Raw genomic sequence first — 56828 nt, 5'->3', positions numbered from 1 at the left:
CGCTCGACGTGAACCGCGTCGTCACCGAGCGCGCCGACGCCGTCGGCTTCGCCCACGAGGACGGGAAGATCGAGTGCCTCTACGCCGACGGCGAGCTCCGCGTCGCCGACGTGGTCGGCACGTTCGACGAGAACCGCTTCTCGTACGGGGGCCGCGGGGTCTCGAAGGAGGTCGTCCGGCAGTGGTACCGGGCGAACGACCCGGAGTGGGTCGAGGCCGTGAAGGAGGCGAAGGCGGCGGTCGCGGGCCGCGAGATCGACGACTGGCGCGAGCTCTGCGAGCGCGACCCCGAACCCCTCCCCTCGGCCGTCGTCGACGCGGTCTCCGAGCTGTACGCGGCCGGGACGAACGCCTACACCGACCGGGAGTGGTTCGACGTCCCGGACATCGAGGCCGCGCTCGACGCGGTCGATGGGCTGTAGGGAGAACTGGACGGTCGACTCCCGGGAACCGCCGACGAAATCCTCACGATCGACGAAACGCGAGGGAACCTCTTTACTCCCGACGCGCGTGGGTCGAGGCATGCCCACCGACGCCGACTTCGGGGAACGGTTGGAGTCACGCACCGGGACGTATCTCGACCGGATCGACGACTGCGTCGCGCTCCTCCCGCGCGCCCTCGACGAGTACGCGAACGACGGTCCGTACCGCGCGACGGTCGGCGAGATCGCCGCCATCGAGAGCGAGTGCGACGAGCTGGTCCGCGAGATCACCGGGATCATCACGAACGCCGGCCCGGACGACGTCGGACTGCTCAACACGCGGATCAACTTCAACGAGTCGGCGCTGCTCGACTTCTACAACGAGCTCGACGTCGTCGCGAACCACACCGAGCGGATCGTCCAGGAGGTCGTCATGATGCAACCGGCGGCGGACGTCGACCCCTTCCGGGACATGCGCGAGATGGCGAGCCGCATCGCCGAGATGACCGTGGTGCTCGGCGACGTGGTGGAGGGGTTCGTCCGCGGGCTCGCCCGGAGCGACGCCACCGCGACGCTCACGGAGGGGGTCGAGGCGATCCGCGGGCTCGAGAGCGAATGCGACGAGCTTCGCAACGACGCCGTCGCGACCGCCTTCGCCGACGACGCGATCGAGGACCCGCTCGTCTACCGCGAGCTGGCGATCCTGCTGGACGAGCTGGCGAACACGATCGAGGACCTCACCGACCGGATCGTCGTCATCGCCAGCAAGGAGCCGGGGATCGTCACGGAGGCGGAGCCCGACGCGAGCGAGGAGTAGGGCCGACCGGCGGCGGGTCGGGCCGGCGACCGCCTACCGCCGCGCCCACGCCAGCATGCGCTCGTAGAACGGCTCCGAGGCGAGCGCGCCGGCGTCGCCGACCAAGGTCAGCTGCTTTTTGGCCCGCGTGAGCGCGACGTTCATGCGGCGGTGGTCCTCGAATATCGGCCCGTCGAGGTCGCCCGTCGCGACCAGCGAGACGACGATCACCTCCTTCGAGGAGCCCTGGAAGCGGTCGACAGTGTCGACCGTGACGGGGGTCCGCTCGCCGATCTCAGCGACCTGCGCGCGGAAGGGGGCGATGACGCCGATCTCGTCGGGGGCGACGCCGGCGGCGAGGTAGGCGTCGACGACCTCGGCGACGCGCTCGGCCTCCCGGACGTTCCGGTTGCCGTCGCGGGTCCCGTCGGGGTCGACGAAGGCGACGCCCCCCGCGAGCCCGTCCGGGAGTACCGCGGGGTCGACGCCGAGGTCGCGGAGGGTCTGACCCGCGACTTCGGGGGTCGCCGGGCGGAGCGCGCCGTCGTAGAACTCCGCGGAGGCGAACGCCTGGATGCGCTGGCTCATCCGGTACTGGCGGTCGAGCATGACGCTCGCGTCGGGGTACGCCTCGATGAGACGCTGGAAGAGCGACGTCCGGAGGTCGTTCTCGGCGCGGACGACGGGCGGGAGCTGCTCGTGGTCGCCGACGAGGACGAACCGGTCCGCGAGGTTGATCGCGGCGTGGGTTCCCGGCTCCGTGAGCTGGGAGGCCTCGTCGACGAGGGCGACGTCGAACTCGCACTCGCGCATCACGCGGGAGCCGCAGGCCGCGGTGGTGGCGGCGACGACGGGCGCGTCCCGCAGCTCGGCGGCCTTCGCGTTCGGGTCGCCGCGCTGGACGAGGCGCACGTCCTGCATGTCGCCGCGGACGCCGGTCTCGGCGCCGACGCGGAGCACGTCGCCGAACCCCTGATCGCGGAGCGCCTCCAGCGCGTTGTCGACCGCGCGGTTGGTGAACGCCGAGAGCAGCACCCGGTTGCCCTCCTCGACGAGCGCGCGGATCGTCCGGGCGATGGTGTACGTCTTCCCGGTGCCCGGCGGGCCGTGGATCAGCGCGCAGTCCTCGGCGTCGACGGCGAGCTCGACGGCCTCGTTCTGGGCCGCGTTGTTTCCGATGTAGGCGTCGGGGGCGTTCGGGTCGTCGCCTCCGGGCGCGTCGGCCGGCCGCTCGCTCTCCGCCCGGAACTCGGGCTCGCGCCGGCCGAACAGGACGTCTTTCCGCCGATCGCTCCCTTTTAAGATCGCGTCGTGGAGCGCGGTGAGCGAGCGGTCGACCGAGATCTCGGAGGGGTAGACGTCGAGCCGCCGGAGCTCCACCGGCTCGTCGGTCTCGACGACGACCTCGTCGCCCAGTTCGGTGATGCGGCCGAGCTCGGCGTGTCCCCCGACCGGGTCGCCGTCGCTCGCGAGCGCCACGTCGCCCTCGCGGAGCTTCGAGACGGCGTCGCCGGGCTTCCGAGCGCGGAGCTCCCACCGGGCGTCGTCGATCTCCGTCTGCGAGACCGGCTCCAGATCGATGAGCGCGCGGTCGTCGGCGGCGCGCTCCGCGGGCGTCTGCTCCCACAGCTTCCGGTACTCGGCGTGGGTCTCGCGGCGCTCCTCCTCCAAGGCGACGTAGAAGCGGTCGAAGTAGTCGCGCTCCTCGTCGGGGACCGGATTCCCGACCGACCCCGCCTTCGACTCTTGGTCGAGGCGGCCGGAGACGACCATGCAGGTGTCCTGCTCGAAGCAGTACTGGCACTAGGCGTCGGCCTCGTACCCCGTGGGAACGGTCGGGCGCTCGCCGGGGTCGTTGAGCGCGCGCCACTCCATCGCCGCGAGGGCGTTGCGCTCGCGGACGACGAACTCCAGCAGGCCCCGCCCCACCGAGAACTCCTTGGCGGGCGCGAGGTCGCCAGACTCCTCGTTGCGGTCGAGGGCGGTGTTCTTCGTGTACAGGAGGGTCCCGATGTCGGGGTCGACGCCGCGCTCGTCCAGCATGAGGGCGTAGCAGGCCGCCTGGATCTTGTCGTGGAAGCGCGGCTCCCGTTTGGTGTTCTTCCCGGTCTTCAGCTCCACGGGGGTCCCGCGGCGGAGCGCGTCGGCGCGCCCCTTCAGGCCGAACGTCGACGAGATGAGGGTGAACTCCGACCGCCACGTGTCCTCGTCCGAGAGCGTCCCCTGCGCGAGCCACCCCTCGATCGCCGCCGCGTTCCGGCGCACCTCGTCGGCGACCTCCTCGGGCTCGTAGCCCAACAGCCCGAGTTCGAGGCCGGCCTCCTCGACGCGGTCCGCGACCGACGCCTCCAGGTCCATCCCGCGCAGCAGGTCGCCGAACACCTCGTGGACGACGGTCCCCTTGACCACGGGGTAGTTGAGCGGGATCCCCGAGAGCTTATTTAAATAGTACATCCGCGGGCACTGCACCCACGAGCGGATCCCGGTCACGTCGACGAGGAAGTCGGGCTCGAGCACGACCCACGAGTCGCCCGTGGTCGCGTACCCGACCTCGCCGCCGAACTCGTCCTCCTCGGCGTCGGTGACGAGCAGCTCCATGCCCGTCTCGGCGTGTTCCGCTGTCTCCGCCCACTTCCCCCACAGCGTCACGTCGACCGGGTCGGCCGCGCCGCGCTCGGGCCGGATCCGGAGCTCGCGGAGCTCCCGGTCCCCGTACGACGTCGACACCGTCCGCGTCTCTCCGACGGAGAGGATCGGCCCCCGAACGTTCACGGCCGTCATCGGGAGCGGGCTCGAAAAACGCTGTCGGTGAGGGTATCGGTGCCGTCGCGGTCGCCGCCGTCGCGGTCGTCTCCGTCGCGACCGACACGCTCATGCGGCTCTCCCCGCTACGTTACGCCGACATGCGCGTACGAGACTGGGACGACATCCTCGCCGACGTCGCGAGCGACTCGACCGATCCGGACGGCTGGCGGGCCGTCGCCGGCTCCCGGCGCGAGGGGCTCGGCGAGGACCTCTACTTCGGCCACCCGAGCGTCGGCGTCTACCACCTCAAGACGTACGCGAAGAACCCGCGCGACCTCCGCGGCGTCGGCGCGCGGGTGGCCCGCAAGGTCGACGACGAGCTCGACCCCCTCCTCCCGAACGAGGGGTCTGACGGCCGGTTCGCGGTCCGGTCGCCGCCGGAGGACGAGGAGGCGGCGAAGGACGTCGCGACGCGGCTGCGCGAGACGCTAAAGGTCCACGCCGAGGCGCCGACGGACCCCGACCACCTGTTCGAGGACGTGATGGAGGCGATCGACTCGCCGGCGTTCGGGCCGATGGACTACCGGTTCGACGGCCGACCGGACGAGCTCGATGAGCTCTCCGACACGTTCGACGAGGCCGAGGAGCTCCTCTCCTCGGAGCTGGAGGATCTGATCGACGAGGACGACGTCGACCGCGGCTTCCACTGAGTCCGGCGGGCCCGAGCCCTCGTCCGGCGCGAAGCGGCCACAAACGTCTTCACCGAACGCCGGCCACTGTCGGTATGGCCTCCCCGCCTCGACGCTCCCTCCGAGCGATGGCACTGGTCGCGCTCGTCCTCGCGGCCGGCTGTACGGCCCTGCCCGTCACGGACGGACAGGCGTCGGGCCCGGAATCGACGGTGGAGAGCTTCTCGTACCCGTCCGGGTGGTCACAGGATGGGATCGCGGACCTCTCCGTCGCGCTGCGAACGCACGACGAGACGCTTCGCAACACCTCCCGCCGCAGTCGCATGGTCACCGCCGACGGTGACGCCAACCGAACGGTCGTGCGGACCTTCGACGCCGGGAACGACACCGTCTCGATACGGTGGTCGGACACGGAGTTCGGCCGCACCCTGCGCCACTACCTCAGCGCCGAGGGCGTGTTCGCGTACGACCCGGCGACGGAGGAGCTGACTCGGAACCCCCGCGAGAACTGGACCCCGGCCGAGGTGGCTTTTCACGACGGGGTCCGACGGCCGCTGACGGCGCTCGAACTCGACGCCACCGAGACGGTCACCGTCGAGGGGCGGACGGCCGTCAGGTACAACGTGACCGGTATCGAAGACCCCGGCGACGTTCCGGCGGACGACGCGAGCGGGCACGTCGTCGTCACCGAGGCGGGGTACATCGCGGCGTACGACGTCACGAGGGGGAACGACGATTTCTCCCTCCGGACCGCGTACGAGGTCACCGAGTTCGGGAACGCGACAGTGACTCGACCGGCGTGGCTGCCCGAGGAGTAGCGCCCGCGTCAGCCATCGACGCGCTCCGGCTCCTCTCTGGTCAGTTCGCTCTCCACGTCGCCCGTGTTCCGCGTGCCGGCCGGCTCGAAAAGCAGCATGTGCGCCTCCGGCTCGGCGACCGGGCGGTGTTCGGTCCCGCGGGAGACGACGATCAGTTCGCCGGCCTCTAGGACCGCGTCGTCGTCGCCGCGGAACTCGATCCGGAGCCGCCCCTCCGTGACGAGGAACAGCTCGTCGGCGTCGGCGTGGCTGTGCCAGACGAACTCGCCCTCGGCCTTCGCCAGCTTCACCGCCTGTCCGTTCAGCTCGCCGGCGAGGTGCGGGTTCCACCGCTCGTCGATGGCCTCGAACGCGTCCGCGAGGCTTACCTTCTCCATGCGGCTTCGTGGGCGCTTCACGCTTATAAACGACCGCGGCGGGCTTCAGTAGTGCCAGGGGTGCTCGCGGAACTCGGGCTCGCGCTTCTCGAGGAAGGCGTCTCTCCCCTCCTGCGCCTCGTCGGTCATGTACGCCAGCCGGGTCGCCTCGCCGGCGAACACCTGCTGGCCGACCATGCCGTCGTCGGTCATGTTGAACGCGTACTTCAGCATGCGCATCGCGGTCGGCGACTTCCTCGTCATCTCGTCGGCCCACTCCAGCGCCGCCTCCTCCAGCTCCTCGTGCGGGATCGCCTCGTTGACCATCCCCATGTCCGCGGCCTCCTCGGCGGAGTAGGTCTTCCCGCGGAAGAACACCTCGCGGGCCTTCTTCTGGCCGATCTGCTTCGCGAGGTAGGCGGAGCCGAACCCGCCGTCGAAGGAGGCCACGTCGGGGTCGGTCTGGAGGAACTTCGCGTGCTCGTCGCTGGCGAGCGTCAGGTCGCAGACGACGTGTAGCGAGTGCCCGCCGCCGACCGCCCAGCCGGGGACGACCGCGACGACCGGCTTCGGCATGAACCGGATCAGCCGCTGGACCTCCAGGATGTGGAGTCGCCCGGCGCGCGCCTCCTTGACGAGCGGGTCGTCCTCGTCGCCGGCCTCGTCGCCGTCGCGGTACTCGTAGCCGGAGCCGCCCCGCACCGACTGGTCGCCGCCGGAGCAGAACGCCCAGCCGCCGTCCTCCTCCGAGGGGCCGTTGCCGGTGAGGAGGACGCAGCCGACGTCCGCCTGCTTGCGCGCGTGGTCGAGCGCGGCGTACAGTTCGTCGACGGTGCCCGGTCGGAACGCGTTCCGGACCTCGGGGCGGTCGAACGCGATCCGGACGACCGGGACGTCGACGCCGCGGTGATAGGTGACGTCGTCGAACTCGTCGGTCACCCGCTCCCACGCGTCGGGGTCGAATATCTCCGAGACCATGCGCCGCAATTGACGGCCGACCGCATAAACGGCGGCGGATGCGCCGCGTGGCCGCGCCCCGCAGTAAATATTGCGTCGACCTGTGAGAGGTCTCTTTCGACTATGTGCGTGTCAGAACTCATCAAACGTCCATATTCTCCGTTTCGACCGACTCTCGACCGTCATCGGAATACGCCTTCGTTGCTGGTGACGCGGGGGTGTTGCCCGGGGAGCCCGTTTATACCGTATGCACGGAACACGCGCGCCGACCTCGCGTCGGTCCTTCCTCGCCGCCGCGGGCTCCTCCGCGACGCTCGGGCTCGCCGGCTGTCTCGGCGGCGGCGGCGGACTCGACGAGCTGACGGTCGCACACATGCCGATATACCCCGACCTCCAGTGGTACGTGATGGAGGGCGAGGGGTACTTCTCCGAGATCGACGCCGAGGTCACCGGGAAGGAGTTCACCGACGGCCCGGCGATCGTGCAGGCGTTCGGCGGCGGCGACATCGACGTCGCCATGTTCGGGATCGTGCCGGCGATGATCGTCATCGACCGCGACATCCCCGCGCAGGTGACGGCCGCGAACATCCGCGAGCCGATGGGGATCATGACCGCGGAGTCGTTCCACGAGCCCTTCGAGGCGGAGGGCGGCGACGCGTTCGCGACCTGGGCCGAGGAGAACGGCGGCCCCTTCCGCTTCGGCACCTTCCCGCAGGGGAGCGTCCCGGACGTGCTGCTCCGCTACTGGCTCCAAGAGAACGGCGTCGATCCCGAGTCGAACGAGCACGTCGAGATCATCGAGATCAACGGGGCCAGCGCGGTCTGGCAGGCGATCGCCAACGGCGAGATCGACGGTACCTCCATCATGGAGCCGGTGCCGACGATCGCGCAGGCGGAGGGGTCGTCCGTGACGATGCTCCGGACGGCCGCGCAGATCCTCCCCGGCCAGCCCGCGGCGGTCACGCTGATGAGCGACGCCGTCCGCGAGTCGCCGCTGGCCGCGCAGTTCGTCGAGCAGCACGTCCGCGCCACCGAGTTCATCGGTGAGAACCCGGACGCGACCGCCGGACACGTCGAGTCGGGGATCGGGATGCCGGCCGACCGCGCCCGGCGCGCGCTCGACTCGCCGCTGTCGAACTTCGTCACCGACCCCCGCGAGATCGTCGAGGCGACCCCGGTGTTCTCCGAGTTCGCCGCGAACAACGGGCAGATCGACGAACAGCTGTCGAACGAGACGATCTTCGACTTCGACGTCTACGACTCGCTCTGATGGCGACCGACACCGGCAGCCGGTTCGACGGGAACGAACTGCGCATCGGCCTCGGCCTCGACGACCCGCGCCGGCTTCTCCGCGGCGCGGCCGGCGTCGTCGGGTTCCTGGTCGTCTGGCACCTCGTCTCGCTCACCCAGCCGGCGTACGTGCTGCCGTCGCCGGCGGCGGTCGGGGTCGCGTTCGCCGAGGAGCTCGCCTCCGGCACGATGACGACCGCGCTGTGGTCGAGTGTCCGACACTGGATCCCGGGGACGATAGTCGGCACCGGACTCGGCGTCGCCGCCGGCGTCGCGTTCTCGTGGAACGGGCTCCTCGACGACGTGACCGCCCCGCTCGTCAGGACGCTCCGGCCGGTCCCGCCGCTCGCGCTGATCGGCTTCGCGATCGCGTGGTTCGGGATCAACGACGCCGGCGCGGCCTTCATCATCGCGGTCGGCGCGTTCTGGATCAACTACTACGCGGCGTACGAGGCCGTCGAGGGGGTCTCGGAGGACCTGCTCGACGTGGGCCGCACGCTCGGGGTCCGCGGCGACCTCGACATGGTCCGGTCGATCGTCCTCCCGGCCTCGCTGCCCGGGATCCTCACCGGGATCCGGACCGGGCTCGGACGCTGCTGGATGCTCGTGGTGGCCTCCGAGATATTCGGCGTGCCGGGCGTCGGCCGCGAGATCCTGCGCGCGAGCAACAACCTGCTCGTCGACACCGTGATCGCGTACATCCTCGTGTTGAGCCTGATGTACCTCCTCGTCGACGTGGCGTTCCGCGCGGTCCAACGGAGGGTGTTAGTGTGGCGGGCGTGAACGAGGGGCCGACCACGGGCGACGACCGCACGGGCGCGATCGCCGGAGAGTCCGGCGTCGTCGTCGACGGCGTCGGCAAGACGTACGACGGCGACGGGAACCCGGTCCGGGCGCTCGACGACGTCTCCTTCGGGGTCGACGGCGGCGAGTTCGTCTGTCTCGTCGGCCCGTCCGGCTGCGGGAAGACGACGCTGTTCCGGATCATCGCCGGGCTCACCGGGGCCACCGACGGGCAGGTCCGCCTCGCCGGCGCCCCGGTCACCGGGCCGACGACGGACATGGGGGTCGTCTTCCAGGAGTACCACCTGTTCCCGTGGCTCACGGTCGAGGAGAACGTCGGCTACGGGCTCGAACGGAGCGACCGGTCCGAGGCGGAGCGCGCGAGTCGGGTCGACGAGATGCTCGAACTCGTCGGGCTCTCGGAGTTCCGGGAGTCGTACCCGAAGTCGCTCTCGGGCGGCATGAAACAGCGCGTCGCCATCGCGCGGGCGCTCGCCGTGGACCCGGAACTGCTCCTGATGGACGAGCCGTTCGGCGCGGTGGACGCGCAGACGCGGGAGATGCTCCAGCGGGAACTGCTCGACGTGTGGGCCTCGACCGGAAAGACGGTCCTGTTCGTCACTCACGACGTCGCCGAGGCGGTGACGCTCGCCGACCGGATCGTCGTGATGGCCGCCGAGCCGGGCCGCGTCGCCGAGGTCGTCGACGTCGGCGTCGATCGGCCCCGAGAGCGCGGCGACCCGGCCTTCGGGGAGCACGTGGCCCGCGTCCGGGAGCTGATCGGCGCGCGACCGTAGTCGGTCGCTCCTCGTCCCGGCGGCTCTTCTCTCCTCTTCGCTCCCTCGTCGGCTCCTCTCCCCTCCCTCGTCGGCTCCTCTCCCCTCCCTCGTCGGCTACTCTCCACCTTCGGGCGGCTCCGCTCCGTCGGACTCGTCGGCGGCGGCGGCCAGATCGTCGATGCGGGTCCGGACCACCGACAGCGTCGCGTCGGCGTCGGCGTACCCCTGATCGTAGTCGTTCAGCGCGGACTCGGTCTCGTCGAGGAACCGCTCGACCGCGGCCTCGATCGACTCGTCGCTCATGGACACCGGTTCGCTCTCCGGGCCGTTATACTTCAGGACTCGGGGCGCACCGCACGCCGTTCGCGCCGGATCGCCCGGATCGGAACCGACCGAGCGTTTTATAATGCGAGCAACAGTATTGTACAGTATGAGAAATATTGATAACCGTCGCGCGACGGTTCTGCCGGGGTGGGGACGATGACCGGGAAGTCGGCGGTGCTCGCGACGGACCTCTCGACGGCGAGCGAGTCGATGATCCAGTCGGAGACCGGGCTGAGCTGCCTCGAACAGATCGGCGTCGACCGGATCCACCTCGTGACGGTCGTGCCCTCCAACGTCCACTCGGGGATGCCCGGGATGGGGTTCGAGAAGCGCCGGAAGGAGGCGCTTCGCCGCTACAGTTCGACGGTCGAAGACGCCGGGTTCGACGTCGAGACGCACGTCGTCCGCGGGACGCCGCACCGACGGATCAACGGGGTCGCGGGCTCCGTGAACGCCGACCTGATAATGGTCGGTTCGCGCGGGAAGAGCCCGCTCGAGAACCGCGTGATCGGGTCGACCGCGCGCAACCTCGCCCGCACGACGGTCGTGCCGCTCATCGTCGACCGCATCGAGCGCGGCGTCGAGGAGCCCGAGACGGTCCGCCGACACCTGTTCAAGCGAACGCTGTTCGCGACGGACTTCTCTGAGAACGCCGAGCGCGCGTTTCGGTCGTTCGAGTACCTCCGGCACGCGACGAAGGAGGTCACGCTGGTCCACGTCGAGTCGCCGAAAGACGACACGGGCGAGGGCGCCGACCCGCAGGACCGCCTCGACGACCTCGCCGACCGGCTGGACGAGCTGGAGCTCGACGCCCGCACGGAGATCCGCCGCGGCGACCCCGCGGACGAGATCCTCGCCGCAGAGGCGGAGCACGACCCGAGCACGCTGATGATCGGCTCACGGGGTCGCAGCCGGCTGCGCCGACTGCTGCTCGGCAGCGTCTCCCAGGAAGTGGTCGCCCGGGCGACGGGCAACGTCTTCCTCGTGCCGCCGCCGCGGTCGGTGTGACCTCGCCGCGCGCCGCACGCCGCGGACGAGCTGTCGGCCGCGTCCGCGGCGGGTGCTGAATGCTGTTGTATAGTACGCGCACAACTACGTCTCAGGAGCGTGCCGTGCGACCGACCGCCCCGTGCCGGATCCGCACGGGCGTCGATACGATCCGCCTCGGTCGGCCTCTCGGCCGGAGCGTTCGGCGACCGCTCAGCGACGCCGCAGCGCGTAGGTCGCGTAGCCGACGGCGGCGAGCAGGCCCGTCGAAAGCAGGCTCCCGTACACGGCCGGCGAGACGTCGACGTAGCCGCCGAACGGGTTCGTCAGCGCGAATACCAGGACGGTGAGGGCGATAGCGATGAGGATCCCCACCGCGCCAAACGCCTTGAAGGCCGTGTCGAGGTCTAAACCACGCGATTCGGGTCCGGTCGAATGACTCATACCACCTGATACTGACTCGATAGGTAAATGGGTACGAGGGCGTTCCCACGCCCGGAGAATGCGTGGACGGGCCGGATTCGGGTCGCGGCGCGTCGGACGGACTCGCGATCCCTCGTCAATAGTTACTATCATCGTCGATAATTTACGCGCAGCTGTTTTCCCTCCGATCCGTCGACGCCAGATCAGATGACGCATACGCGATCGCTGACGACAGTCTCACGTCGCCGGGTCGTCGCCGGAGTCGGCGCCGCGGCGGCCGGCGGCCTCGCCGGGTGTCTGGGCGGCGACCCCGGCGACGGTTCGACTTCGGCCGGAGACGGAACGAACGCGGCGACGACGGCCGACGAATCGGCGATCGGCGACGCGAGCGACGCCAGCGCGACGGTCGGCATGATCTACGCGCTCGGCGGACTCGACGACCGATCGTTCAACGACGCCGCCAACAGGGGGATCCAACGCGCGCGCCTCGACCACGACGTGGCGTTCGCGAACGAGGAGCCGAGCGCGTTCCCGGAGCTTCGGAGCACGCAGGCGTCGCTGTCGGAGTCGAACGACCCCGATTACGACCTGATCTGTTGTGTCGGGTTCCTCCAGGCGGACGGCCTCTCGGCGGTCGCGAGCGAGCATCCGGACCAGCGGTACGCGATCGTTGACTCCGCCGTCGACCGCGACAACGTGGCGAGCTACGTGTTCCGCGAACACGAGGGGTCGTTTCAGGCGGGTCACCTCGCCGGGCTGGTGACGGGCCGCGACGTGTCGGTCGGGGCGGGATCCACCGTTCCCGACGAACGGACCGTCGGCTTCGTCGGCGGCGTCGAGTCGGACCTCGTGCGCAAGTTCGAGGCCGGCTACCGCGCCGGCGTCGACCACGCGGCCGCGGACGCGTCGACGCTCGCCACGTACGTCGGCGCATTCGACGACCCCGAGAGCGGGTACGCCGCCGCAGCGGAGATGTACGATCAGGGCGCCGACGTGGTGTATCACGCGGGCGGCGGGAGCGGCCTCGGCGTGTTTCAGGCCGCACAGGAGTACGGCCGGTACGCGATCGGCGTCGACTCCGACCAGTCGCGGAGCAACCCGCGGTACGCGGACGTGATCCTCGCGTCGATGGTGAAACGCGTCGGTACCGCCGTTTACGACGCCGCCGAACGGACCATCGACGGCGACCTCGGCACGGGTGAGACGGCCGCGCTCGGCCTCGCCGAGGACGGCGTCGCGCTCGTGTACGGCACGTCGCTCGGGCCGGTGATCCCGGACGACGTGCGCGCCGCGATCGCCGCGTCCGGCGACCGGATCGTCGCCGGCGACCTGTCGGTCCCCTCGGACCCGGAGGAGTTGAACTGATGGCTCCCGGAGTCGTCGACCGGCTGGCGCGGGCGGCGAGTCGGGTCCTTCCCGACGCGGTCCGACGACGGTACGCCGCCAAGTTCGCGCTCGCGTTCCTCGTCGTGGCGGCGGTCGTCGTCGCGGGCGGCGCGTTCACTTACCTCCAGACCGGAGAGACCGTGGAGGCCGACGCGACGACCCAACTGGCCGAGACCGGCGGCCTACAGGCCGACGCGATCGGCTCGTGGACCGAGCGGATGAGCACGGAGACCCGATCGATGTCGGCGGCCGACGCGCTCCGGTCGGACCGGCGCGCGCCGGCGTACATCCTGTTGAAAGACGAGCTGCTCTCCGACGACATCGTCAGCATCCACCTCGTCGACTCGGGGGAAGACCGGGTCGTCGCAAGCACGGAACAGCCGTTGGAGGGCCGCGCCCCGAGCGACCTCGACGCGCCGTGGAGCGACGCCGACGTCCCGGAGGGCGTCGGGAGCGACGACCGCGTCTGGCGGTCGGCTCGCTCGTACCGGTCGCCCGTGCTCAACGACCGGCCGGTGATGGCGTTCGCCAGCTCCGTGCCGCGGGCCGACGGTCGGTACCTCGTCGTGGTGACTCGCATCCAGCCGCAGCTCGAACGGATCCAGAACACCGACACCGGCGAGGAGACGATGATCCTCAACGCCGCCGGGCAGACAGTCCTCGACATCGACGGCACGGTCGACGAGGGCGAACACGCCGACGCCGTCGAGACGGTCCGAGAGGGGAACGCAACGACCGCGACGCGGATCGGCGACGGTCAGGTCCACGCGTACGCGTCGGTCCCCGACACGGACTGGGTGGCGGTCACGAGCGTCGACCAGTCGACGGCCTTCGCCGTCCGGAACGACGTGGGGGACTCGGTGCTGCTGCTGCTCCTCCTCACGCTCGCGTCGCTGGGTATCGTCGGGGCCGTGCTCGGTAGCCGGACGGTCGTCCCCCTCGCGCGGCTGCGAGACCGCGCCGAGCGCATCGAGTCGGGCGACCTCGACGTCGACCTGACGACCGGCCGGATCGACGAGATCGGTCGCCTGTTCACGAGCTTCGGCGAGATGCGGGACGCGCTCCGCGAGCGGATCGCCGAGGCCGAGACCGCGGCAGACGAGGCGGAGGCGGCTCGCGAGGAGGCCGAGGCCGTCACCCGGGACATGGAAACCCGCGCGGCCGACTACAGCGAGGTGATGGGAGCGGTCGCGGACGGCGATCTCACCCGGCGGATGGACCCCGACGCGGACCGCGACGCGATGCGGGAGATCGCCGAGGAGTTCAACGACATGGTGTCCCAGCTGGAACGGACCACCGCGCGGGTCGCCGCCTTCGCCGCCGAGGTCGACGACGCGAGCGCGGAGCTCGCGACCGGCGCCGACGAGGTCGAGACCGCGAGCGGGACCGTCAGCGAGCAGATCCAGGAGATCGCCGACGGGGCGGTCAGACAGGACGAGCGGCTCGACGCGGTGAGCGGCGAAATGAGCGACCTCTCCGCGAGCATCGAGGAGGTCGCGTCGTCGGCCGCGTCCGTCGCGGAGACCGCGGAGGCCGCCTCGGAACGCGGCGCGACCGGGCGCGAGGCCGCCGCGGAGGCGCTCGACGAGATGGACGCGATCGAGGAGCGCTCCGCGGCCGCGGTCGAGCAGATGGAGTCGCTCGACGACCGCATGGACGAGATCGACGAGGTCGTCGAGTTCATCACCGACGTGGCCGAGCAGACGAACATCCTCGCGTTGAACGCCTCCATCGAGGCCGCCCGCGCCGGCGAGGCCGGCGAGGGCTTCGCGGTCGTCGCCGACGAGGTCAAGGACCTCGCGGAGGAGACGCAGGAGGCGGCCGCCGAGATCGAGTCGCAGATCGACGCCGTCCGCGGGGAGGCGGACGAGACAGTCGACGACATCCGCGAGACGAACGCGCGGATCGACGAGGGGTCCGACACCGTTCGCGAGGCGTCGTCGTCCCTCGAGGCCGTCGTCGACGCGGTCGAGGAGACGAATCACGGTGTCCAGGAGATAAGCGAGGCCGCCGAGGACCAGGCCCGGTCGACCCAGCGCGCGGTCGAGGGGGTGGAGGACGTCGCCGAGGTGAGCGGGGAGGTCGCCACCGGCTCCGAGCAGGTGTCCGCCGCCGCCGAGCAGCAGACGGCGACCGTCACCACGATCGCCGAAAACGCCGACCGGCTCCGGGAGCAGGCCGAGGCGCTCTCGGAGTCCGTCTCGGCCTTCGAGGTCGACGTGGACCCGGACGATATCGAGAGCGAGACGGACGGCGAGAACGCCGGGCAGGGCGGGGTCGGCGGCGACGACCGAACCGGACACGGCCTCGCCGCCGACGGCGACGGACGAGACCGGTCGGCCGACGAACGCTAGTCCCCGCTCTCGGGGTGGCCTTCGACGATCGCAACGCCGGAGGAGGCGCCGATCCGCGCCGCGCCCGCGTCGAGCATCGCTTTCGCCTCCTCGTATGAGCCGACGCCGCCGGAGGCCTTCACCGGGAGGTACTCGCTCATCAGTTCCACGTCGGCGACGGTCGCGCCGCCGTCGGCGAAGCCCGTCGACGTCTTCACCATGTCGGCGTCGGCCTCGACGGCGGCCTCGCAGGCGCGGCGCTTCTCGTCGTCGGTCAGGAGCGCGGTCTCGATGATCACCTTCACCGGGACCGGCACCGCGGCGACCACGTCGGAGATCTCGGCGGCGACGACGTCGTCCTCGCCGGCCTTCAGGCGGCCGACGTTGATCACCAGGTCGATCTCGTCGGCGCCGTCCTCCCACGCGCCGACCGCCTCGTCCCGCTTCGCCTCCGGCGCGTGCTGACCGTGGGGGAACCCCGCGACGGTCGCGATCGTCGACGGGGCGTTCCCGTAGTCGGCCGCCTCTGCGACGTAGCAGGGGGGAATGCAGGCGTTCATCCCGTGGTCGGCCGCCTCGGCGAGGACTGCCTCGACGTCTCTCCAAGTCGTCTCCGGGCCGAGCACGGTGTGGTCGATGCTGGCGGCGAACGCGTCGCGGTCCATGCCGTCACGGTCTGCGCGACCGGTAAAAGGCGTACCGACCCCGGACGGGAACCGATTCGCGAGCGGTCCCAGCGGGCGAGACGCCCGCGTCAGCTCTCGATCTCGATCTCCGTTCCGGTCATCGCGGCGTCGACGACGACGGGCAGCCGAACGCTGAGGATGCCGTTCTGATACGAGGCATCGATGGCCTCCTCGTCGACGGTCTTCGGGAAGCGGAACCGACGGTGGTAGGTCCGGCGCATGCCGCGCTGTTCGTCCTCGCGTTCGGCGGCGACGTTGAGGACGCCGTCGTCCCACGAGGCCGTGATCTCCTCGGGATCGAACCCGGGGAGCTCTATGGAGAGGACGAACTCGTCCTCCTCCTCGTACAGTTCGTAGTCGTTACCACCGGTTTCGAACAGTCGGTTCGGGAAGTCGAACCCCTGCGTCCACGAACTGGTCGGCGTCGGCAGAGCCATTGCTCATCACCTCGAATGCAGTTAATTATAGGGTAGCGATTCTATATGAATGTTTTGAATCATGTGGGTTGTTTGCAATACTATAGCGGTGGTGTGGAGGGAGCGGAGGGAACGGTGGGAGCGGAGGGAGTGAAAAGCGGGCGAGCCGTCGCCGGCCTGGGAACGGTCGCCGCCCGGAAGCGGTCGCCGCGGCCGAACGGTTGGATTCAAGTCCGCCGCAGGGGAAGCGGGTGGTATGCAACCGGGAGATCGCGTCCGCGTCGAGCGCGGGGACGTCACGAACGAGGGCGTACTGCTCCCCTCGACGACTCGCGACCACCTCGTCGTCAAGCTCGACGGGGGGTACAACGTCGGCGTCGACCGCGACGAGGCCGACGTCGAAGTGCTCGAATCGGGCGCCCGCGACGTCGACGAGGGGGCCGACGCGGGCGGCGGCGAGGCCTCCGAGATCACCTTCGACGACGACCTGCCGACGGTGTCGCTCATCTCGACCGGCGCGACGATCGCCTCGACCGTCGACTACCGGACCGGCGCGGTCACCGCCCAGTTCGACGCCGAGGACGTGCTTCGGGCCGTGCCCGACCTGGCCGGCCGCGCGAACTACCGCGGGCGCGTCGTCGCCAACATCCTCTCCGAGAACATGGAGCCGTCCATCTGGCGGGAGCTCGCCGAGGCGGTCGCGGAGGAGGTCGCGGCCGGCGCGGACGGCGTCGTCGTGATGCACGGCACCGACACGATGCAGTACTCCGCCTCCGCGCTCTCCTTCATGCTCGACTCGCCCGTTCCGGTCGTGTTCACCGGGAGCCAGCGCTCCGCGGACCGCCCCTCCTCGGACAACGTGATGAACGCGGTGTGCGCGGTCGAGGCCGCGAAGGCCGACCACGCGGAGACGCTCGTCTGCATGCACGCGAGCCCCTCCGACGACGCCTGCGCGCTCCACCGCGGCACCCGCGTCCGGAAGAACCACACCTCTCGCCGCGACGCCTTCGAGACGGTCGGCGCCCGATCGCTCGGCGTCATCGACTACGAGGCCGCGGCCGAGGCGGGCGCCGAGGGCGACGCGGCCGACGCCGCCATCGAGTGGAACCGAGAGCCGCTCCCGCGGGGGAGTGAGGCGAGCGAGGGCGACGGAGACGCGGAGGCCGGCCTCGCGCCCGACCTCGACGGCGACGTGGAGCTCGCGAAGTTCACGCCGGGCATGGACCCGGCCGCGTGGGACTACCTCGACGGCAAGGACGGCGTCGTGATCGAGGGGACTGGTCTCGGCCACGTCCACACCGACCTCGTCCCGCGGATCGCGGAGCTGGTCGAGGACGGCACCGTCGTCGCGATGACGAGCCAGTGCCTCGACGGCCGCGTCTGCGACCGCGTGTACGACACCGGCCGCGACCTGCTCGACGCGGGCGTCGTCGAGGCGGGCGACACCCTCCCCGGCACCGCGAAGGTGAAGCTCATGTGGGCGCTCGCGAACCTGTCGGACCCCGCCGAGCGATGGCCCGCGACCTCGCGGGAGCTCACCGAGGAGTCGCAGCCCTGGCGATGACGGAGTCGGACGGGGAGCCGCCGCGCGCCCCCGGATCGACGCCCGCCGGACCGACCGTCGTCGTCCGCGAGGCCCGCCCCGCCGACGCCGGCGCGGTCGCGGCGTTCACGCGGGACACGTGGGGCGAGCGGCACGAGGACTACCTCCCGCGGGTGTTCCCCGAGTGGGTCGCCGCCGACGACCCGGACCGCGGCACCTTCGTCGCGACGCTTCCGCCCGAGGCGGTGGCCGGGAGCGACGCGGTCGCGGGGAACGACGACCGCGATCCGGGTGACACCGTGATCGAGGGCGACGGCGCGGGCGCCGCCGCCCCCGGCGAGCCGGAGGCCGTCGTCGGCTGCATCCGGGGCGCCCTGCTCACCGAGTGGGAGGCGTGGGGACAGGGGATCCGCGTCGACCCCGCCGCCCGCGGCTTCGGCGTCGGGACCGCCCTCTCGACCGGCGCGCTCGACTGGGCGCGCGACCGCGGCGCGACGGTCTGCCGGAATATGGTCTTCTCGTGGAACGTCGCCGGACTCGGCCAGTCTCGCGCGGTCGGCTTCGAGCCGGCGACGGAGTTCCGGTTCGCGGAGCCCGAGCCGGCGGCGGACGTCGGCGATCCGGAGACCGCGGCGACTGCCTCCGACTCCGACGGGCTCCGCGTCCTCGACGGTCCGGACCCGAACGCCGCGTGGGCGTTCTGGGCCGACAGCGACGCCCGCGACCACCTCGGCGGGCTCGCGCTCGACGACGGCGAGCCGTGGGCCTGTTCCGAACTCACTCGCGAGCGGCTCCGGGTCGCGGCCGACGACGACCGCCTCCTGGCGGTCGCCGGCGCCGACGCGCTGGCCGGGTTCGCGGTCCGGGCCCGCGTCTCGGAGCGGCCGGGCGACGACGGGGACGACGCCCCCGAGCGCGTCGCCGTGTACGGCGCCGCCGCCTGGCGAGACGTCGACGCGGCGGGCGCGCTTTATAAATCGATCGCCGCGGACGCGGCCGCGGTCGACGCCGACGCCGCGCGCGTGCTGATCCCCGAGACGGTGGAGCACGTGAGCGACACCGGCGCGAACCGGGTGCCGGTCGCCGGCGAGCCCGACTTCGTCATGCGGGCCGACCTCACGGGCGAACTATAAGCGTCGCCCGCCGAACAGGGTATCATGACGCTCCTCTCCGGGGTCGCCCTCCCGTGGTCGCTCCCGCTCACGCTCGTGGTCTACGGGGTCGTCGTCGCCGCCGCGGCGTGGATCTACCGCGACGCGAGGGAGCGCGGGAGCCGCTACGCGCCCCTCTGGGCGGTCGCGACCCTCGCGTTCACCATCGTCCCCGTGCTCGCGTACCTCTACCTCCACCGCGACGCCGGCCCGGCGCGGTGAGCGTCGCGGACCGTTTTTAGGCTCGGGACACAGATCGACGATCGGAATGCCCTCTACCGCTCGCTCCGGTCCGTTGAGCGCGCTCGCTCGGGGTCGCCGCTTCAGGGCGCTCGCGCTCTTCGTCTCGAATCTCCTCCCGCTCGCGGGCGTCGTCGCGGTCGGCTGGAACGCGGCCGCGCTGATGACGCTGTACTGGTTCGAACTCGGAATCGCCTCGCTCTGGGCCCTCGTCCGCGCGCTGTTCGCCGGCCGACCGTCCGAGATCGAGCGCACCGCGCTGATCGCCGGGCCGCTCGCGAGCCGCCGCGCCGCGCTCTCCGTCCCTCGCACGGGAGTTCAGATCCGTCTCTCATCGCTGCTCGTGCTCCCGGTCATCGCTCCGATACTCTGTGCCGTCTGGCTGTTCGTCGGGGGACTCACGGTGGGCGTCGTCGCCGACGGCGGCCTCTCGCCGGACGCGCTCGACACCGTGACCCTCGCGGTCCTCGCCGTCTTCGTCGGCGAGGGAGCGACGACGCTCGCCGAGTACTTCGCCGGCGGCGAGTACCGCGACCACAGCGCGCAGACGGCCGTTCGCGGCGTGTTCGTCCACGCCGGAGCCGTGTTCTTCGCCGCGCTGTTCACCGTCGCGCTCGTCGGTGCGGCGACGCTCGACGGGGACGCGCCGATATCGGCGCTCGATCCCGACGCGGTCGGCCTCCCCCTCCTGCTCGGCGTGATCGGGTTGAAGGCCGCCGTCGACCTCGCGGGGCTGTACCGCGACCGGGTCGACGCGTTCGACGAGTCGCAGGCGTTGGACCTCGGGTTCTCGTACGACCCGCCGACCACCGACTCGGTCCACAGCTCCCTCGACGGTCCGGTCGATGCGGTCCGTCTTCCCCGGCGCTCGCGGTTCGCCGGGGCGCTCGCGACGGTCTCCGTCCACCCGGGGCTGTGGTGGCTCGCCGCTGTCCCCGTGTTCGTCGCGGCGCTGTTCGCGATCGGCGGCGACTGGACGACCGTCACCGTCCTCTCGGTCGTCGCCGTCGCAGTCCCGCTCTCTCTCGCCGCGGTCGACCACGAGCTCCGGCACGGTCTCGTCGCGTACCGCGCCGGCGACGACGCGCTCGTCGCCCGCGACCGCCTGTTCGGTGCGACGCTGTGGCGCGTCGAGTCGTGGGATGAGACCGGCTTGCGCGTGGAACGGACGTGGCTCGACCGCCGGCTCGGCACCGAGACGGTCGTGATCGAACTCCGCGACGAGGAGCACCGGGTCCCGGGGCTGTCGGACCCGGACACGGTGCTCGCGGTGTTCGATCGGCGCGCCGATCGACCGGACGACTGACTTCGCGTCGCCCTCGGGTCCGCTATCGATATCGATACCCGAACCCGAACGCCTAATTACGCCCGCGGCGGCCGTGGAGACATGGTCGCCACGCTGCCGGACCTCCTGCGACTGCTCGTCGTCCCCGTCTTCGCGTGGGCGGCGCTGCGGGACGTCCGGACCCGACGCCTCCCGAACCGGATCTGGCCGCCGCTGTACGCGTTCGGGGCGCTGCTGTTGGTCTGGGAGGTGGCGTCGATATGGCCGATCGCCGGGGTAGAAGAGACGCGGTTCGCCGTCCAGGTCGCGATCAGCCTCCTGTTCGTCGCGCCGCTGGGCTACGCGTTCTGGTTCCTCGGCGCGTTCGGCGGGGCGGACGCGACGGCGCTGATCGCGCTCGCGATTCTCTTTCCCACCTTCCCGGAGTACGCCGTCGCCGGCGCGGAACTCCCGCTCGTCGAGACCCAGATCGGCGTGTTCTCGCTCACGGTCCTCACGAACACGGTGCTGCTCGGGCTCGCGTACCCCCTCGGCCTCGCCGCGGTGAACCTCGCGCGCGGCGAGCGCTCCGCGAACATGTTCCTCGCCCGCCCGGTGGCGACGGAGTCGCTGTCGGACCGCCACGGTCGGCTCTTCGAGGACGACGACGGGGAGACCCGGAGCGGGCTGGACCTGGACGCGCTCCGGATGTACCTCCGGTGGCGCGGACTGCGGCTCGCCGACGTCCGCGCCGACCCGGGCCGCCTCCGCGACCCGGAGAGCGTCGGCGAGACGTTCGAGCCGACCGACGGCGGGACGCACGTCGGCCCCCTGACCGACGGTGGGACCGCGGCCGACTCGGACGTCGAGGCCGCCTCGCAGTCGGGTCTCGGACCGGCGGCGTTCGACGACCCGTGGGCCGCCGAGCGGTTCCTCGCCGAGATCGACCACGGCGCGTACGGCACCGTGGCCGAGACGCTCCGCGGCGGACTGGCGGTCGTCGCCCGGAAGGACCGCGTGCTGCTGTCGCCCGGCATGCCGTTCGTCGTCCCGATGGCGGTCGGGCTGGTCGTCGCGCTGACGTACGGCGACGCGCTGTTCGCGCTGCTCGGCGTCGTCGGACTGGTCTGAGAGAACCCCGCGGGACGGTCGTCGCGCGGCGCCGCCAGCTCCCGGCGCTGTCAGCTCCCGGCCCGGAGGTCCCCGACCGTGAGCACGCGGGTCCCGACGGGCCGTTTCACGAACTCGCCGATCTCTCGGCCGAGCAGTTCGCTGACCCCGCGCTGGGCCGACACGTCGAGGAGGCGCTGATCGATCCGGCCGTCGACGACGACCGTGTGCGGCGCCGTCTCGGCCGCCTCGACCGCGTCGAAGGCGTCGGCGGCGTCGACCTCCGCGAGGACGCCGCGGTCGTCGCCGAGCAAGCGGGCGCGGTCGCTCCCCGAGTCGACGACCTCCTGTACGTGCTCCTCGATCGATCGCGGCTCGTCGTCGACGGGGGCGTCGTCTGACGGTTCGGCCGGCTCCTCGTCGGTCTCCGTCCCCGACCCCTCGTCGGTCTCCGTCATCGGCTCCTTGTCGGTCTCCGTCATCGGCTCCTCGCCGGGTTTCGTCCCCGACCCCTCGCTGGTCTCCGCCCCCGACTCCGCTTCGGCCGTCTCCGCGGACCCGTCGTCCGCCGGTTCGGTGGCCGTCGCCTCGGCGTCGACGACGTCGACCTCGACAGAGTCGGCGCCCCCGTCGTCCCCCGCGGTCGCGGGGTGCTTCCCGACGGCCTCGACCAGGGCGCTCTCCGTCTCGTCGCTGGCCGCACCGGCCACGACGCCGTCGGTCTCCGGACCCTCGGGGTCGGGCGAACCGGGGTCGGAGGCGTCGGGGCCCGCCGTCTCGGACCCGCCGTCCTCCGCGTCGCCGCCGGTCCCTCGACCCGCGTCGTCCTCCCCGACGCCCTCTCGCCCGGCACCGCCGGCGTTCTCGCGTTCCACGTCCCCGGGACCCTCGTCGTCCGCGGCCGCCTCGCGGAGGTTGGGCTCGTCGGCGAGGGTGTCGTACGGGACCTTCCCGCGGAGCGACTCGAAGACGGCGTTGCGGTCGAGGTCCTCGACCGACTCGCCGGGCGGCGCGAACGCGACGTAGTCGACGTCGCCCACCTGCGCGAGTTCGCGGAGGATGAGCTCGCCCCCGCGGTCGCCGTCGAGGAAGGCGGTGACGGTCCGGTCGGCGGTGAGCTCGGCCACCGCGTCCGGGACGTTCGTCCCCTCGACGGCGACCGCGTTCTTAATTCCGCACTCGAGCAGCGTGAGCACGTCCGCGCGCCCCTCGACGACGATGACGGCGTCGGAGTCGCCGACGCGGGGGCCGGCCGGGAGCCCCTCGTAGTCGACGATCCCCTCGACGCGGGCGGCCTCGCGGACCTCCTCGAGGATGTCGTCGCTCGCGAGGCTCGTCTCCTCGAAGCCGCCGGCGATCAGCTCCTTGGCGCGCTCGACGACCTCGCGGCGCTTCGCCGCCCGCACGTCCTCGATGCTCGTCACCTCCACGGAGGCCTGGCAGGGACCGATGCGGTCGATCGTCTCCAAGGCCGCCGCGAGGATCGCCGTCTCGACTTTGTCGAGGCTCGACGCGACGGTGACCTCGCCGAACGACTGCCCGTTCTCGGACTGGACGGAGACGTCGATCCGGCCGACCCGCGACGACTCCTGGAGGTCGCGGAGGTCCAGCTCCTCGCCGAGGAGCCCCTCCGTCTGGCCGAACACCGCGCCGACGACGTCGCTGCGCTCGACGACGCCGTCCGCCGCGATGGTGGCGTGTATCAGGTATTTCTCTGTGTCTTTCATGATGGTGAATGGTGATGATCGGGCGGCGTCGCCGCCCGTGCGCTGTTGTGCGCGTCGCCGAAAATAGTTATCGCACCCGCCTCCGTCGAGGCCCTTTGAAGAAATATATTCTACAAAAGCCAATATCGAACTCTTTTGGTAAGATTTATCCGTTCAAAGTAGTTATAGTTCGACATGAGGAGACCTCGGAGAGATATCGTGTGGATTCCGACGTTCGCACTGCTCGTCGCGTTCGCGGTGCCGTGGCCGCTGTGGGGCGTCGACCGCGTCGTCGCCGGGCTGCCGGTGTGGATCTGGTGGCACGTCGCGTGGCTCGGCCTGTGTACGGTCCTGTTCTCCCGGTTCGCTCGGAGCGGCGCGTGGGAGCGCGGGATGGGGCTCCGCCCGGGCGGAGACGGCGACGACCGGGCCGCGGGCGGCGACGCGGGGGCCCCCGCCGCCGGGGGTGAGCGGCCGTGACGCTCGGGCTCTCGCTCGGGATCGTCGTCGGCTACCTCTTCCTCGCGCTCGCGGTGGGCCTCGTCGCCTACCGCGTCTCCGAGACGACGGCCGAGGACTACTACCTGGCTAGCCGGTCGATCGGGACGGTGGTCCTGCTTTTCACCACCTTCGCCACGCTGCTGTCGGCGTTCACCTTCTTCGGCGGTCCGAACCTCGCGTTCGCCGCCGGCCCGGAGTGGCTGATCGTGATGGGGACGCTGGACGGCGTGCTGTTCGCGGTGCTGTGGTACGCGATCGGCTACAAGCAGTGGCTGATCGGGAACCGCAACGGCTACGTGACGCTCGGGGAGATGCTCGGCGACCGCTTCGGCTCGACGGGCCTCCGGGCGCTCGTCGCCGGCGTGAGCCTCCTCTGGCTGTTCCCGTACGTCATGCTCCAGCAGATGGGCGCCGGCGAGGCGCTCGTCGGGCTCACGAACGGCGTCGTCCCCTACTGGGGCGGCGCGGCGCTCATCACGGCGTTCATGATCCTCTACGTCGTCCTCGCCGGGATGCGCGGGGTCGCGTGGACGGACACGATTCAGGGGCTGTTCATGCTCTCCGTCGTCTGGGTCGCCGCGGTCTGGGTGGTATCCGCCGTCGGCGGCGTCGGCGCGGCCGCCGGCGCGATGCTCGACGCTCGGCCCGACTTCGGGTCGTTCGGCGGCGGGACCTACTCCGTCGGGTTCATCGTCTCCACGGCGATCACCATCGCGTTCGGCGTGACGATGTTCCCGCAGATCAACCAGCGGTTCTTCGTCGCGAAGTCGGGCGAGACGCTGAAGCGGTCGTTCGCGCTGTGGCCCGTGCTCGTCCTCCTGCTGTTCGTCCCCGCGTTCATGCTCGGCGCGTGGGCGGCCGGGATGCCGGTCGACGTGCCGGAGGGCGCGAACGTGCTCCCGGTCGTGTTGAACGAGTACACGCCGGCGTGGTTCGCGGCGCTCGTGATCGCCGGCGCGATGGCCGCGATGATGTCCTCGTCGGACTCGATGCTCCTCTCGGGGTCGTCGTACTTCACCCGGGATCTCTACCGGCCCGTCGTCAACGCCGACGCCTCCGAGCGACGCGAGGCGTGGGTCGCCCGGATCGGCGTCGCCGCCTTCGCGCTGCTGGCGTTCGCCGCGAGCCTCTTCCGGCCCGGCACCCTGATCGAGGTCGGCAGCACCGCCTTCTCCGGGTTCGCGCTGCTCGCCCTCCCGGTTATCTTGCGCGCTCTACTGGGAGCGGACCACCCGACCGGATGATGTCGGCGTGCTCGGTCCCGAGCTCGCGATACCTCGCGGTTGTGCTGTCGGCGGTCGTCGGGCTTCGTCCCCGACGCTCCCCGCACAGTCGCCGGCGGGTGGATCGTCGGGCTCGGGGCTGATGGCGCTCTCGCGCTCCTCACCGTCGGCGGTCTCGCTCCTCACGCGCCCAGCGGCGGAGGCGACGCCTCGCGGGTTCGCGGTCGCCGGGGACTGAGTCCGATCGGGGAGAAAGAGCGCGCGAGCGGCCGGCTACTCGGACGCCTCCGACTTCTGCCACCTTTGAGACGGACGACGTCCCAGTCGGGGTGGTCGGCCCGTTCCGGCAGTCCCACCCGCCCTCGACGTCGGATGCCCTGTCGTGCGCCTCGCGGAGCAGCGTCTGCAGGCCGGTCGCGGAACTCCGCTCAGGTCCCCCCCCCTCGGCGCGTCGTCGTCGGGGCTCATGGCGGACCGCGTCCGTCGCTTCTCGACGGACGAGAGTTACCGCTCGGACGGTCGCACGGGGACGTCACCGAGCTCCGGACCGAAAATGACCGAATCGAGGGTCAGCACCGCTATCACTAACATACATGCGTAGATCGAACCGGCCGCGTCGGTTCAACTGTACTACTGTTAGTACAGTAGGTATTTATAACGAGTGGCTGTCCCCGTCGGAGGGGGATCGCCTCCTCGTCACGCCGGGGCGACGGTCCCCTCGATGAGCCGGCGATGGCCGCGTTTGATCCGGGAGGAAAGCGACTGCTGGGAGATGCCGAGCTCCGCCGCGACCTCGTCCAGCGACGCCGTTCGCGGCGAGTCGAAGTAGCCGCGCTCCTACGCCAACACGAGCGCCTCCCGCTGGGTCTCCGTCAGGTCGTACCCGTCCCCCTGGACCGGCAGGAGCGAGTGGACCGCCGTGATCCCGATGTCGATGTCGCGGTCCCGGCAGTCCGTCCGGAACTCGCCGATCGCCTCGCGGTCCTCCCCGCGGACCTCGAACCGCCAGCCGTCCCGCGTCCCCGCGCCGGAGAGCACGGCGATGTTGGCGTGTGCCAGCGCGCTCAACACGCCGTAGTAGCCGTCGTCCCACTCCGCGCGCATCAGGTACTCGCCGTCGACGTCGTCGACGAGGTCGACGCCGGCGACGCCGCGATGGGCCTCGAACGCGGACTCGATGTCGGCCGGGCGCGCGCCGCGGACCCAGAAGTAGGGGACGACCAGCCTCCCGTTCGGGATGACCCGCTCCAGCTCGACGGTCACCGCCGGGAGGTTCTCGAAGACCGTCCCAGCGGGAACTCATCCGCCGGGCTCGTGAACTCTATGACCGTGGCCATACCGAACGGTGACGCGCGACGCCCATAACCGACGACGATGGTGTACCAAGCAGCGCGGTCGCGGCGGGGGTCCCGCCGTCCGCCCCCGCGATCGCCCAAACCCTGATATACCAAGCTTTCCCTATTTAACGGGGAATCGAGAACGGATCAACGAGTCCAACCGATGAGTGTAATCGTGGAGTTCCGCGTCCTGTCCAGCGATTTCGAGCTCGGCCAGATCCTCTCCGTCGAAGGGGACTCCACCATCGAGCTCGAGACGCTCGTCCCGCTCGGCGAGGCTTCCGTCCCGCTGTTCTGGATCCGCAACTCCACGCGCGAGTCGTTCGTCGAAAGCGTCCAGCGCCACCCGTCGGTCGAGGAGGCCACGCGGGTCGACGCGTTCGAGGAGCGGACGCTGTTCACCCTCGACTGGGACGCGAACCAGGACCACCTCGTCAGCGCCGTGCAATCGAACGACGGACAGATGTTGAGCGCCGTCGGATCGGCGGCGTCGTGGACGTTCGAGGTCCGGTTCCCGACCCACGAGTCGCTCAGCGCGTTCTCGACGGACTGCGAGGAGGCCGGCATCGAAATGACGGTGACGCGCGTGTACAACCCCTCTGAGCCGGACGTACAGCCGTGGCTCGGCCTGACGGAGCCGCAGCTCGAGGCGCTCACGCTCGCGATCGAGATGGGGTACTACGACATCCCGCGCGGCTGTACGACGAAGGAGCTCGCCGACGAGCTGGGTATCTCCGACCAGGCCGTCACCGAACGACTCCGGCGCGCCATCACGGCGCTGGTGACCTATACCCTCCCGATCGACAGTGAGAGCCGGTGACACCGGTCGCCGAAAGTCAAAAGACCGTTTACCACCGACTGCGGGTATGAACGAGCCCGGCACCGAGGGCGTGCTGTTGGACCAGGAGGCGCTCCACGATCGGCTCGACGACGCGCCCGGGTGGCTGCGGGAGCACTACCGGACCTTCCGCGAGTCGATGCTCGGCGAGCGCGACGGCTCGCCGTTCCCCTGCTACTTCGGCATCGAAGTCGAGCGCGAGGGCGACCTGCTGTACGCCGCCTGCGAGTCGACGACCGACCCCGCCGCGCTCCTCCGGTTCCGCGACGTCCTCTTGGAGTACCTCGACGCCTACGAGGACCACGCCGACCGCGCTCCCCTCGCCGTCTTCTTCCGACCGCCCGACGGCGACCGGGGCGAGGCGCACTACCACGAGCGGCTGTGGCACGTCCTCGAGTTCCTCCACGTCCACGACCCGGAGCCGTGGCCGGAGGAGATCCCGACGGACCCTGACACCCCGCGCTGGGAGTTCTGTTTCGGCGGCGAGCCGCTGTTTCCGACCTCCCGAGCGCCCTTCTACGACGAGCGGAAGAGCCGCTACTCGCCCGTCGGGCTGGAGATCACCGTCCAGCCGCGCGCCGTCTTCGAGGGGATCACCGCCGACACGGAGGCCGGCGAACAGGCGCGGGAGGCGATCCGCGGGCGCATGGAGGAGTACGACGGCGTCTGTCCCCACGCCGACCTCGGCGACTGGGTCGTCGAGGGCGACCGCGAGTGGACGCAGTACCTGTTCCGCGAGGACGACGCGGCGAGCCCCGACGCCTGTCCGCTGACGCCGACCCGGGAGCACCCGAAAGCGCCCGAGGCGCTGCTGGAACCGGGCGCCTGGCGCCGGTTCGCGGAGTCGCCGCCCTCGGAGAGCGCCTCCGAGTCCGACGCGGCCGTCACCTCGGGGCTCGACGATGACTGAGGCGGACGTCGCCGACTCGGCCCGCTCGGAGGGCGGCTCCGCGCCCCCCGACGACGCGGTCCTCCTGCTGATCGACTTCCAGGTCGGCTTCGACGAGCCGGGGTGGGGCGAGCGCAACAACCCCGACGCGGAGGCGGTCGCGGGCGCGCTCCTCGACCGGTGGCGCGCGGCCGACCGCCCGGTCGCGCACGTCCGACACGCCTCGACGGAGCCGGACTCGCCGCTCCGCCCCGACGCCCCGGGGTTCGCGTGGAAGTCAGAGACGGCGCCCGCCGAGGGCGAACCGACCTTCGAGAAGTCGGTCAACGGCGCGTTCCTCGACTCGGGGCTCGACGCGTGGCTCCGCGAGACGGACCACGAGTCGCTCGTCGTCTGCGGGCTCACCACCGACCACTGCGTCTCGACGACGACCCGCGAGGCCGAGAACCGCGGCTACGACGTGCGCGTCGTCGCCGACGCGACGGCGACCCACGCCCGCGAGGGGTACGACGGAGAGGCGATCGGCGCCGACACGTCCCACCGCGTCGCGCTCGCGCATCTCGACGGGGAGTTCGCGACCGTCGTCGAGGCCGAGGACCTCCGATAGGCTCCGCCCCGTCAGTTTCCGGTCGGTTCCGATCCGGTCAGTCGTCCGCGGTCCCCGCGGGCCCGCCCTCGGCGTCGTCTCTCGCGCGGTCCGCGGCGTTCGCGAACATCCCCCGCCGCGTCGTGTACGCGAAGTACGCGCCCAGCCCGAGGAACCCGACGACGTTCGAGACGGCGACCGCCCAGAACACGGCCTCGACGCCCCAGCCGAGTCCCGGCGCGACGGCGACGCCGAACGCCCCGAACGTCGCCGTCGCGGGCACGGCGGCGACCGCGATCGGGAACCGGATCCCCCAGTACTTGAGAACGTCGGCGGCGAGCGAGGTCCGGGTGCGCGAGGCGCCGTTGAATCCGGCGAGCAGCGTGTAGGTCCCGCCGAGCGCCCAGTAGGAGACCGCGAGCAGCCGCAGGTACAGCACCGCGAGCGACCGTCCTCCCGGCGTGAGGTCGGGGGCGAGGAGGTCGACGACCCCGCCGGCGACCGCGAACTGGACGGCGCCGAGCGCGAGGAACGCGCCGACGATTATCCCGGTTCCGACCGTCGCGGTGCGTCGGGCGCGGCGCGGGGCGTCCGCGCCGAGGTTCTGGCCGATCATCGACTGAGCGGCCTGTTGGGTCCCGAGCGCGGGGACGACCGCGAGGGTCGCGACGCGCGCGCCGACCGTGTACGCCGCGACCCCGGCCGCGCCGCCGGCGACCGCGACGAGGCTCACGACCAGCACGCGCACCAGTTCGGTCGCGCCGCGCTGGCCGCCCAGCGGGAGCCCGACGGAAACGATCTCGCGGAGGTCGCCGGCGTCGACGGCGAGGGCGTCTCGGGTGAGCCGGAACGTGTCGCGACCGATCCCGGCCGCGTACGCGAGGACGTGAACCAGCCCGGCGACGCCCGCGAGCACCGTTCCGAGCGCCGCGCCCTCGACGCCGAGCGCGGGGAGCGGGCCGAGCCCGAATATCAGCGTCGGCGCCGCGACGAGGTTGACGAGGACGCTCGCGACGCTCACGTGGAGGACGGCCCGCGTGTCGCCGTAGGCGGTGAAGCAGTTCTCGACGGTGTCGCCCACCGCGCCGACCGGGAGGACCGCGGCGATTATCGCGAGGTAGGCGGCCGTGGTGTCGGCGAGCGCTGGGTCGGCCCCGAGGAACCGCACCAGCTCCTCGGCGTAGAGGGCGACGGGGACCGCGACGGCCGCCGTGACCGCGAGGGCGACGAGGCCGCCGTTGACCGCGACGCGACGGGCCCCCGCGTCGTCACCGCCGCCGGCCCGCTGCGCGACGAGGAGCTGCGTCCCGACCGCGGCGACGACGACGACCGCGCCGAGGAGCGACTGGATCGGGAGGCTGAGCCCGACAGCCGCGACCGCGTCCTCGCTCACGCGGCCGAGCCAGAACGTGTCGACGAGGGCGTTGGCGACGTAAACGAGGTTCTGCGCGACGAGCGGGGCCGCGAGCAGCAGGAGCACCCGCCCCACCGGCCCGTCGGTGATCGCCTCATTGTCGACGTCGAACATCGGATAGTTCCGTATCTGGGGCCTCTAATAAAACGCTATTGGTGTCGGATACGATACGTTTTGTCCCCGGGTGAGCGGTGGTGAACTCGTCGGTGTGATCCTCACGTTTTTGCACTCGGCCGCCGTGGTTCGGGTATGCAACGCGGCCGTCGAAAGCCGGACTGGCTGAAGTCGCGGCCACCGTCCGGGTCCCGGTTCACGGAGATCAAGGAGCGCCTCCGCGAGCGCGACCTCCACACCGTCTGCGAGGAGGCCAACTGCCCGAACATGGGCGAGTGCTGGTCCGGCCGCGACGGCCCCGGCACCGCGACGTTCATGCTCATGGGCGACCGCTGCTCGCGGGGCTGTAACTTCTGTGACGTCGCGACGGGCGGGATGGAGCCGCTCGACCCCGAGGAGCCGGAGAACGTCGCCGAGGCCGTCACCGAGATCGGGCTCGACTACGTCGTCTTGACCTCCGTCGACCGCGACGACTTGGCGGACGGCGGCTCGGCGCACTTCGCCGAGACGATCCGCCAGATCAAGCGACGGGATCCGGAGGTCCTCGTCGAGACGCTGATCCCCGACTTCCAGGGGGACCCGGCGGCGATCGACCGGATCGTCGACGCGGGGCCGGACGTGATCGCGCACAACGTCGAGACGGTCGAGCGCCTCCAGTGGCCCGTTCGCGACCGCCGCGCCGACTACGAGCAGTCGCTCGCGGTGCTCGACCGCGTCGACCGAACGTCCGACGTGTACACGAAGACGAGCCTCATGCTCGGGGTCGGCGAGTACGCCCACGAGGTGTACCGGACGCTCGGCGACCTCAGCGAGGTCGGCGTCGACGTCGTCACCTTCGGGCAGTACCTCCGGCCGTCGCGCTCGCACCTCGACGTGTTCGACTACGTCCACCCGGACGCCTTCGAGACGTGGCGCGCGGTCGCCGAGGAGGAGTTCGACTTCCTCTACTGCGCCTCGGGGCCGATGGTCCGCTCGTCGTACAAGGCCGGCGAGCTGTTCGTCGAGGCGCTGCTCCGCGAGGGCCGCTCGCCCGAGGACGCCCGGCGGCACGCGCGCGCCGCCGGTGGCGACTGATCGAGACGACCCGACCGACGGACGTCTCGAGACGACCCGACCGACGGACGCACCCGAACGACCGGTTCTTCGCTCCGGAACGACCCCCGAGCGAGCCGCGCCCGTCTCCCTCTGAACCGGCCGGCCTGCGAGGCCCGAGGTCCCCGATAGCGATACTGTCTAAAATTCGGCACGATCGACGCGAAACGCGCCCCGAGCGCCGGTGGAAGTTATATACCTTATATGAGAGTTATTGACAGGACTTGTGTAGGAGTTGACAGGGATATACTTATCAGAGAGGGGTCTATATGAGTGGGTATGTCATACCACAAACGACGGCGTGACGTGTTGAAGACTGTCGGTGTCGCTGGCGCGGTCGGACTCGCCGGCTGTGCGGGCGGGGACGGCGGCGACGGGAGCGACGGCGGAGACGGCGGCGACGGCGACGACGGCGACGACGGGATGGACGGCGACGATGGCAGCGATGGCAGCGATGGCGGAGACGGCGGCGACGGTGGCAGCGGCGGTCCGGACCTGCTCACCGTCATCGGTTACCCCGAGAGCGGGATCCAGCTGTTCCGCGACTACTACGCCGCGTCCGACGGGGCGGAGGACATCCTCATCCCCGACGGGCTTCAGGACCCATCGTTACCCGGGCAGGTCGGCAACGACATGAACAACGTCACCGGGACCGCGCCGGCGGCCGGCGGGCCGAACCAGGAGGCGTTCGCGAGCCTGTATCAGGACACGTACGACGAGACGCCCGGCGTGTTCACCTCGCAGTCGTACGACTCCGCGGCGGCGCTGATCCTGGCGAACGTCGCGGCGGGGGAGAACAACGGGACCGCGATCCGCGACCAGCTCCGTCGCATCGCCAACCCCGACGGCACCGCGTACGGGCCCGGGGAGTTCATCGCCGCCGCCGAGGCGGCCGCGAACGGCGAGAACATCAACTACCAGGGCGCGTCGAGCGCGGTCAACTTCGATCAGAACGGCGACCCGGCGTCGGCGGCCTACCAGATCTGGGAGTTCGCCGGACAGGGCGCTGACTCCGTCGACGTCCAGGAGACGCAGAACTTCGAGGGCGAGAACCCCGACGGGGCGGGTCCCTCCGCCGACTCGTCGCCGGGCGGGTTCGGTCGCGAAGTGAGCGTCGGAATCCTGCTGCCCGAGACCGGCGACCTGGCGTCGACGGGTCAGCCGATGATCCGCGCGGCCGAGATCCCGGCCCAGCAGGTGAACGAGTCCGATCTCGACCTCACCGTGAACGCCCAGTTCGAGGACACGAACACCTCCCCTGACCAGGGGATCACCGGAGCCGAGTCACTGATCAGTTCGGGGGTTCCCGCCGTGTGCGGAACCGCCTCTTCCGGCGTGAACGTCCCGGTCTGTACGGAGACGCTCATCCCGAACGAGGTCGTCGGCTGCTCGCCGTCCAGTACCGCGCTGTCGGTGACGAACCTCGAGGACGACGACTACATCTTCCGGACCGCTCCGAGCGACCAGCTCCAGGGCCGGGTCATGGCGCAGGTCGCCTCCGAGCGGATCGGCGCCTCGACCGCCGCGACGCTGTACGTCAACAACGACTACGGCCAGCAGCTCTCCAACCGGTTCAGCAGCGTGTTCGAGGACACCTTCGACGGCGAGGTGTACGACCAGATCAGCTTCAACATCGGATCGTCGTCGTACTCCAACGTCGTCGAACAGGCGCTCACCAGCGGGAACTGACCGCGATCGGAACCGACGCGTCACCGAGTGGCCGGCCGAGCGCTCTCGTTTTTTCAGACGACCCGACCGAGAAGCGGCGCGGTTCGCACGCGCAACGCTCTCGCGAGCGACGCGACGCTTCCGCGCCTTCCGATCCGTCTCAGAAAAAACAGTCCGCGGACCGACGGTCGGGACGCGACGGGACCGACTACCCGCCGAGGAACTCCCGGCGGACCTCCTCGTCGTTCAGCAGCGCGGTCCCCTCGTCCTCGAACCGGTTCTGCCCGTTCGCGAGCACGTAGCCGCGGTCGCAGCGTCGGAGCGCCTCCTTGGCGTTCTGCTCGACCATCAGGACCGCCGTGCCCGTCTCGTTGATCTCGTCGATCTTGTCGAACATCTCGTCGACGAGGTCGGGCGCGAGCCCCGCGCTCGGCTCGTCGAGCAGCAGGAGCTCGGGGTCGAGCATCAGCGCCCGCCCCATCGCGAGCATCTGTCGCTGACCGCCGCTCAGCGTTCCGGCCCGCTGGTGTTTCCGCTCTTCGAGGATCGGGAACCGGTCGTACACCATCCTGAGCTCTTCTTGGGGGACCTCGTCGAGGATGTACGCGCCCATCTCTAAGTTCTCCTCGACGTCGAGCTCCGCGAAGACGTTCTCGCTCTGGGGAACGTACCCCAACCCCTTGTGGATCACGTCCTCGGGCTTCGTCCCGCTGATGTCCTCGTCGTCGAACGTCACCGTGCCGCCCATATGCGTCGTCAGTCCGAACACCGACTTCATCACGGTCGACTTGCCGGCCCCGTTCGGGCCGACGATGGTGACGTACTCCTCGCCGTCGACGTCGAGGTCGACGTCGGTGAGGATCTGGAGGTCGCCGTAGCCGGCGTCCAACTCGCGGACCTCGAGCAAGCTCATACCTCTCCCCCGAGGTACGCCTCGATGACCTCCTCGCTCTCTTTGATCTCCGTCGGCGTCCCGTCTTTCAGGATCCGCCCCTGGTGCATGACGATGACCCGCTCGCAGTTGTTCATGATGAGGTCCATGTCGTGTTCCACGATGAGGAAGGTGTACCCGCGATCGCGCAGCTCGTGGATGTGCTCGAGCAGCCGCTTCTCGAGCGTCGGGTTGACGCCCGCGAACGGCTCGTCGAGGAGCAGCACGTCGGGGTCGGTCAGGAGCGCCCGCGCCATCTCCAGCAGCTTCCGCTGGCCGCCGGAGAGGTTGCCGGCGTACTCCTGTGCGAGGTGGTCGATCTCGAAGAAGTCGAGCACCTCCCAGACGCGTTCGAGCTGCTCGGTCTCCTGCTCGCGTACCGAGCCGCGAGTGACCGGCATGACCGACCGCCACAGCGACTCGCCGACCTGTCCCTTCGGCGCGAGCATCATGTTCTCGAGGACCGTCATTCCCTCCAGCTCAACGGGCGAATCTGGGAACGTCGCGCGAGCCCGCGGGTTCGCGATCTCGTGCGGCTGCAGCCCGTGATGTCCTCGCTTGAAACAGGACCGTCCCTCGGGGAGGTCGAGATCCCCGGTGATGGAGGTTGAAACGTCGTCGACTTTCCGGCGCCCTTCGGTCCGATGAGTCCGGTGAGCGTCCCCCTCCTCCACGTCGAGCATGACGCGTCGACGGCGGTGATCCCGATATTCCTTCCGGAGCCTTCGACTTCGAGGGGGCGCGGTACCGGCGCCGTCGTCCCCGGCTCGGGACGCTCGGCCTCGCTGCCCATCACCGTCGGTCAGATCGGGTCTGGCGACGACTCGCGGCGGGGGTCGCCCGCCTCGGACGACTCCGCTCTGTCCATTGCCCCCGCTTCTTCGACCGAATTCGACTCGCTCGCGGCGGATTCGTCGGTCTCGCTCATCGCTCCTCACCCCCGTCGGCGGCCGCCGGCTTCTCGCTCGGGGTGCCGCTTCCCGGCCGGTCGAGGTCGACGCTCGACGCGGTCTCCTTGCGGTGGCCGAGCAGCCCCTCCGGCCGGTTGTGCATCAGCCAGATCAGCACCACGCCCATGATCACCAGCCGCAGCTGGCTGACGCTGTCGAGCGTGTACAGGACGAACGGCATCGGGTCGAGCGAGGCGAACCCCGCCATCGCCTCGCCGAAGTTCCGCGGGGCGTTGCCCAGTTCGAATGCCGTCTCCACGAGATTCTTGACGTACCGGGGGCCTTGGTACAACACGCCGGCGAAGATCGCGCCGCCGAGGAAGCTCCCGGTGTTCGATCCCGCGCCGCCGATGATCAGTGCGATCCAGATAAAGAAGGTGATGTTCGGTCGGAACGACGGCGGCGTGACACTCCCGCGGGCAGAGTACCAGAGGATCCCGCCGAGCCCCATCAGCGCGGTCCCGAGTACGAACGCCGTGAGCTTGAACCGGTCGGTGTCTTTCCCCAGCGCGTTCGCGACGTCCTCGTCCTCGCGGATCGCCTTCAAAACGCGTCCGAACGGCGACTTCCCGGTGCGGGAGAGCAGTAGGTAAAACAGCCCGACGCCGATGAGAAGCAGGATCCCGTAGAGGAGTCCGTCGAGCACCGGCTTGGGGTTGTTCGAAATGAAGTTCGCCTGAACGAACGAGACGAAGCCGAGGTACGGCTCCCAGAGGAACAGGCCCCGAAGCAGTGCCTCGAGCGGGTTCGTGTAGTTCAAGATGAGTCCGCCTCCGCCGCCGAGGCCGACCGTGTCGGCCGTCGGGTCGAAGGTGAACAGCCAGAGATCGATGGTGTCCGGTACCGTGAACGTCTGGAACGTCCGCGACATCATCGTGAACCGGATGATCTCCGAGAACGCCACCGTGACGATCGCGAGGTAGTCGGCTCGGAGTCGGAGCGCGGGCAGCGCCACGAGAAGCCCGAACAGGCCCGCCATCACCACGCCGGCGGTGACGCCGACGAACAGCGGGAGTCCGAACCCGCCGACCTGCGCGGCGCCCCCCGCCACCGGCGGCTTCGAGACCAGCGCAGTCGTGTAGATACCGATTCCCATGAAGCCGACGATACCGATGTTGAACAGTCCGGTGTACCCCCAGTGGAGGTTCAACGCCAGCGCGAGCATGCCGAACACGCCGATGTAGAACGTGAGGTTCGCGATCGAATTCAGCTGTCCCCGGAGCCCGTATCCGAACGCGACTCCGGCGACGATGTACGCCAGGTAGAGGGCGCCGAGGACGGCGAGGACGAGCGTCACGTCCCGCTCGAAGAGCCCCTCGAACCGCCCGCGGAGGTCGTTGACACTCATGCCGTCGTCCTCCCGCTGAAGATGCCTTCAGGCTTGAACAGTAGGATCACGATCATCACCAGGAACGCGGCCGCACGGCCGAACGCCGATGGTATCCAGATCACGGAGACGGAAGCGGTCAGTCCGATGATGATCCCGCCGCCGATCGCGCCGTAGATCGATCCGATCCCGCCGAGGATGACCGCGGCGAACACGAGCAGCAGCAGCAGCCATCCGTCGTTGAAGCCGAGCGTCCCCTTCCAGAGGATGAACATGTACCCCGCGACGCCCGTGAGCCCGGCGCCGACGATCCACGTCGTGCGGATGACCTGTTCGGTCGGGATCCCGGTGATCCGCGCGAGGTCCTCGTTGTCGGACATCGCGCGCATCGCCTTCCCGAGCTTCGTCCGCTGGAGCAGCAGGTGAACCCCCAGCATGAGGCCGCCCGCGACGACCACGAGCGCGGCGTCGTGGGCCGTCACCCGGAACGTCCCGTCGATCGCCGGCACGCTCACGCGCGGGACCGACCCCGCCGCCGTCGTTCCCCGGACGCCGGCCCCGAAAACGAACTGGAGCAGGTACCGGAGCGCGAACGCGACGCCGATGCTGGTGATCAGCAGCGCGATACCGCTCTCGTCGCGGATCGGCCGGTAGACGAACCGGTCGATCAGCAGCGCGAGCGCGATCGTGGCGACGCCGGCGACGAGGGCCCCGACGACGACGGCGACCGGCGCGGTCGTGACCCCGATGCCGAGCGCACCGCCGAACACCGACCCGCCCGCGCCGACGAGCAGGAGCGCGCCGACGCTGTTCTCGCCGATCCCGGCGATGAGGTAGCTGGTCGCCATCCCGGCGAACGCCCCGCTGGTCAGGTAGTCGCCGTGCGCGAAGTTCGCGAAGTTGAGAATGCTGTACGTCATCGAGAGTCCGATACCCGCCAGACCGATGATCAGCCCCCGGAGTAACCCGTCCCAGATCAGGGACGCGAGGCTGCTGATCTGGATCCCCCCAGTCAGGAGCCCGGACACGAGCGACCACGCCATCCACAGGGCCACGAGCAGGACCCCGATGGCGAGCGGTTCCTCGCTGAGGGTTCGGCGGTATCGGACGTACGTTTCAGAGACACTCACGTGATAACACTCCTCATCATAGCGTATGAATCAACCTATAAGACGTTTTCTACCCAAAACCGGCCGACGTATGCCGTGTTTAGACACATAAGTAGTGTCTGAGGAATATAACCACGTGCACGATCGACTCCCGCAGACGCGGCCCCCTCGACCGGTCACCGCGGGCCCATCGGTCACCGATAGTCGAGGCAGCGACGGAAAACGGTGTGAACGCGGCGAGAAAGACGGTGTGAACGCGAAGCGAAAAACGGTGTGAACGCGGCGAGAAAGACGGTGTCAACGCGGCGAGGCCGACCCGATGGTCGAAGGGGCCGCCTCTCGACCGCGGGCTTCCTCTCGGCTCGTCGCCCGATGCGCCCTGAGTCAGTACCCCTGCGCATTGCCGTCCTTCCGGGGCTCGGTGGCGGCCGAGAGGACCCCGTCCTCGTTGCGGACGATCTGCGCGCCGCCGAACTGGACCGGCGAGAGCGTTCTGACGTCGTGGTCCTTCCGAACCAGCTTCGCGGTGACGTCGTCGTCGAAGTGCGGCTCGACGCCCAACTCGGCGCTCTCGCGGTACCGCCACCGCGGCTCGTCGAGGGCGCGCTGGAGCGGCATGTCGTAGTCGACGACGTTCGATATCACCTGCACGTGCCCCTGTGGCTGCATATACCCGCCCATCACGCCGAAGGCGGCCCAGTCGTCCTCGCCGAGGCGAACGATCGCGGGGACCAGCGTGTGGAACGGGCGCTTACCGGGTTCGAGGCTGTTCGGGTGCTCGGGGTCGAGCGAGAAGGACGCGCCGCGGTTCTGGAGGGCGATCCCCGTCTCGCCCGCGACGAGCCCGGAGCCGAAGCCGGCGAACCGCGAGTTGATGTAGGAGACGACGTTCCCCTCGTCGTCGGCGACGGTGAGCAGCACCGTGTCGGCGTCCTCGGCGTCGGCGTTCGGTACGCCGAACGAGACGTCGTGGTCGGCCGTGGGCCCGACGCCGGCCGCCCGCTCCGCCGCCCAGTCGGCCGACCCGAGCGGCGGGATCTCCTCGTACTCGGGGTCGGCGATGTAACGGTGGCCGTCGTGAAAGGCCAGCTTCAACGCCTCGGCGAAGTAGTGGACGCGGTCGGCGGTGTCGTAGCCGTGCTCGCCGGCGCCGAGCTCGCTCGCGATGTTGAGCGCCTCCAACGCGATGAGCCCCTGGTTGTTCGGCGGGAGCTCGTACACCTCGGCGCCGTTGTACGTCGTCGAGATCGGGTCGGGCCACTCGACCTCGAAGTCGGCGAGGTCGTCCACGGTCATGAACCCGCCCTGCGACTGGATCTCCCCGGCGATCGCCTCGGCGATCTCCCCCTCGTACACCACGTCTGCGCCGTGCTCCGCGACCTTCTCCATCGACTCGCCGAGCCGCGGGAGCGTGACCGTCTCGCCGACCGCGGGCGCCTCGCCGTCGAACAGGAACGCCTCCCGGGCGTGGTCGTCGGTGAACAGCTCCTCGGCGCCGGCCCAGTAGGACGCGATGACCTCGGAGACGGGGTACCCCTCGGTGGCGTATCGGATGGCCGGTTCGAGGGCGTCGGCGAGGGTGAGCCGCCCGAGCTCCTCGATCGTCGCCTCCCAGCCCCGGGCCGTGCCCGGAACCGTGACCGCGTGGGGACCGTAGAACGGCATGCCGGCCTCGTCGGTGTCGTCGACCGCGTAGCCGCCGTCGTCGGGGTAGTACGAGGAGACGTCGTCGGTCTCCCGCAGCGAGTCGCGGACGTTCTCGATCGTCGCGTCGGCGGGCGCGCCGCCGCAGGCGCGCATCGATCCCACCTCGCCGTCGGCCGTTCGGTACAGCGCGAAGACGTCGCCGCCGAGCCCCGTCGACGTCGGCTCGACGACGTTGAGCGCGGCCGCCGTCGCCACCGCCGCGTCGAACGCGTTCCCGCCCTCGCGAAGCGTTTCGATCCCGGCCTGGCTGGCGAGGGGCTGGCTGGTGGCGACGACGCCGCGCTGACCGTACACCGTCGATCGGCGAGAAGTGAACCGGTCCAAGTCTGGTTCCACACCCTCGATCCGGCGCCCCACATTATAAACGTCGGACCGGATCTATTCGGTCTAATCGGCCCCGGCCACGCGATTCCGCACCTGGCTCCCTCGTCCTCGCGGGGCGTCCCCTATGTTTTCCTCCCGGACGAGGGTCCGTTTCGCTGTCACACGTCCCTCACACCCTCGATGATCGTTCGTGTCAATACCGCTTATCGAAACAGAACCGGCGGATTACTGAACGGACGGTGGTTTGCGGTAAAGAATAGAATGGTTTTTAACAGACGACGCGTACGTGTGGGTATGTCTCATTCCGACAACGGACAGACGCGATCGGCAACGACTCGCCGACGAGTTCTCGCCGCGATGGGCGGCGCGAGCGTCGTCGGTCTGGCGGGCTGCGTCGGCGGCGACGGCGGCGACGGCGGCGACGGATCCGACGGCGGTGACGGCGGCGACGGCACGAACGAGTTCGTCGCCTCGGCCGCCGCGAATCCGGGCACGTTCGACCCGACGATCATCACCGACGCGACCTCCAACTCCGTCGTCGGAACGATGGCGTACGAGCGACTGGTCGCACTGACCTTCGACTACTCCGAGATCCGCGGCGAGCTCGCCTCCGAGTACGAGCAGGTCGACGACACCACCTTCCGGTTCCAGCTCCGCGAGGGCGTCACGTTCCACAACGGCGACGAGTTCACCGCGAGGGACGTCGCGTTCTCCATCAACCGGACGAGCGGCACGACCAACGACGCCGACGTCTCGTTCATCGAGAACGTCGAGGTCCTCGGCGACTACGAGGTCGAGATCACGTCGAGCGACCCGCACGCGCCCTTCTTGAACGACCTCGCCGCGGTCCCGATCCTCACGAGCAAGACGGACGCGATCAGCGAGAACCCGGAGCAGGACGAGCACGACTTCACCGAGCAGACCCTCGGGACCGGCCCGTGGGAGCTAGAGGAGTTCTCGGCCGAGGACCGCGCCGTCCTCGTCCCCTACGAGGACTACTGGTACGACGGCGACGAGTACCCCGGCACGGCGCCGTGGGACCAGGTCACGTTCCGGGTCATCCCGGAGCAGGTCTCTCAGGAGGAGGCGATGGCCGCCGGCGAGCTCGACATGATCGACAACGCGGCCCCGTTCGAGCTCGACCAGTGGGAGAACCAGACCGGCGAGGTCGTCACCGGCAGCGCCGTCGGGTTCGACTTCATCTCGTACCCGGTCAACCAGAGCCCGTTCACGAACGAGAAGCTCCGGCGCGGGATGACCCGTCTCCTCCCGAAGTCGGACGTCATCGAGGCCGTCTTCGGCGGCTACGCGACCGAGCTCGCGGCCCCGATCAGCCCCGGTCTCGGCGCGTTCTGGGACCCCGAACACGAGCAGAACCTCCTCGACGAGTACGTCGGCCAGGACGAGGAGGAGGGGCTCAGACTCATCGGCGAGGCGTTCGAGGAGGAGGACATCGAGGCGCCGTTCGACGTCTCCTTCATCACCAACGTCAACCGGACCCGCGAGCGGTGGATGGAGATCATCCAGCAGACGATGGACGAGACCGAGTACTTCAACGCGGAGCTCGACGTCCGCGCGTTCGACGACCTCGTCCCGTTCCTGCTCGACCCCGAGGGCGCAGCGGCCAGCACGGACGTCGTCGGAATCGGTTGGACCGGCGGCTCCGACCCCGACGGCCACGTGAACCAGCTGCTCCACTCCAGTCAGCACGTCCCCGACGGGTTCAATTGGAACCTCTACGAGAACGAGGAGATGGACCAGCTCATCACCGAGGGGCAGACGACCCTCGGCGCCGAGGAGCGGCTCCCGATCTACCAAGACCTGCAGGAGCTCGTCGCGCAGGACGTGCCGATGGCGAACATGTGGACCGGCGACGTGATCGACGTTCTCAACCCGGAGAACATCGAGTCGCTCGACCAGTGGAGCCCGCACCCGAACGCGAGCAACCGGTACAACACGCTGTACAAGCCCCACCTCGACGAGATCGTCTACCCGGCGGAGTAACGGTCCCGAACACCCGATAGCCCTCTCATTTCACCTCGATGAGCCTTCAACGATTCGTACTCAAACGCGGCCTGATAACCATCCCGCTACTGTTAGGGATCTCCCTGCTCACCTTCGGGATGGTCCACGCCATCCCCGGTGATCCGATCGACTTCATCACGCTGTTCACGGACCTCGATCCGCAGACGGAGATGGAGATACGAGCCGAATACGGTCTCGATCAGCCGGTGTACATCCAGTATATCGACTGGGTCACCAGCGCTGCGACCGGCGACTTCGGCCGGTCGATCATCACCCGCGACCCGGTCATCGACGAGATCATGACTCGGCTCCCGTACACGCTCGTGATGGGGATCATGGCGTTCGGCGTCACCCTCGTCACGGCGATTCCCACCGGCGTGATCGCGGCGTACTACCGCAACACCAAGATCGATCAGGCCAGCCGCGTCTTCGCGCTGCTCGGGATCGCGATCCCGAACTTCCTGCTCGGCCTGCTGCTGCTCCTGATCTTCGCGAGCTGGCTCGACCTGTTCCCGATCCTCCCGCCGACCTCGCAGGGGATACTCAGCTACGACATGCTGGTGTACACGCTGTTGCCCGCGATCACCATCGGCACCGGCTCCACCGCCCTGTTGATGCGACTGATGCGGTCCTCGATGGTGGAAGAGCTCGACAAGGACTACGTCCGGACGGCGCGCGCGAAGGGCCTCCCGGAGCGGACGGTCGTGCAGAAACACGTCCTCCGGAACTCGCTGATCTCGGTCGTCACCGTGGCCGCCATCCAGGTCGCGTTCATCATCAGCGGCTCCGTCGTCGTCGAGATCGTCTTCTCGTATCCGGGCATCGGCCGCCTCCTCGTCAATCGAGTGGGGAACCGCGACTTCCCGGTGATCCAGGCGATCGTCCTCCTGATCGGCGTCGCCGTGATACTCGCGAACTTCGTCGCGGACGTGCTCTACGCGTACCTCGACCCCCGAATCCGATACTAAATAATGTCAAGCGAAACCTCACAGCGGACGACGGAACGCGGACGAATACGGGTCACCGGCCTCGACGTCGACCGCGTCGAGTCCCGGGACCCGCTCTCCTCGTGGGAGCCGGACCTCCAGTCGGAGGAGGGACGCGGTCGCCTCGAGTACGCGTGGAAGCGGTTCAGACGCAACCGCCTCGCGCTGTTCGGCGCGGCCACCATCGGCTTCATGATCCTGCTCGCGGTGTTCTCCCGACCCATCCAGCTCCCGAGTAGCTTCCCGGTGCTGGCCGGCCAGACGGTACAGCCGTTCTCGCTCGCGCCGGCCGACCCCGCGAATCAGGACGTTATCACCGGCTACCGGGAGCCGACGCTCGAAAACGTCCTCACGTGGCCCCCCACGGGCCTCTACCTGTTCGGCGCCGACTGGGCCGGCCGCGACATCCTCTCGCGGGTGATGTACGGCGGCCGCTGGAGCCTCTCTATCGGCTTTATCGCGGTCGCCATGGCGCTGCTCGTCGGGATCCCGCTCGGCTCGGTCGCGGGCTACTACGGCGGCAAGGTCGACGAGCTCATCATGCGGATCGTCGACATGCTGTACGCGTTCCCGTTCATCGTGCTCGCGATCGCGGTCATCGCGGTGCTGGGGCGCGGCTACTGGGAGATGATCCTCGCCTTGGTCGTCGTCGGCTGGCTCCCGTACGCCCGCATCATCCGCGGCGAGATCTTAAGCGTCAAAGAAAACGAGTACGTCACCGCCGCGAAGGCGCTCGGCTCCCGCGACCGGTCGATCATCGTCCGCCACATCCTGCCGAACGCGATGGCGCCGGTGATCGTGCAGGCGACGCTCAGCATCGGCACCACGGTGCTCGTCGCCGCGGCGCTCGGGTTCATCGGGCTCGGCCTGTCGCCGGCGAGCGCGGAGTGGGGCGTCATGCTCAACGTCGAGCAGGACGCGATCGCCCGCGGTCGCTGGTGGGCCGGGCTGTTCCCGGGCCTCGCCATCTTCGTCTTCGTGATGGCGATCAACCTCGTCGGCGACGGCGTCCGCGACGCGTTCGACCCGCAGGGCGATCAGACGGACTCCGACACCGGGGGGCTCCGCTGATGGCGATGCTCGAAGTCGAGGACCTCAACGTGCGCTTTTACACCGACGACGGCGTCGTCAAGGCGACGAACGACCTCTCGTACCGGATCGAGGCCGGCGAGCGGTTCGGCGTCGTCGGCGAGAGCGGGGCCGGCAAGAGCGTCACGAGCCTCGCGCTGATGCGCCTCATCGACGAGCCGGGCGTCATCGAGAGCGGGGAGATCCGTTTCAAGGGGCAGAACCTCCTCGAGATGAACGAAGAGGAGATGCGCTCGCTCCGCGGCAACGAGATCGCGATGATCTTCCAAGACGCCGAGACCGCGCTGAACCCCTCGTACACGGTCGGCGAGCAGATATCGGAGGCGATCCGGTACCATCTCGACCTCGACGAGGCGGCGGCCCGCGAGCGCGCGATCGAGACGCTGGAGTCGGTCGGGATCCCGTCGGCGGCCGAGAGGTACAGCGACTACCCACACGAGTTCTCCGGCGGGATGCAACAGCGCGTCGTGATCGCGATCGCGCTGTCGTGTGACCCCGACCTCATCATCGCCGACGAGCCGACCACGGCGCTCGACGTCACCATCGAGGCGCAGATCCTCGAGCTGTTAGAGGAGGTCGCGACCGAGTTCGACACCGCGATCCAGCTCATCACCCACGACCTCGGCGTCGTCGCCGAGTTCTGCGACCGCGTGATGGTGATGTACGCGGGCCACCCGGTGGAGATGGCGCCTGTCGAGGACGTGTACTACAACCCGCAACACCCCTACACCGTCGGACTGATGAGCTCGATCCCGCGGATCGGCGACGACCGCGATCGACTACAGACGATCCCCGGGCGGATGCCGGACCTGATAGAGATGCCGCCGGGGTGTAACTTCCATCCCCGGTGTCCGTACGCCGAGGAGTCGTGCACGCGCGTGGATCCGCAGCTCGTCGACGTCGAGACCGGCGATCCCGCGGACCCGATCAACAGCGACGCGCAGACCGCCGCGTGCCTCGCGCACACCGGCGAGCTCACGGGGGAGCTGGAGTACGAGGTGACCGTCCGCGGCGAGGACGACTTCCCCGGGCCGGACGGCGCGTCGAGCTCCGCGGAGGTGACCGACCGATGAGCGGCTCCGAGCCGCTCCTCCGCGTCGAGGGGCTCGAGAAGTACTACGAGTCCGAGAGCGACTTCATCGACCGACTCCTCGGCCGCCAGAAGAAGGTGAAGGCGGTCGACGGCGTCTCCTTCGAGATCAACGAGGGCGAGACGCTGGGGCTGGTCGGCGAGAGCGGCTGTGGAAAGAGCACCATCGGTCGGTCGATCCTCCAGCTCCGGGAGCCGACCGCCGGATCGGTGTACTTCAAAGGGCAGGATATCACGACCCTCTCCGACAGCGAGCTCCGCGACCTCCGGAAGGAGATGCAGATCATCTTCCAGAACCCACAGTCGAGCCTCAACCCGCGCCTGACGGTGAACGACATCATCGGCGAGGCGCTCGACATCCACGGGATCGAGGGCGACGTCACCCGCGACGCCCGCATCAAGGATCTGCTCGAACGGGTGGGGCTCAACGCGAGCCACGCCAACCGCTACCCGCACGAGTTCTCGGGCGGGCAGCTCCAGCGGATCGGGATCGCCCGCGCGCTCGCCGTGGACCCGGACTTCATCGTCTGCGACGAGCCCGTCTCGGCGCTCGACGTGTCCGTGCAGGCGCAGATCCTCAACCTGCTGGAGGACCTCCAAGACGAGCTGGGGATCGCCTACCTGTTCATCGCGCACGACCTCTCGGTCGTCGAGCACATCGCCGACGAGATCGCCGTGATGTACCTCGGGAAGATCGCCGAGATCGGCACCCCCGAGGAGCTGTTCGTGCCGCCGCAACACCCCTACACCGAGGCGTTGCTGTCGGCGATTCCGGAGCCGGACCCGTTGTGGGAGGGCGACAGGATACTCCTGGAGGGGTCGGTCCCCTCGCCGATCGACCCGCCCTCCGGGTGCAAGTTCCACACGCGGTGTCCGCGCGTCATTCCGCCGTCGGACTACGAGTTCGAACAGGAGGAGTGGCGCGCCGTCATGTCCTTCCGCCACCGCGCCCGCGAGGAGGACATCGCTGTCGAGACGTTCGGCGACGACGACGATGCGGTCACCGAGGCGCTCCGCGACGAGCTCGACCTGCCGTCGTCGCTGACTGACCCGGAGGCGGAGCGGGTGGTCGAGGAGGCGCTCCGGTCGGTCGCGGACGAGGAGTTCGCCGCCGCGGAGAGCGTCCTGAGAGAGACGTTCGAGACCCCCTGCACGACGGACGAGCCGGCGCTCCGCCGGACCGACGCCGGACGGGTCGCGTGCCACCTCTTCGACCCGGCCTACGAGAGCGGACCGACCGACGGGACGAGGACCGACGACGGGGCAGTGACCGGGGACGGAGCGGCGGCGAGCGGCGACGACTGAGCCCGTTCGGCTCGGCGTCGACCTCGCCCGCCCCGACGACACGCTTATTCCTCCCGACGGGTACCCTCACTCATGCGTCGATCACGCGGGCGTGACGGGGTCGACCGTTCCGACGACGACCCGTTCCGACCGAACGAGTCCGCCGAGCGCCACCGCCCTCGGGCCGCCAGAACGCTTCCGGCGGCGACGCTGACCCGGTGGCTGCTCCCGGCGCGGCTCCACCGCTGGGCGGTCTCCGTCAGCGTCGACACGCCGGCGGCGGCGTACGAGCGGGGCGAACCGGTTCCGGTCGCGATCGAACTCCGGAACCCGCTGCCGGTCCCGGTGACGGTGCGGACTACGTCGCCGGTCCCGTGGACGTGGCACGTCGACGGCCACCGCGACGCCTCGCACGTTCCCGAACCGCTCCCGGAGTCGGAGACTCGGTTCACGCTCGACCGCGGCGAACGCCGTCGGTTCACCCGGCGGTGGGAGCAGAGCTTCCGGGTCTCGAAGAGGGACTGGGAGCCGGCCGAACGCGGCGAACACACCATCGGAGCCGGGCTCGCCGTGGACGACCCGGCCGGAAAGGGCGTGTACGACGAGACGACAGTGCGTATCGAGTGACCGGGGCCGTGGGCCAGCGGCCGCCGGCCTACTCGTCGGCGTCGCTCGGGATGTCGATCTCCTCCTGATGATACCGCTCGGTCGCGAGCTCCGCGACCGTCCGGAGCGACTCGACGAGCTCGTCCGACTCGTCGAGCGCGTACCGGTTCGGCTCGCGGCCCTCGGTGCGGTCGATCGCCAGGAGTCCGAACGGTTCGAGCCCGTCGAGCCCCTCGTGGACGACGGTCTGATCGACGCCGGCGCCCGCGGCGATCCGCTCGACTGACAGGGGTTCGGAGGCGTAGAACAGCGTCGCGACGATCCGAGCCCGCACCCGATTCGCGAACAGGAGCGCGAGCCCGTTCTCCTCGACGAGTCGCGTGTACTCCTCGGTCGATTGCTCGTCCATGCCCGTCGTTCACGAGCGAGCGGGATGACGGCTTCGGAATCCGCGGTCCTCGGTGGCGGGGATCTGAGCCGGCCGCGGTGGCGATTACTGTGGGAACGTTTAACGTGGCCGGTGTCGTCCGGTCGGTAGATCGCATGACGGGTGACGACGACGCGACGGCGGACGCCCCGGACCGGTCGGTCGACGACCGTCGGCGCCGCGCGCTGGTGTACGGTGGACTCGCCGCGCTCGCGGGCACGGGCACCGCCGGCGCGTGGTACGTCTCACGCGACGATCCGGCGCCGCCGCAGGAGCCCGACGATGGGGAACCGGAGGAGACGGGAGCGCCGGACGAGGTCGACCACGACGGCGAGACGGCCCCGTCGATCGTCCGGCGGTACGCGCCGGACCTCTACTTCGGGGCCCTCGAGAAGTGGTACCCCACGGACCCGCGTCCGTACGTCGTCGAGACCGCTGCGGGCTCGGTCGTCGACGGATTCACCGCGCTCGACGGTTACGCGGCGGCGTTCCGCGAGGCGGGGGCGCCGCCAGCGCCGACCGTGTTCTACCGCGTCGTCGAGGCCGCCGAGGGGGTCGACGCACTGCAGTACTGGCTCTACTCCGCGTTCGACCAGTTCGCGGTCAACTTCCACTGGCACGACTGGGAGCTGTTGCAGGTGTTCGTCGAGCGCGAGACCGGCGAGCCGCTGCTGCTCTCGGCGAGCGCCCACTCCCGCGCCAGCCCGAACAACGAGTTCCTCGAGCCGGAGATCCCGGACGGGGCCCGTCCCGGGATCCTCTCCGAAGTCGGCTCGCACTCGAGCGCGAGCGAGGTCAACGGCCTCGTGCAGACCTTCGAGCGGCTCCCGACGGCCGACCTGCTCTCCGACGTGACCAACGACGTGGTCGACGTCTCGGCGTCGCTCCGCGCGCCATTCGCGTACGGGCTTCCCCGCGACGAGGGGGCGCGGCTCCCGTTCGTGCTTCCCGAACTCGACGGCGTCCCCCTCCACGAGCACCCGTCGCTCTCGATCGACCGGACGGACCTCATCGACGAGCGGGTGACGGTCGGATCGTGGGGAGGGCTCCCAGTCCCGCCCGGCGACCTTCCGCTTCGCGAGCCGGGACTCGTGCTCGCGCACCCCGAGAGCCGCCTCGCGACCGGCGACGGCGACGGCGACGGCGACGCCGCGGCCGACGCCACCTACGCGCTCGAACCGATCGCGCCGCTTCGGGAGGCGATCGACGACTTCGTCGGCCCTCAGCTGAGCTTCGAGTTCGCGGTCCCAGGGTTCGCCGAGGACGCGATCGCGAGTCACATAACCTCGGTCGGGGTCCCGTGGGAGCAGGACCGGTTCGCGGATCCGCTCTCGGACGTGACCGACCCGGCCCACCGACGGCGGGTCGACGGCGCCGAACCGACGGGGCTCACGGATCGGGTCGTCGGACGGGTGCGACAGCTCCGCGCGGGCACCGAGGGCGCACTCGACGGCGTCTCGGACGCGGCGCGCGACGCGGTCGTCGGCGTCGCCGGCGTCTCGCTGTTCGCGCCCCAGACGGAGCTCGCCGTCCGACTGGCGAGCGAGGATCCCACGGCGACGGCGACCCGCGGCGGGGCGTTCGGCTTCCTCCGCGTCGAGCCCGGGCCGCACCTCCTCGTGGTCAACGGCCCCGGGTTCGCCCCGATCGCGGAACGGTTCGTCCACGAGGGCGGACTCGTCCGCGCCGGCGGCGACGGCGAACTCGTCGCGGTGGCGACCGAGGACGCCGGGTGGATCCGCGGCGACGGGCGAGAGACGGGGGGAATCGACCGGGTCCGAGTCGTCGAGGACTACGCGGGCGTGATCTACGAGGGAGCGCCGGCGGAGACGGACCGCTTCGCGGTCGCGGTTCACCGCGAGGGACGGTACACGGTCGAGGTGGTCGACCGCGACGGTCGCCTCGGGGCCTACCGGGTGACGGCGGACTCGTTCGACGCGAACGGGGAGGCGGTCCGCGAGGAGGGCCGGACCGGGAAGCTCGCGCTCGCGCGGACCCTCCGCGACGAGGTCGCCGAGCTGTACGGGCTCGCGGAGTCGCTCTCGGAGTCCGCCCGCGACGACTCCGACGGCGAACACGACCCGGCGCTCGACCGGCTCAGCCGCGCCCGGCGCGCGGCCGACGGCGCGGTCGCGGCCGCGGAGGACGGCGAGGAGGAACCGGCCGACGATCGGCTGTTCGACGTCGGGTCCGCGCTTTCGGAGTTCCGAGAGCTCCTCGCCGGCGAGGACCGGAGCGGTTACGACGACGCGGCGGTCGCGGCGATGGCCCCGAAGGCGCTCGCGGGGATCGAGCGGGTCGACGGCGCCGTCGACGCTCCCCTCTGACCGGCGGAGGGAGACCGCTGGCTCCCGAATTTCACTGGGCGGTGGGTTCGCCGAAGCGACCCCGTCGGACTCACCGGCGGTCGTCGATCGGCCCATCCAAAACGCCGCCGTGTCGCGTTCGTAAACCCGCATCCGCGATATCAATAACGGGTCGTCACGGATCGCCGCGGACTCACGCGTCGCTCCGGTCCGACGCCGCTCGGCGCTCGCCGCCGGGGTCTCGACCTCGGTCGCGCGCTCTCGTCCCCTCTTCGGAGTAAGCCGGTCGTACCGCCTTTGCAACCCCATAACTAACCGATCGGGACTGCCATCCACCGTATGGCCGTTACTCCGCTCACACCGTCGTTCGACCTCTCCCCGTCGTCGGGAATCGGCGCCCCGCCGCTCCAGTTTTCGGGCGACTTCCTCGAACTGGCGGTGGTGTTTTTCCTCATCGCGATCGTGGCGGCGATCTTCGGCGCACGCGGGGTCGCCGGGGTCTCGATGGCGGCCGCGAAGTGGCTCGTCATCGTCTTCGTCGTGCTGGCGATCATCTCTGTGCTGCTCTGAGGGGGTCCCGACCGTGGTCGCCGAGAGCAGAGAGCGCGCGAACGCGGGCCTCGGCTCCGTGAGGTCCGCGATCGACCCGGTGACGCGGTTCGAATCGCGGCGTCCGGGTCTCCGATAGATGGACGCCCAACGCTGGTGGCCGCCGCTCGTCGAGCTCGCGGCGATCGCTTGGATCGCGCTGTTCCTCGCCGACCTCGCGATCGGCGTCGATCTGCTCGTCGCCTCCGCGGGGACCGAGAAGGCGGTCCGCGGCGCGCTGCAGTGGCTCCTCGTCGTCTTCCTCCTCGACCTCGTGCTCCTCTATCGGTGGTCGGACAGCGGCCCGAGGGAATTCGTCCGTTCGAACTGGGTTCTCGTCCTCACCGCGGTCCCGTGGTTCCGTCCGTTCCGACTCCTCCGCGTCGGTCGCTCGGTGCGCGCGTTACGGCTCCTCACCGGATCGCGTCGGATCGGGTCGCTCCTGACAAAGCTCCGCCGCAAGTGTCGGAGCTTGTGGCGACGCTTACGCGACTGAGGTCCTCGCCGAGGTCGGAATCCATTCGTCGAGCGACGGTCTCCACTCATCGAACGGCCACCGCACGCCCCGCTCGCCGTCGCCGGTGGCCGGCGCGCGCTGGTAGTCGACGAACCGAACGTCGACGCGGACCGATCGAGCCGTCCGGTTGTCGATCTCGGCCTGGAGATCGGTCGCGAGCCGCTCGTGTTCGCTGTCGCCGGAGCGCCCCACAGTTACCGTCACCGAGACCTCGTCGCTGAACGCGCCCGCGTCGTTGTACTCGGTCGCGACGCCGGCGAGCTCCAGCTCGCTGTACTCCTCGCCGTCGAGGACCGTTTGGACCCCGTCGTTCGCCTCCTGCTCGAAGACGAGGTGCTGGTACGTGCCGAGGGCGGTCACCGCGACGACGACGACGAACAACAGGACGATCACGGCGTACGCGCCCGACCGCAGCGAGACGTCGGCGCTCTCGCGGACGGCGGGAATGACCGACGAACGGTAGCCGAGCGCGACGAGCGTGAGGTACGCGGTGAGGTTGATGAAGACGATGTTCATCAAGAGCAGGACGGTTCCGCCCGCGACGACGAGCGGCTGGCCCCAGGCCGTGCCGATGCCGGCCACCGCCGCCGCGGGGACGATGGCCGCCGCGACGGCGACGCCGGCGATGGAGACGGGGAGGTCGGTCGCGATCGCGAGCGCGCCGGCGAACCCGGCGGAGACGGCGATGGCGAACGTCAGGAGGTTCGGGGTGACGAACGCGCCCACCTGCCCGATGGTCGCGACGTCCAGCGTCGACGGGACGAATCCGCTCCGCTGCAGGAACACGCTCATCGCGACCGCGCCGAGGTACGCGACGACGAGTCCCGTCACCTGCGAGGTGGCGCTGTCGACGACCATCTCGTGGTCGCTGATGACGGCGCCGACGCTCGCGGAGAGCGTCGATCCGGCGAACGGCGCGATCACCATGGCGCCGACGATGACGATCGCGGAGTCCAGGAGGAGGCCGCCGACCGCGACGACGGCGCTCGCGACGGCGAACGCGAGGTAGGTCGCCGTGTCCGGCGTCAGATCCTCCGCGCGCGCCCGGATTTCGACGTTCGGAGCGCCTCTTTTACCCTTCGGCCCCTCGACGTACCGGTCTTCCAACTCGTCCGCGTTCGGCACCGTCGCCTCCTCGACGTCCGTGACGACGGTGTACGTGTCCTCGTCGAGTCCGGCCTCGTACAGCCGGTCGAGGACCACGCCCACGGCGCCTGACGGCACCGGTATCTCCGCCAGACTCCCCTCTCGACCACCGTTCGCGTCGGTGAAGACGAACTCCACCTCCATCTCCGAGAGCGCCTCTCGGACGGCGTCGCGGTCGTCTTTCGGGACGAAAACCTGAACGAGTCTCACACCGGCCAGTCGCGGCAGATGCGTTTTACTAATCACCTGCTACGGATCAGTAACGGAGAACATATTCGACCGAGCGGTCCGACGTCGAGCGCAACGCTCGACGCTATCGGAGTTAAAACCGACTCACGACACGTGAGAAACCGGTCCGGACGCTCGCGACCCGCGTAGCGACGAGGCCAGGGCCCTCTACTCGTGAACCGCTGACACCTCGCCGGTTTTGCGACAGTATAACTAATGAATCGTCTCCGCCACTACCCGCATGGACACCGCGTCACTCGCGACACCGGTCGACCAGCGCCCGCCGTCGACCGTAAGGCCTCGACCCCCGTTCGACGCCCTCGATGACTGAAGACGGAGCCTCCGTCGGCGCATGAGGCCGTCGGGATCCGACGACGCGAGGGGCCCCTCCCGCGCGTCGGTAAGGCAACTCGCGGCGGCGGTCGTCGCGCTCGCCCGGAAAAACGATATCGGCGTCGTCGCTTCGGGCGTCGCGTTTTACCTGTTCAACTCCCTCGTGCCGCTGCTGTTGTTCGCGTTTATCGGGCTCTCGGCGGCCGGTTGGCTCGGCCCCGCCGTCGGCCTCTTCGGAGCCGTGGCCGGGATCGACGCCGGCGCGCTCGCCGCCTCGTTGGATTCGATCGTCGGCGACGACGCGGACCGACGACGGGCGGTCGTCATCGCCGGTCTGATCCTGTTGTGGAGCTCGCTGCGATTGGTGCAGGCGATCAACGTGTCGTTCCAGACGATACACGGCGTGCGCCACGAGCACTCGGTGGTCGAGACCGTGTTGGACAGTCTGATCGTGTTCGCGACGATCATCGTCCTCGTTCCCGTCGGGTCGCTGCTCGTGGTGGCGCTGACGGTCGCGACGGACGTCTCCGTCGTTAGGGCGGTCAGTGCTCCGCTGCTGTGCGTCGCGCTCTTCGCCGGGTTTCTGCCGATGTACTACCGGTTCTCGGCCCCGGAGACGACGCTCTCGCAGGCGTTTCCGGGCGCGGCGCTCGCCGTGGTCGCGTGGGCGCTCTGCGCCGTCGGGCTCCGGCTGTACATCTCGACCTCACAGAGCGTCAGACTGTACGGCGTCGCCGGCGGCGTCCTTCTGGTGTTGACGTGGCTGTACGTCGGCGGCCTGACGCTCCTCGCCGGGGCGGCCCTGAACGCCGTTCTGACGGGGAGCGTCGACATCGACGCCGGCGAGCGTCCCGACGGGTGACCGGGAGACGGGCGGCATCGGAAGAAACGGTGGCCTCGGCACTCACGACTCACAACCTATCCATAGTGAATGTACTTAACACAGTTATAGACGCCGCTCAGTCCATTATCTGTTCACTTTCGATTACCACTCTTCGGGCGGTCGACCCTACGTGGAAGCTCGGACATGCCGTACGGCTTCTCGATACTACTGACCAGCCGCGCTGTTTATGCCTGTGTATTTCTACTATACATATATAAACAAAAATCAATACATCAGCGTTGCCCGATTCCGGCGCCAACCCCCTTATCGAACCGTTTCGCTCGGTTCCTGCCGGAACGCATCGCGGAGACTGGCAAAACACCGTTTGACGAAACTAATAGATCACCGACATATCATGTTTCGACACGGCCGAACCGCCTCAGCGGAGCAGCGCACGCCTGGCTGCACCACACAGCGCTCTCGTTCACCATGACACACGAAGCAAAAGTTGTTGACACGTATCAGATCACGCCCCGAGTGAAAGGGTTCCGTCTGCGAGTACCCGGTCACGAGTTCGAGTACGACCCGGGACAGCACACGACGATCCGGTTCGAATCGGGCAACGAGCGAATCGTCCGCCCGTACACGCCGACGAATCTGCCCGGTAGCGAAGAGCTGGCACTGACGATCAAACGCTACGACGACGGACTGGCGTCGTCGTACATGCACCAGAAGCGACCGGGTGACACGGTCGAGATCGGCTCGATAGAGGGCGCGTTATCACTCGTCGACACGAGCCGAGACGTCGCTTTCCTCGCGTCCGGCACGGGCCTCACACCGATGATGGCGATGCTCCGGCAGTATCTGCGCGAGGGCACTGGCCACGCGCACATCCTCCTCGGCGAGAAGCGAGAGGAGACCATCATTCACCGAGAGACGCTCAATGAACTGGCGGCGAACAATCCCAATCTCAACCTGACCTTCGTGCTCTCGGACCCCAACTGGGAATGGACCGGGCGGATCGGATACGCACAGGAACACCTCGAAGACCTGTTCGACGAGTTCACCGACCGGGACTTCTACGTGTGCGGGGTCCCGCCGATGGTCGTCCAGGCGAAAAACCGACTGGCCGAGCTTGGAGCGCCCGACGAGCGAATTCACAGCGAAGGCTGGGAAGACAGCGTCGTCGCAGACGACTAACGAGGAGTGACGGTATTCGGTCAGTGCAAGGACCGTTCGCAGTCGGTTCGCTTGATCTGACCGTCCCGGGTTCGACTCCTGGTACGGTATCCCGGTAGGCCCGGCTTGACTATCGTTTGAGACGGCGCTCGGAGAGCCGCGGACAGCCGAGTCGGTCCATCGTGCCGTGCGCTACGAGTTCACGGAGTAGACCAAGATCTGCGCTCGCGTACGCTTTCAGGCAGTGAGCGAGTTGTGCCGAATCGACCGATCCGTCCTCGGGACCGAGATACCGCTCGACGAGCGTCGCATAGTCACCGTCGGTCATCCGTGGGTCGGATACGTCCGAGAGCGGCATGGTGTCGACCTCGCCGCGCCAGTCTGCCCGGTCGATCCCGATGTCGTAGTCGCTGAGTAGAACCGGATCGACCTCGATGCCAAGTTGACGAGCCGCTTCGACAACCGCGTCAGCCTCCGATCTGACCGGGACGCTCTCCGGGGTTGCGTGGAAACACCCGTTCAGCACCCGCTCTGCTCCGGTCCCAACGACATCGCCCCCCGATGCTTGCGCGAGACGTTGATAGAGCATTTCGAGCGGAAAGCGGTCGTATCCACGCGTCACAAGCGTTGCGCCTTCTGCCTCTGAAAGGTCTTCGACGACGTGCTCGAGCAGGAGCTGTTCGTCTCGCGCGTCGGGTTCCTCGCGATGATATACCGTCGCATCACTGGACCGGTCACAGTATGCGAAACAAACGGCGGCGATTTCGTACGTCTCCGGGTCTTCCACCCGGATACCCCCCGTCTCATCCGTCGGCCGGGTTTGGACGGTCACAGCGATACGTTCGTCGCTTGCCCCTAGCTGGACCAGCCACGGGGTGTCAAGTTCAGCCAGTGGCGGGTGTGTCTGAGGCTCCGGTGCCTCGATACGTTCCACGCCACTGTTACCGGATGGAAACAGGAGCTGGGCCCCGAGTGACCTCGACCGGACGACCCGGTCGAACCGGTACCATTTGCCCGTCTCCAACGACGATTCAGTAGCCGATGGCTCTTGGACTGCCACCCGTAGCTCCGTCCCCTCGATATCGGTACAGTATACCATGGACGTGGGTTCGGCCGGGTCGTCTGCAACGTAGTCAACCCGGAGTGGAACCTCTAAGCCACGCTCCGCCGGAATCTCCCTCGAGGCTATCATCTGTTCGAGAAAATACGGCCTGTACGTTCAAAAACTACAACCTGTCTCTGTGGAGTGTTAATCGGGAGTTCATCAACCTCCTCTGCAACTAATCGTTCTCACTCTTTTCGGAGATTCTGAATCCATCGTCGGACATATTCTCTGTCTCTGTGCTAATTCGTATAGCTCTTGAGACAGAGTCGTACGGACCATTGCCTCACGTCGTCTCTAACCGCTCAAATTGTACTCTATTCGACCTCAAATGACGACTGTCCCCTCTTAGAGGGCAGCAGACGCGATTCTCAGACGTTCGTGCACTTCTCCTCGAAAATGTATGGATAGAAAGCTGGCCTCGGCACTCATAGGGCTCGTCATCGCCTCCCTCGTGCCGGCCCTAACTTCGATCCCGCTCTGAGGGGACGTTCCCCGTGCGCGACCGGAACGTGGCGAGGGCGGACCGGTCACCGATCGAGTTCTGACCGCGGCAGAGCGTCGGAACGTCTCTCCCGCAGCCCGGACTTTGGGGCGAACGCGTCCGTCAGAGAAACCGCCTCGGCGCTCGTGACTCTCGAGCTACCGGCGGTGAATAGTGCACTCCGCCGATTCCGACGAGAAGGCCGATTGCGGTCGAAAGCCAGTCGATCGGTCGGTCCGACCGGTCGGCAATCGGCGCCGCGTCCGGGCTCAACCCCCGTCGTCGACCTTCCCGAGACGGATCGGTTCCTCGTCCCCGTCTGAGCGTTCGACCCGGACCGTCCTGGTCGGGAACGCCATGTCGAACCCGGCGTCCGCGAACGCCCGTTGAATCTCGCCGTTCACGGCCCCTCTGACCTCCTTCCAGCGGTCGAGGGCCTCGATGTGGTACTCGAGCCTGATCCGCATCGCCGAGTCCCCGTAGTCCCAGAACCACGCGCCAGTCCGCTCGGCGTCGACGCCGTCGACGTCGTTCGTCGTGTCGACGACCAGTTCGACGGCGGATTCCATCTCCGCCGGCGTCGTGTCGTACGACAGCCCGAGGAAGGTCTTCACCCGTCGGGTCGGCTCTGCGGAAATATTTCGCACCTCGGCCTTCGCGATCGACGCGTTCGGGAGCGTCACAACCCGCCCGTCGAAGTCTCGGATGCGCGTCGTCCGGAGTCCGATCTCTTCGACGGTACCGGTCGTCCCCTCGATATCGACGATGTCGTCGACGAGGAAGGGCTTCGTCGAGAGGATGTGCGCGCCGCCGAAGATGTCGGCCATGGTCTCGCGGGAAGCGAAGGCGACTGCGACCCCGGCCACGCCGAGTGAGGCGATGACGGCCACGACGTCGTACCCCAGCGAGTCCAGCACGACGATGCCCGCGACGGAGACGATGGCGATGTTGGCGATCCGGCTGACAATCGGAACGAGCTCGTCGTCGAGCTTGGACTCTGTGCGTTCGACGTACCTCATGAGGTAGGTCTCGACGAACCCGTCCGTCAACCGGACTGCGATCCACGCGATAGCCACGATGACGGGAATCTCGACCGAGGCGTTCAACACCGACTCCAGCGGCTCGACGGGCGAGAGGATGCGTCGTCCCGCGACCGCACCGAACACGACGCCGAGGAGGACGACGGGCCGCCCGAGCGCGTAGACGACGATGTCGTCGACCTCCGTCTCCGTCGCTTCGACTTTCCGCCGCAGTCTACGCCGGTAAAAGAAGCTCAGCGACCGGCCGACCACTGCACCGAGGCACAGCACGGCGAAAAACAGGAAGTACTGCTGGATCGTGCTTCCGAAGTACGTCTCCGACAGCAACGAGACAACTGGCATACAGGAGGCGTGTTCCCCG

General features: G+C 69.3%; 50 protein-coding genes and 3 pseudogenes (1 of these 53 cut by a window edge). 33 read left to right on the top strand and 20 right to left on the bottom strand.

Features of this window, described 5'->3' with window-relative positions; translation table 11 throughout:
* Together DJ82_RS04860 and DJ82_RS04855 are read left to right on the top strand one after the other, a co-directional pair.
* On the top strand, positions 1–422 hold the 3' portion of the coding sequence (locus DJ82_RS04860; protein WP_094581196.1) for a phosphoribosylaminoimidazolesuccinocarboxamide synthase. The gene continues 628 nt to the left of window position 1, outside the view; 422 of the gene's 1050 nt are visible here — the last part of the coding sequence; the start codon falls outside the window, past its left edge; it ends in the stop codon at positions 420–422.
* Between the two features lie 100 nt (positions 423–522).
* Positions 523–1239, top strand: a complete 717-nt coding sequence (locus DJ82_RS04855; RefSeq protein WP_094581195.1) for a DUF47 domain-containing protein — start codon at positions 523–525, stop codon at positions 1237–1239.
* Positions 1240–1272: 33 nt separating this feature from the next.
* Here DJ82_RS04855 and DJ82_RS04850 read toward each other — a convergent pair.
* Positions 1273–3990, bottom strand: a pseudogene (locus DJ82_RS04850) (AAA domain-containing protein).
* A 131-nt stretch (positions 3991–4121) separates the two neighbouring features.
* Between DJ82_RS04850 and DJ82_RS04845 the strand changes: the two are divergent.
* Both DJ82_RS04845 and DJ82_RS04840 read left to right on the top strand, forming a co-directional pair.
* Positions 4122–4673 (top strand): hypothetical protein, encoded by a 552-nt coding sequence (locus DJ82_RS04845; protein ID WP_094581194.1) that lies wholly within the window; start codon positions 4122–4124, stop codon positions 4671–4673.
* A gap of 107 nt (positions 4674–4780) precedes the next feature.
* A complete protein-coding gene (locus DJ82_RS04840; protein WP_241881421.1) occupies positions 4781–5470 on the top strand; it encodes a hypothetical protein in 690 nt (229 codons plus the stop codon).
* A gap of 8 nt (positions 5471–5478) precedes the next feature.
* Here the strand turns inward: DJ82_RS04840 and DJ82_RS04835 are convergent, their stop codons facing one another.
* Both DJ82_RS04835 and DJ82_RS04830 read right to left on the bottom strand, forming a co-directional pair.
* Positions 5479–5847: a cupin domain-containing protein gene (locus tag DJ82_RS04835; RefSeq protein ID WP_094581192.1), complete on the bottom strand. Its 369-nt coding sequence runs from the start codon at positions 5845–5847 to the stop codon at positions 5479–5481.
* 45 nt (positions 5848–5892) lie between these two features.
* The gene (locus DJ82_RS04830) at positions 5893–6804 is read right to left on the bottom strand and encodes a 1,4-dihydroxy-2-naphthoyl-CoA synthase (protein ID WP_094557404.1); all 912 of its coding nucleotides are present in this window, start codon (positions 6802–6804) and stop codon (positions 5893–5895) included.
* 226 nt (positions 6805–7030) lie between these two features.
* Between DJ82_RS04830 and DJ82_RS04825 the strand changes: the two genes are divergently transcribed.
* The 3 genes from DJ82_RS04825 to DJ82_RS04815 are packed head-to-tail and all read left to right on the top strand — an operon-like array spanning position 7031 to position 9653.
* Positions 7031–8053, top strand: a complete 1023-nt coding sequence (locus DJ82_RS04825) for an ABC transporter substrate-binding protein (protein WP_094523495.1) — start codon at positions 7031–7033, stop codon at positions 8051–8053.
* A complete protein-coding gene (locus tag DJ82_RS04820) occupies positions 8053–8856 on the top strand; it encodes an ABC transporter permease (RefSeq protein ID WP_094581191.1) in 804 nt (267 codons plus the stop codon). Before DJ82_RS04825 ends, DJ82_RS04820 begins: the two co-directional genes overlap by 1 nt.
* Positions 8844–9653 carry an ABC transporter ATP-binding protein gene (locus DJ82_RS04815; protein WP_094557402.1) on the top strand — a complete coding sequence of 270 codons (810 nt, stop codon included), beginning with the start codon at positions 8844–8846 and terminating at the stop codon, positions 9651–9653. The genes DJ82_RS04820 and DJ82_RS04815 overlap by 13 nt, the downstream gene beginning before the upstream one ends.
* A 96-nt stretch (positions 9654–9749) precedes the next feature.
* Here DJ82_RS04815 and DJ82_RS04810 read toward each other — a convergent pair whose 3' ends face one another.
* Positions 9750–9938, bottom strand: a complete 189-nt coding sequence (locus tag DJ82_RS04810) for a hypothetical protein (RefSeq protein WP_094581190.1) — start codon at positions 9936–9938, stop codon at positions 9750–9752.
* Positions 9939–10115: 177 nt separating this feature from the next.
* Between DJ82_RS04810 and DJ82_RS04805 the strand changes: the two genes are divergently transcribed.
* Positions 10116–10967 (top strand): universal stress protein, encoded by an 852-nt coding sequence (locus DJ82_RS04805; RefSeq protein ID WP_094581201.1) that lies wholly within the window; start codon positions 10116–10118, stop codon positions 10965–10967.
* A 192-nt stretch (positions 10968–11159) separates the two neighbouring features.
* Here the strand turns inward: DJ82_RS04805 and DJ82_RS04800 are convergent, their stop codons facing one another.
* A complete protein-coding gene (locus DJ82_RS04800; RefSeq protein WP_094523503.1) occupies positions 11160–11390 on the bottom strand; it encodes a hypothetical protein in 231 nt (76 codons plus the stop codon).
* 186 nt (positions 11391–11576) lie between these two features.
* Between DJ82_RS04800 and DJ82_RS04795 the strand changes: the two genes are divergently transcribed.
* Positions 11577–12734: a BMP family protein gene (locus DJ82_RS04795; RefSeq protein ID WP_094581189.1), complete on the top strand. Its 1158-nt coding sequence runs from the start codon at positions 11577–11579 to the stop codon at positions 12732–12734.
* Positions 12734–15109, top strand: a complete 2376-nt coding sequence (locus DJ82_RS04790; RefSeq protein WP_094581188.1) for a methyl-accepting chemotaxis protein — start codon at positions 12734–12736, stop codon at positions 15107–15109. Before DJ82_RS04795 ends, DJ82_RS04790 begins: the two co-directional genes overlap by 1 nt.
* Here the strand turns inward: DJ82_RS04790 and deoC are convergent.
* Together deoC and DJ82_RS04780 are read right to left on the bottom strand one after the other, a co-directional pair.
* Complete coding sequence (deoC, locus tag DJ82_RS04785) at positions 15106–15753, bottom strand: deoxyribose-phosphate aldolase (RefSeq protein ID WP_094523509.1); 648 nt, start codon at positions 15751–15753, stop codon at positions 15106–15108. The two genes, DJ82_RS04790 and deoC, sit on opposite strands and share 4 nt — an antisense overlap.
* Before the next feature lie 89 nt (positions 15754–15842).
* The gene (locus tag DJ82_RS04780; protein WP_170938243.1) at positions 15843–16211 is read right to left on the bottom strand and encodes an Hsp20/alpha crystallin family protein; all 369 of its coding nucleotides are present in this window, start codon (positions 16209–16211) and stop codon (positions 15843–15845) included.
* Positions 16212–16446: 235 nt separating this feature from the next.
* On the opposite strand from DJ82_RS04780, the gene gatD reads away from it, so the two are divergent.
* The 5 genes from gatD to DJ82_RS04755 all read left to right on the top strand — a co-directional run bounded on the left by gatD (position 16447) and on the right by DJ82_RS04755 (position 21519).
* Complete coding sequence (gene gatD, locus DJ82_RS04775; RefSeq protein ID WP_094581187.1) at positions 16447–17754, top strand: Glu-tRNA(Gln) amidotransferase subunit GatD; 1308 nt, start codon at positions 16447–16449, stop codon at positions 17752–17754.
* Positions 17751–18866 (top strand): GNAT family N-acetyltransferase, encoded by a 1116-nt coding sequence (locus DJ82_RS04770; protein WP_094581186.1) that lies wholly within the window; start codon positions 17751–17753, stop codon positions 18864–18866. The genes gatD and DJ82_RS04770 overlap by 4 nt, the downstream gene beginning before the upstream one ends.
* Positions 18867–18890: 24 nt before the next feature.
* The gene (locus tag DJ82_RS04765) at positions 18891–19106 is read left to right on the top strand and encodes a hypothetical protein (RefSeq protein WP_094523515.1); all 216 of its coding nucleotides are present in this window, start codon (positions 18891–18893) and stop codon (positions 19104–19106) included.
* A 46-nt stretch (positions 19107–19152) separates the two neighbouring features.
* Positions 19153–20430: a DUF6498-containing protein gene (locus DJ82_RS04760; RefSeq protein ID WP_094581185.1), complete on the top strand. Its 1278-nt coding sequence runs from the start codon at positions 19153–19155 to the stop codon at positions 20428–20430.
* A gap of 81 nt (positions 20431–20511) precedes the next feature.
* Positions 20512–21519 carry an A24 family peptidase gene (locus DJ82_RS04755; protein ID WP_094581184.1) on the top strand — a complete coding sequence of 336 codons (1008 nt, stop codon included), beginning with the start codon at positions 20512–20514 and terminating at the stop codon, positions 21517–21519.
* Between the two features lie 50 nt (positions 21520–21569).
* Here the strand turns inward: DJ82_RS04755 and dnaG are convergent, their stop codons facing one another.
* Positions 21570–23225, bottom strand: coding sequence for a DNA primase DnaG (dnaG, locus tag DJ82_RS04750; RefSeq protein ID WP_094581183.1), 1656 nt, complete (start codon positions 23223–23225; stop codon positions 21570–21572).
* A 174-nt stretch (positions 23226–23399) separates the two neighbouring features.
* On the opposite strand from dnaG, the gene DJ82_RS04745 reads away from it, so the two are divergent.
* On the top strand, positions 23400–23684 hold the full coding sequence (locus tag DJ82_RS04745) for a hypothetical protein (protein WP_094523523.1): 285 nt from the start codon (positions 23400–23402) through the stop codon (positions 23682–23684).
* Positions 23681–25166, top strand: a pseudogene (locus DJ82_RS04740) (sodium:solute symporter). The gene DJ82_RS04745 and the pseudogene DJ82_RS04740 overlap by 4 nt, the downstream one beginning before the upstream one ends.
* Before the next feature lie 458 nt (positions 25167–25624).
* Here DJ82_RS04740 and DJ82_RS04735 read toward each other — a convergent pair.
* A pseudogene (locus DJ82_RS04735) lies at positions 25625–26265 on the bottom strand (helix-turn-helix domain-containing protein).
* A 163-nt stretch (positions 26266–26428) separates the two neighbouring features.
* Between DJ82_RS04735 and DJ82_RS04730 the strand changes: the two are divergent.
* The 3 genes from DJ82_RS04730 to DJ82_RS04720 are packed head-to-tail and all read left to right on the top strand — an operon-like array spanning position 26429 to position 28599.
* The gene (locus tag DJ82_RS04730; RefSeq protein ID WP_094527189.1) at positions 26429–27085 is read left to right on the top strand and encodes a helix-turn-helix domain-containing protein; all 657 of its coding nucleotides are present in this window, start codon (positions 26429–26431) and stop codon (positions 27083–27085) included.
* Positions 27086–27131: 46 nt separating this feature from the next.
* On the top strand, positions 27132–28013 hold the full coding sequence (locus DJ82_RS04725; protein WP_094581182.1) for a YqcI/YcgG family protein: 882 nt from the start codon (positions 27132–27134) through the stop codon (positions 28011–28013).
* Positions 28006–28599: a cysteine hydrolase family protein gene (locus DJ82_RS04720; protein ID WP_094523533.1), complete on the top strand. Its 594-nt coding sequence runs from the start codon at positions 28006–28008 to the stop codon at positions 28597–28599. Before DJ82_RS04725 ends, DJ82_RS04720 begins: the two co-directional genes overlap by 8 nt.
* A 37-nt stretch (positions 28600–28636) precedes the next feature.
* On the opposite strand, the gene DJ82_RS04715 is transcribed toward DJ82_RS04720, so the two are convergent.
* Complete coding sequence (locus DJ82_RS04715; RefSeq protein WP_094581181.1) at positions 28637–30106, bottom strand: MATE family efflux transporter; 1470 nt, start codon at positions 30104–30106, stop codon at positions 28637–28639.
* Between the two features lie 135 nt (positions 30107–30241).
* Between DJ82_RS04715 and lipA the strand changes: the two genes are divergently transcribed.
* Together lipA and DJ82_RS04705 are read left to right on the top strand one after the other, a co-directional pair.
* Complete coding sequence (gene lipA / locus DJ82_RS04710; RefSeq protein ID WP_094581180.1) at positions 30242–31180, top strand: lipoyl synthase; 939 nt, start codon at positions 30242–30244, stop codon at positions 31178–31180.
* A gap of 297 nt (positions 31181–31477) precedes the next feature.
* A complete protein-coding gene (locus DJ82_RS04705) occupies positions 31478–32887 on the top strand; it encodes an ABC transporter substrate-binding protein (RefSeq protein WP_094581179.1) in 1410 nt (469 codons plus the stop codon).
* A 187-nt stretch (positions 32888–33074) separates the two neighbouring features.
* Here DJ82_RS04705 and DJ82_RS04700 read toward each other — a convergent pair whose 3' ends face one another.
* The 6 genes from DJ82_RS04700 to ggt all read right to left on the bottom strand — a co-directional run bounded on the left by DJ82_RS04700 (position 33075) and on the right by ggt (position 39226).
* A complete protein-coding gene (locus DJ82_RS04700) occupies positions 33075–33779 on the bottom strand; it encodes an ABC transporter ATP-binding protein (protein WP_094523540.1) in 705 nt (234 codons plus the stop codon).
* The gene (locus tag DJ82_RS04695) at positions 33776–34480 is read right to left on the bottom strand and encodes an ATP-binding cassette domain-containing protein (protein ID WP_241881419.1); all 705 of its coding nucleotides are present in this window, start codon (positions 34478–34480) and stop codon (positions 33776–33778) included. Before DJ82_RS04695 ends, DJ82_RS04700 begins: the two co-directional genes overlap by 4 nt.
* Positions 34481–34599: 119 nt before the next feature.
* Positions 34600–34725, bottom strand: a complete 126-nt coding sequence (locus tag DJ82_RS15465) for a hypothetical protein (RefSeq protein ID WP_275093919.1) — start codon at positions 34723–34725, stop codon at positions 34600–34602.
* Entirely contained in the window at positions 34722–36095 is a 1374-nt protein-coding gene (locus DJ82_RS04690; protein ID WP_094581178.1) for a branched-chain amino acid ABC transporter permease, read from the bottom strand. Before DJ82_RS04690 ends, DJ82_RS15465 begins: the two co-directional genes overlap by 4 nt.
* Positions 36092–37204 (bottom strand): branched-chain amino acid ABC transporter permease, encoded by a 1113-nt coding sequence (locus DJ82_RS04685; protein WP_094523544.1) that lies wholly within the window; start codon positions 37202–37204, stop codon positions 36092–36094. Before DJ82_RS04685 ends, DJ82_RS04690 begins: the two co-directional genes overlap by 4 nt.
* Positions 37205–37567: 363 nt before the next feature.
* Positions 37568–39226, bottom strand: coding sequence for a gamma-glutamyltransferase (gene ggt / locus DJ82_RS04680; protein ID WP_094581177.1), 1659 nt, complete (start codon positions 39224–39226; stop codon positions 37568–37570).
* 282 nt (positions 39227–39508) lie between these two features.
* On the opposite strand from ggt, the gene DJ82_RS04675 reads away from it, so the two are divergent.
* The 6 genes from DJ82_RS04675 (at position 39509) to DJ82_RS04650 (ending at position 46315) form a co-directional block, all read left to right on the top strand.
* Positions 39509–41218, top strand: coding sequence for an ABC transporter substrate-binding protein (locus DJ82_RS04675; RefSeq protein ID WP_143420502.1), 1710 nt, complete (start codon positions 39509–39511; stop codon positions 41216–41218).
* A 38-nt stretch (positions 41219–41256) separates the two neighbouring features.
* On the top strand, positions 41257–42207 hold the full coding sequence (locus DJ82_RS04670) for an ABC transporter permease (RefSeq protein ID WP_094523550.1): 951 nt from the start codon (positions 41257–41259) through the stop codon (positions 42205–42207).
* 3 nt (positions 42208–42210) lie between these two features.
* Complete coding sequence (locus DJ82_RS04665; protein WP_094581175.1) at positions 42211–43296, top strand: ABC transporter permease; 1086 nt, start codon at positions 42211–42213, stop codon at positions 43294–43296.
* Positions 43296–44387: an ABC transporter ATP-binding protein gene (locus DJ82_RS04660; RefSeq protein ID WP_094523554.1), complete on the top strand. Its 1092-nt coding sequence runs from the start codon at positions 43296–43298 to the stop codon at positions 44385–44387. Before DJ82_RS04665 ends, DJ82_RS04660 begins: the two co-directional genes overlap by 1 nt.
* Entirely contained in the window at positions 44384–45709 is a 1326-nt protein-coding gene (locus DJ82_RS04655) for an ABC transporter ATP-binding protein (protein WP_094581174.1), read from the top strand. Before DJ82_RS04660 ends, DJ82_RS04655 begins: the two co-directional genes overlap by 4 nt.
* A 72-nt stretch (positions 45710–45781) precedes the next feature.
* The gene (locus DJ82_RS04650; RefSeq protein WP_094527178.1) at positions 45782–46315 is read left to right on the top strand and encodes a hypothetical protein; all 534 of its coding nucleotides are present in this window, start codon (positions 45782–45784) and stop codon (positions 46313–46315) included.
* Positions 46316–46343: 28 nt separating this feature from the next.
* Here the strand turns inward: DJ82_RS04650 and DJ82_RS04645 are convergent, their stop codons facing one another.
* A complete protein-coding gene (locus DJ82_RS04645) occupies positions 46344–46703 on the bottom strand; it encodes a hypothetical protein (protein ID WP_094523560.1) in 360 nt (119 codons plus the stop codon).
* Positions 46704–46837: 134 nt separating this feature from the next.
* On the opposite strand from DJ82_RS04645, the gene DJ82_RS04640 reads away from it, so the two are divergent.
* The 3 genes from DJ82_RS04640 to DJ82_RS04630 all read left to right on the top strand — a co-directional run bounded on the left by DJ82_RS04640 (position 46838) and on the right by DJ82_RS04630 (position 50111).
* Positions 46838–49048, top strand: a complete 2211-nt coding sequence (locus tag DJ82_RS04640; RefSeq protein ID WP_241881418.1) for a hypothetical protein — start codon at positions 46838–46840, stop codon at positions 49046–49048.
* Between the two features lie 318 nt (positions 49049–49366).
* Complete coding sequence (locus DJ82_RS04635) at positions 49367–49597, top strand: DUF1328 family protein (RefSeq protein WP_094523562.1); 231 nt, start codon at positions 49367–49369, stop codon at positions 49595–49597.
* A gap of 118 nt (positions 49598–49715) precedes the next feature.
* Complete coding sequence (locus DJ82_RS04630) at positions 49716–50111, top strand: hypothetical protein (RefSeq protein ID WP_094523564.1); 396 nt, start codon at positions 49716–49718, stop codon at positions 50109–50111.
* Here the strand turns inward: DJ82_RS04630 and DJ82_RS04625 are convergent.
* The gene (locus tag DJ82_RS04625) at positions 50100–51488 is read right to left on the bottom strand and encodes a DUF389 domain-containing protein (RefSeq protein WP_094523566.1); all 1389 of its coding nucleotides are present in this window, start codon (positions 51486–51488) and stop codon (positions 50100–50102) included. The two genes, DJ82_RS04630 and DJ82_RS04625, sit on opposite strands and share 12 nt — an antisense overlap.
* A 370-nt stretch (positions 51489–51858) precedes the next feature.
* Here DJ82_RS04625 and DJ82_RS04620 point away from each other — a divergent pair, with 370 nt between their 5' ends.
* Positions 51859–52701, top strand: coding sequence for a YihY/virulence factor BrkB family protein (locus tag DJ82_RS04620; protein WP_094581173.1), 843 nt, complete (start codon positions 51859–51861; stop codon positions 52699–52701).
* Between the two features lie 450 nt (positions 52702–53151).
* Complete coding sequence (locus tag DJ82_RS04615; RefSeq protein ID WP_094581172.1) at positions 53152–53862, top strand: ferredoxin--NADP reductase; 711 nt, start codon at positions 53152–53154, stop codon at positions 53860–53862.
* 109 nt (positions 53863–53971) lie between these two features.
* Here the strand turns inward: DJ82_RS04615 and DJ82_RS04610 are convergent, their stop codons facing one another.
* Together DJ82_RS04610 and DJ82_RS04605 are read right to left on the bottom strand one after the other, a co-directional pair.
* The gene (locus DJ82_RS04610) at positions 53972–55033 is read right to left on the bottom strand and encodes a hypothetical protein (RefSeq protein ID WP_094581171.1); all 1062 of its coding nucleotides are present in this window, start codon (positions 55031–55033) and stop codon (positions 53972–53974) included.
* Between the two features lie 663 nt (positions 55034–55696).
* Complete coding sequence (locus DJ82_RS04605) at positions 55697–56809, bottom strand: mechanosensitive ion channel family protein (RefSeq protein ID WP_094581170.1); 1113 nt, start codon at positions 56807–56809, stop codon at positions 55697–55699.
* Positions 56810–56828: the final 19 nt, after the last annotated feature.

This window comes from Halorubrum sp. Ib24, from assembly GCF_002252745.1.
Lineage (GTDB): Archaea > Halobacteriota > Halobacteria > Halobacteriales > Haloferacaceae > Halorubrum.
This window is presented reverse-complemented; position numbering and strand designations above follow the sequence as displayed.

Bases quoted from the DNA above. Each gene is read 5' to 3' on its own strand.
- DJ82_RS04795 (WP_094581189.1), top strand. From the start codon at position 11,577: ATGACGCATACGCGATCGCTGACGACAGTCTCACGTCGCCGGGTCGTC.
- DJ82_RS04665 (WP_094581175.1), top strand. From the start codon at position 42,211: ATGTCAAGCGAAACCTCACAGCGGACGACGGAACGCGGACGAATACGG.
- DJ82_RS04770 (WP_094581186.1), top strand. From the start codon at position 17,751: ATGACGGAGTCGGACGGGGAGCCGCCGCGCGCCCCCGGATCGACGCCC.
- DJ82_RS04690 (WP_094581178.1), bottom strand. From the start codon at position 36,095: ATGAGTGTCAACGACCTCCGCGGGCGGTTCGAGGGGCTCTTCGAGCGG.
- DJ82_RS04705 (WP_094581179.1), top strand. From the start codon at position 31,478: ATGTCATACCACAAACGACGGCGTGACGTGTTGAAGACTGTCGGTGTC.
- DJ82_RS04755 (WP_094581184.1), top strand. From the start codon at position 20,512: ATGGTCGCCACGCTGCCGGACCTCCTGCGACTGCTCGTCGTCCCCGTC.
- DJ82_RS04615 (WP_094581172.1), top strand. From the start codon at position 53,152: ATGACACACGAAGCAAAAGTTGTTGACACGTATCAGATCACGCCCCGA.
- DJ82_RS04605 (WP_094581170.1), bottom strand. From the start codon at position 56,809: ATGCCAGTTGTCTCGTTGCTGTCGGAGACGTACTTCGGAAGCACGATC.
- DJ82_RS04730 (WP_094527189.1), top strand. From the start codon at position 26,429: ATGAGTGTAATCGTGGAGTTCCGCGTCCTGTCCAGCGATTTCGAGCTC.
- DJ82_RS04610 (WP_094581171.1), bottom strand. From the start codon at position 55,033: ATGATAGCCTCGAGGGAGATTCCGGCGGAGCGTGGCTTAGAGGTTCCA.
- DJ82_RS04800 (WP_094523503.1), bottom strand. From the start codon at position 11,390: ATGAGTCATTCGACCGGACCCGAATCGCGTGGTTTAGACCTCGACACG.
- DJ82_RS04640 (WP_241881418.1), top strand. From the start codon at position 46,838: ATGACGGGTGACGACGACGCGACGGCGGACGCCCCGGACCGGTCGGTC.
- DJ82_RS04845 (WP_094581194.1), top strand. From the start codon at position 4,122: ATGCGCGTACGAGACTGGGACGACATCCTCGCCGACGTCGCGAGCGAC.
- DJ82_RS04645 (WP_094523560.1), bottom strand. From the start codon at position 46,703: ATGGACGAGCAATCGACCGAGGAGTACACGCGACTCGTCGAGGAGAAC.
- DJ82_RS04805 (WP_094581201.1), top strand. From the start codon at position 10,116: ATGACCGGGAAGTCGGCGGTGCTCGCGACGGACCTCTCGACGGCGAGC.
- DJ82_RS04855 (WP_094581195.1), top strand. From the start codon at position 523: ATGCCCACCGACGCCGACTTCGGGGAACGGTTGGAGTCACGCACCGGG.
- DJ82_RS04835 (WP_094581192.1), bottom strand. From the start codon at position 5,847: ATGGAGAAGGTAAGCCTCGCGGACGCGTTCGAGGCCATCGACGAGCGG.
- DJ82_RS04620 (WP_094581173.1), top strand. From the start codon at position 51,859: ATGAGGCCGTCGGGATCCGACGACGCGAGGGGCCCCTCCCGCGCGTCG.
- DJ82_RS04700 (WP_094523540.1), bottom strand. From the start codon at position 33,779: ATGAGCTTGCTCGAGGTCCGCGAGTTGGACGCCGGCTACGGCGACCTC.
- lipA (WP_094581180.1), top strand. From the start codon at position 30,242: ATGCAACGCGGCCGTCGAAAGCCGGACTGGCTGAAGTCGCGGCCACCG.
- DJ82_RS04630 (WP_094523564.1), top strand. From the start codon at position 49,716: ATGGACGCCCAACGCTGGTGGCCGCCGCTCGTCGAGCTCGCGGCGATC.
- DJ82_RS04765 (WP_094523515.1), top strand. From the start codon at position 18,891: ATGACGCTCCTCTCCGGGGTCGCCCTCCCGTGGTCGCTCCCGCTCACG.
- DJ82_RS04725 (WP_094581182.1), top strand. From the start codon at position 27,132: ATGAACGAGCCCGGCACCGAGGGCGTGCTGTTGGACCAGGAGGCGCTC.
- dnaG (WP_094581183.1), bottom strand. From the start codon at position 23,225: ATGAAAGACACAGAGAAATACCTGATACACGCCACCATCGCGGCGGAC.
- DJ82_RS04715 (WP_094581181.1), bottom strand. From the start codon at position 30,106: ATGTTCGACGTCGACAATGAGGCGATCACCGACGGGCCGGTGGGGCGG.
- DJ82_RS04695 (WP_241881419.1), bottom strand. From the start codon at position 34,480: ATGCTCGACGTGGAGGAGGGGGACGCTCACCGGACTCATCGGACCGAA.
- DJ82_RS04635 (WP_094523562.1), top strand. From the start codon at position 49,367: ATGGCCGTTACTCCGCTCACACCGTCGTTCGACCTCTCCCCGTCGTCG.
- DJ82_RS04810 (WP_094581190.1), bottom strand. From the start codon at position 9,938: ATGAGCGACGAGTCGATCGAGGCCGCGGTCGAGCGGTTCCTCGACGAG.
- DJ82_RS04840 (WP_241881421.1), top strand. From the start codon at position 4,781: ATGGCACTGGTCGCGCTCGTCCTCGCGGCCGGCTGTACGGCCCTGCCC.
- DJ82_RS04780 (WP_170938243.1), bottom strand. From the start codon at position 16,211: ATGGCTCTGCCGACGCCGACCAGTTCGTGGACGCAGGGGTTCGACTTC.
- deoC (WP_094523509.1), bottom strand. From the start codon at position 15,753: ATGGACCGCGACGCGTTCGCCGCCAGCATCGACCACACCGTGCTCGGC.
- DJ82_RS04830 (WP_094557404.1), bottom strand. From the start codon at position 6,804: ATGGTCTCGGAGATATTCGACCCCGACGCGTGGGAGCGGGTGACCGAC.
- DJ82_RS04675 (WP_143420502.1), top strand. From the start codon at position 39,509: ATGTCTCATTCCGACAACGGACAGACGCGATCGGCAACGACTCGCCGA.
- DJ82_RS04660 (WP_094523554.1), top strand. From the start codon at position 43,296: ATGGCGATGCTCGAAGTCGAGGACCTCAACGTGCGCTTTTACACCGAC.
- DJ82_RS04760 (WP_094581185.1), top strand. From the start codon at position 19,153: ATGCCCTCTACCGCTCGCTCCGGTCCGTTGAGCGCGCTCGCTCGGGGT.
- DJ82_RS04720 (WP_094523533.1), top strand. From the start codon at position 28,006: ATGACTGAGGCGGACGTCGCCGACTCGGCCCGCTCGGAGGGCGGCTCC.
- DJ82_RS04745 (WP_094523523.1), top strand. From the start codon at position 23,400: ATGAGGAGACCTCGGAGAGATATCGTGTGGATTCCGACGTTCGCACTG.
- DJ82_RS04670 (WP_094523550.1), top strand. From the start codon at position 41,257: ATGAGCCTTCAACGATTCGTACTCAAACGCGGCCTGATAACCATCCCG.
- DJ82_RS04790 (WP_094581188.1), top strand. From the start codon at position 12,734: ATGGCTCCCGGAGTCGTCGACCGGCTGGCGCGGGCGGCGAGTCGGGTC.
- DJ82_RS04650 (WP_094527178.1), top strand. From the start codon at position 45,782: ATGCGTCGATCACGCGGGCGTGACGGGGTCGACCGTTCCGACGACGAC.
- DJ82_RS04655 (WP_094581174.1), top strand. From the start codon at position 44,384: ATGAGCGGCTCCGAGCCGCTCCTCCGCGTCGAGGGGCTCGAGAAGTAC.
- DJ82_RS04820 (WP_094581191.1), top strand. From the start codon at position 8,053: ATGGCGACCGACACCGGCAGCCGGTTCGACGGGAACGAACTGCGCATC.
- DJ82_RS15465 (WP_275093919.1), bottom strand. From the start codon at position 34,725: ATGAGCGAGACCGACGAATCCGCCGCGAGCGAGTCGAATTCGGTCGAA.
- gatD (WP_094581187.1), top strand. From the start codon at position 16,447: ATGCAACCGGGAGATCGCGTCCGCGTCGAGCGCGGGGACGTCACGAAC.
- DJ82_RS04825 (WP_094523495.1), top strand. From the start codon at position 7,031: ATGCACGGAACACGCGCGCCGACCTCGCGTCGGTCCTTCCTCGCCGCC.